This is a genomic window from Rhizobium sp. BK591 (assembly GCF_014195045.1).
GTDB classification, from domain to species: domain Bacteria; phylum Pseudomonadota; class Alphaproteobacteria; order Rhizobiales; family Rhizobiaceae; genus Rhizobium; species Rhizobium anhuiense.
Map to the genome: position 1 here is coordinate 890,356 of NZ_JACIAZ010000003.1, position 56,964 is coordinate 947,319.

Annotated in this window: 51 protein-coding genes and 1 pseudogene (2 of these 52 cut by a window edge); 32 read left to right on the top strand and 20 right to left on the bottom strand. The window is 61.4% G+C overall.

Features of this window, described 5'->3' with window-relative positions; translation table 11 throughout:
* The 13 genes from FHX10_RS17735 to FHX10_RS17795 form a co-directional block, all read left to right on the top strand.
* A protein-coding gene (locus tag FHX10_RS17735) for a quinone oxidoreductase (RefSeq protein ID WP_184389952.1) crosses the window boundary here: on the top strand, positions 1-711 show its 3' portion. It extends 270 nt beyond the left edge of the window; 711 of the gene's 981 nt are visible here — the last part of the coding sequence; its start codon lies beyond the left edge, outside the window; it ends in the stop codon at positions 709-711.
* A 39-nt stretch (positions 712-750) separates the two neighbouring features.
* Positions 751-2,319: an ABC transporter ATP-binding protein gene (locus FHX10_RS17740; protein ID WP_097594524.1), complete on the top strand. Its 1,569-nt coding sequence runs from the start codon at positions 751-753 to the stop codon at positions 2,317-2,319.
* Positions 2,309-3,394: an ABC transporter permease gene (locus FHX10_RS17745; protein ID WP_028757437.1), complete on the top strand. Its 1,086-nt coding sequence runs from the start codon at positions 2,309-2,311 to the stop codon at positions 3,392-3,394. Before FHX10_RS17740 ends, FHX10_RS17745 begins: the two co-directional genes overlap by 11 nt.
* Complete coding sequence (locus FHX10_RS17750; RefSeq protein ID WP_184389954.1) at positions 3,391-4,311, top strand: ABC transporter permease; 921 nt, start codon at positions 3,391-3,393, stop codon at positions 4,309-4,311. Before FHX10_RS17745 ends, FHX10_RS17750 begins: the two co-directional genes overlap by 4 nt.
* 53 nt (positions 4,312-4,364) lie before the next feature.
* Positions 4,365-5,441: a BMP family ABC transporter substrate-binding protein gene (locus FHX10_RS17755; protein ID WP_047615813.1), complete on the top strand. Its 1,077-nt coding sequence runs from the start codon at positions 4,365-4,367 to the stop codon at positions 5,439-5,441.
* A gap of 143 nt (positions 5,442-5,584) precedes the next feature.
* A complete protein-coding gene (gene ytfQ, locus FHX10_RS17760; protein ID WP_063475569.1) occupies positions 5,585-6,547 on the top strand; it encodes a galactofuranose ABC transporter, galactofuranose-binding protein YtfQ in 963 nt (320 codons plus the stop codon).
* Between the two features lie 118 nt (positions 6,548-6,665).
* Complete coding sequence (gene ytfR, locus FHX10_RS17765) at positions 6,666-8,189, top strand: galactofuranose ABC transporter, ATP-binding protein YtfR (protein WP_097544443.1); 1,524 nt, start codon at positions 6,666-6,668, stop codon at positions 8,187-8,189.
* Positions 8,186-9,199 (top strand): ABC transporter permease, encoded by a 1,014-nt coding sequence (locus FHX10_RS17770; RefSeq protein ID WP_097544444.1) that lies wholly within the window; start codon positions 8,186-8,188, stop codon positions 9,197-9,199. The genes ytfR and FHX10_RS17770 overlap by 4 nt, the downstream gene beginning before the upstream one ends.
* A complete protein-coding gene (yjfF, locus tag FHX10_RS17775) occupies positions 9,196-10,164 on the top strand; it encodes a galactofuranose ABC transporter, permease protein YjfF (protein ID WP_047615110.1) in 969 nt (322 codons plus the stop codon). Before FHX10_RS17770 ends, yjfF begins: the two co-directional genes overlap by 4 nt.
* A 16-nt stretch (positions 10,165-10,180) precedes the next feature.
* Positions 10,181-10,966 (top strand): FadR/GntR family transcriptional regulator, encoded by a 786-nt coding sequence (locus tag FHX10_RS17780; protein WP_047615420.1) that lies wholly within the window; start codon positions 10,181-10,183, stop codon positions 10,964-10,966.
* A 164-nt stretch (positions 10,967-11,130) separates the two neighbouring features.
* Entirely contained in the window at positions 11,131-12,492 is a 1,362-nt protein-coding gene (gene glmU, locus FHX10_RS17785) for a bifunctional UDP-N-acetylglucosamine diphosphorylase/glucosamine-1-phosphate N-acetyltransferase GlmU (RefSeq protein ID WP_184389957.1), read from the top strand.
* A 109-nt stretch (positions 12,493-12,601) separates the two neighbouring features.
* Entirely contained in the window at positions 12,602-14,428 is a 1,827-nt protein-coding gene (glmS, locus tag FHX10_RS17790) for a glutamine--fructose-6-phosphate transaminase (isomerizing) (protein ID WP_184389960.1), read from the top strand.
* A 135-nt stretch (positions 14,429-14,563) separates the two neighbouring features.
* Entirely contained in the window at positions 14,564-15,271 is a 708-nt protein-coding gene (locus tag FHX10_RS17795; protein WP_047615113.1) for a DUF502 domain-containing protein, read from the top strand.
* A 31-nt stretch (positions 15,272-15,302) separates the two neighbouring features.
* On the opposite strand, the gene recG is transcribed toward FHX10_RS17795, so the two are convergent.
* A complete protein-coding gene (gene recG, locus FHX10_RS17800; protein ID WP_184390018.1) occupies positions 15,303-17,408 on the bottom strand; it encodes an ATP-dependent DNA helicase RecG in 2,106 nt (701 codons plus the stop codon).
* Between the two features lie 92 nt (positions 17,409-17,500).
* Here recG and FHX10_RS17805 point away from each other — a divergent pair, with 92 nt between their 5' ends.
* Genes FHX10_RS17805 through FHX10_RS17815 form a run of 3 tightly spaced genes read left to right on the top strand, consistent with a single transcriptional unit; the run spans position 17,501 to position 21,790 of the window.
* Complete coding sequence (locus FHX10_RS17805) at positions 17,501-17,806, top strand: succinate dehydrogenase assembly factor 2 (RefSeq protein WP_017960426.1); 306 nt, start codon at positions 17,501-17,503, stop codon at positions 17,804-17,806.
* Complete coding sequence (gene mfd, locus FHX10_RS17810) at positions 17,803-21,306, top strand: transcription-repair coupling factor (protein ID WP_047615823.1); 3,504 nt, start codon at positions 17,803-17,805, stop codon at positions 21,304-21,306. Before FHX10_RS17805 ends, mfd begins: the two co-directional genes overlap by 4 nt.
* Before the next feature lie 16 nt (positions 21,307-21,322).
* Positions 21,323-21,790 (top strand): OsmC family protein, encoded by a 468-nt coding sequence (locus tag FHX10_RS17815; RefSeq protein ID WP_097623155.1) that lies wholly within the window; start codon positions 21,323-21,325, stop codon positions 21,788-21,790.
* A 15-nt stretch (positions 21,791-21,805) separates the two neighbouring features.
* On the opposite strand, the gene FHX10_RS17820 is transcribed toward FHX10_RS17815, so the two are convergent.
* The 3 genes from FHX10_RS17820 to FHX10_RS17830 form a co-directional block, all read right to left on the bottom strand.
* The gene (locus FHX10_RS17820) at positions 21,806-22,363 is read right to left on the bottom strand and encodes a GrpB family protein (RefSeq protein ID WP_184389961.1); all 558 of its coding nucleotides are present in this window, start codon (positions 22,361-22,363) and stop codon (positions 21,806-21,808) included.
* Positions 22,364-22,371: 8 nt separating this feature from the next.
* The gene (locus tag FHX10_RS17825) at positions 22,372-23,043 is read right to left on the bottom strand and encodes a DsbA family oxidoreductase (protein ID WP_184389964.1); all 672 of its coding nucleotides are present in this window, start codon (positions 23,041-23,043) and stop codon (positions 22,372-22,374) included.
* Positions 23,044-23,107: 64 nt separating this feature from the next.
* Positions 23,108-24,910, bottom strand: a complete 1,803-nt coding sequence (locus FHX10_RS17830) for an extracellular solute-binding protein (protein WP_184389966.1) — start codon at positions 24,908-24,910, stop codon at positions 23,108-23,110.
* A 288-nt stretch (positions 24,911-25,198) separates the two neighbouring features.
* On the opposite strand from FHX10_RS17830, the gene FHX10_RS17835 reads away from it, so the two are divergent.
* On the top strand, positions 25,199-25,858 hold the full coding sequence (locus tag FHX10_RS17835; RefSeq protein ID WP_047615121.1) for an invasion associated locus B family protein: 660 nt from the start codon (positions 25,199-25,201) through the stop codon (positions 25,856-25,858).
* 116 nt (positions 25,859-25,974) lie between these two features.
* Here FHX10_RS17835 and hspQ read toward each other — a convergent pair whose 3' ends face one another.
* The 3 genes from hspQ to FHX10_RS17850 form a co-directional block, all read right to left on the bottom strand.
* Entirely contained in the window at positions 25,975-26,304 is a 330-nt protein-coding gene (gene hspQ / locus FHX10_RS17840; protein WP_063475575.1) for a heat shock protein HspQ, read from the bottom strand.
* A gap of 259 nt (positions 26,305-26,563) precedes the next feature.
* A complete protein-coding gene (gene glnA / locus FHX10_RS17845; RefSeq protein WP_028756888.1) occupies positions 26,564-27,973 on the bottom strand; it encodes a type I glutamate--ammonia ligase in 1,410 nt (469 codons plus the stop codon).
* 78 nt (positions 27,974-28,051) lie between these two features.
* Positions 28,052-28,390, bottom strand: coding sequence for a P-II family nitrogen regulator (locus FHX10_RS17850; RefSeq protein ID WP_003539626.1), 339 nt, complete (start codon positions 28,388-28,390; stop codon positions 28,052-28,054).
* Between the two features lie 343 nt (positions 28,391-28,733).
* On the opposite strand from FHX10_RS17850, the gene FHX10_RS17855 reads away from it, so the two are divergent.
* Entirely contained in the window at positions 28,734-30,206 is a 1,473-nt protein-coding gene (locus tag FHX10_RS17855) for an NAD(P)H-hydrate dehydratase (RefSeq protein ID WP_184389969.1), read from the top strand.
* Positions 30,207-30,290: 84 nt separating this feature from the next.
* On the opposite strand, the gene FHX10_RS17860 is transcribed toward FHX10_RS17855, so the two are convergent.
* The 3 genes and pseudogenes from FHX10_RS17860 to uvrA all read right to left on the bottom strand — a co-directional run bounded on the left by FHX10_RS17860 (position 30,291) and on the right by uvrA (position 34,500).
* On the bottom strand, positions 30,291-31,097 hold the full coding sequence (locus tag FHX10_RS17860; protein WP_028756886.1) for a DUF72 domain-containing protein: 807 nt from the start codon (positions 31,095-31,097) through the stop codon (positions 30,291-30,293).
* 24 nt (positions 31,098-31,121) lie between these two features.
* Positions 31,122-31,582, bottom strand: a pseudogene (locus FHX10_RS17865) (N-acetyltransferase family protein).
* Positions 31,579-34,500: an excinuclease ABC subunit UvrA gene (uvrA, locus tag FHX10_RS17870; protein WP_063475577.1), complete on the bottom strand. Its 2,922-nt coding sequence runs from the start codon at positions 34,498-34,500 to the stop codon at positions 31,579-31,581. The pseudogene FHX10_RS17865 and the gene uvrA overlap by 4 nt, the downstream one beginning before the upstream one ends.
* Positions 34,501-34,783: 283 nt before the next feature.
* Between uvrA and FHX10_RS17875 the strand changes: the two genes are divergently transcribed.
* Together FHX10_RS17875 and FHX10_RS17880 are read left to right on the top strand one after the other, a co-directional pair.
* Entirely contained in the window at positions 34,784-35,302 is a 519-nt protein-coding gene (locus FHX10_RS17875) for a single-stranded DNA-binding protein (protein WP_025554957.1), read from the top strand.
* A gap of 231 nt (positions 35,303-35,533) precedes the next feature.
* Positions 35,534-36,100, top strand: coding sequence for a DUF2569 family protein (locus FHX10_RS17880; RefSeq protein WP_025554956.1), 567 nt, complete (start codon positions 35,534-35,536; stop codon positions 36,098-36,100).
* Between the two features lie 146 nt (positions 36,101-36,246).
* On the opposite strand, the gene FHX10_RS17885 is transcribed toward FHX10_RS17880, so the two are convergent.
* Entirely contained in the window at positions 36,247-36,894 is a 648-nt protein-coding gene (locus FHX10_RS17885) for a MarC family protein (protein ID WP_018242015.1), read from the bottom strand.
* A 237-nt stretch (positions 36,895-37,131) separates the two neighbouring features.
* On the opposite strand from FHX10_RS17885, the gene gyrA reads away from it, so the two are divergent.
* Complete coding sequence (gyrA, locus tag FHX10_RS17890; RefSeq protein WP_184389972.1) at positions 37,132-39,954, top strand: DNA gyrase subunit A; 2,823 nt, start codon at positions 37,132-37,134, stop codon at positions 39,952-39,954.
* A 184-nt stretch (positions 39,955-40,138) separates the two neighbouring features.
* Here gyrA and FHX10_RS35475 read toward each other — a convergent pair whose 3' ends face one another.
* From FHX10_RS35475 to FHX10_RS35195, 3 genes are all read right to left on the bottom strand, one after another.
* The gene (locus FHX10_RS35475; protein ID WP_018445350.1) at positions 40,139-40,273 is read right to left on the bottom strand and encodes a hypothetical protein; all 135 of its coding nucleotides are present in this window, start codon (positions 40,271-40,273) and stop codon (positions 40,139-40,141) included.
* Between the two features lie 36 nt (positions 40,274-40,309).
* Positions 40,310-40,465, bottom strand: coding sequence for a hypothetical protein (locus FHX10_RS17895; protein ID WP_164735989.1), 156 nt, complete (start codon positions 40,463-40,465; stop codon positions 40,310-40,312).
* A gap of 142 nt (positions 40,466-40,607) precedes the next feature.
* Complete coding sequence (locus FHX10_RS35195) at positions 40,608-40,778, bottom strand: hypothetical protein (RefSeq protein ID WP_244604870.1); 171 nt, start codon at positions 40,776-40,778, stop codon at positions 40,608-40,610.
* A gap of 253 nt (positions 40,779-41,031) precedes the next feature.
* On the opposite strand from FHX10_RS35195, the gene coaD reads away from it, so the two are divergent.
* From coaD to tgt, 5 genes are all read left to right on the top strand, one after another.
* Complete coding sequence (gene coaD, locus FHX10_RS17905; RefSeq protein ID WP_184389975.1) at positions 41,032-41,526, top strand: pantetheine-phosphate adenylyltransferase; 495 nt, start codon at positions 41,032-41,034, stop codon at positions 41,524-41,526.
* Positions 41,527-41,584: 58 nt separating this feature from the next.
* Positions 41,585-42,157, top strand: coding sequence for a peptidylprolyl isomerase (locus FHX10_RS17910; protein ID WP_028756878.1), 573 nt, complete (start codon positions 41,585-41,587; stop codon positions 42,155-42,157).
* 28 nt (positions 42,158-42,185) lie between these two features.
* A complete protein-coding gene (locus tag FHX10_RS17915; protein ID WP_028756879.1) occupies positions 42,186-42,695 on the top strand; it encodes a peptidylprolyl isomerase in 510 nt (169 codons plus the stop codon).
* 72 nt (positions 42,696-42,767) lie between these two features.
* Positions 42,768-43,847: a tRNA preQ1(34) S-adenosylmethionine ribosyltransferase-isomerase QueA gene (gene queA, locus FHX10_RS17920; protein WP_028756880.1), complete on the top strand. Its 1,080-nt coding sequence runs from the start codon at positions 42,768-42,770 to the stop codon at positions 43,845-43,847.
* Positions 43,848-44,978, top strand: a complete 1,131-nt coding sequence (tgt, locus tag FHX10_RS17925) for a tRNA guanosine(34) transglycosylase Tgt (RefSeq protein ID WP_028756881.1) — start codon at positions 43,848-43,850, stop codon at positions 44,976-44,978.
* Between the two features lie 70 nt (positions 44,979-45,048).
* Here tgt and FHX10_RS17930 read toward each other — a convergent pair whose 3' ends face one another.
* The 5 genes from FHX10_RS17930 to FHX10_RS17950 form a co-directional block, all read right to left on the bottom strand.
* A complete protein-coding gene (locus FHX10_RS17930) occupies positions 45,049-45,477 on the bottom strand; it encodes a DUF4864 domain-containing protein (protein WP_047615141.1) in 429 nt (142 codons plus the stop codon).
* 180 nt (positions 45,478-45,657) lie between these two features.
* On the bottom strand, positions 45,658-46,923 hold the full coding sequence (gene fabF / locus FHX10_RS17935) for a beta-ketoacyl-ACP synthase II (protein WP_184389977.1): 1,266 nt from the start codon (positions 46,921-46,923) through the stop codon (positions 45,658-45,660).
* 12 nt (positions 46,924-46,935) lie between these two features.
* Positions 46,936-47,442 (bottom strand): winged helix-turn-helix transcriptional regulator, encoded by a 507-nt coding sequence (locus tag FHX10_RS17940; RefSeq protein ID WP_063475579.1) that lies wholly within the window; start codon positions 47,440-47,442, stop codon positions 46,936-46,938.
* Between the two features lie 40 nt (positions 47,443-47,482).
* Complete coding sequence (locus FHX10_RS17945; protein WP_047615435.1) at positions 47,483-47,776, bottom strand: hypothetical protein; 294 nt, start codon at positions 47,774-47,776, stop codon at positions 47,483-47,485.
* A gap of 231 nt (positions 47,777-48,007) precedes the next feature.
* Complete coding sequence (locus FHX10_RS17950) at positions 48,008-50,131, bottom strand: calcium-binding protein (RefSeq protein WP_184389980.1); 2,124 nt, start codon at positions 50,129-50,131, stop codon at positions 48,008-48,010.
* Between the two features lie 261 nt (positions 50,132-50,392).
* Between FHX10_RS17950 and FHX10_RS17955 the strand changes: the two genes are divergently transcribed.
* Positions 50,393-52,765 carry an alpha-amylase family glycosyl hydrolase gene (locus FHX10_RS17955; protein WP_184389983.1) on the top strand — a complete coding sequence of 791 codons (2,373 nt, stop codon included), beginning with the start codon at positions 50,393-50,395 and terminating at the stop codon, positions 52,763-52,765.
* A gap of 20 nt (positions 52,766-52,785) precedes the next feature.
* Here FHX10_RS17955 and FHX10_RS17960 read toward each other — a convergent pair whose 3' ends face one another.
* Positions 52,786-52,974, bottom strand: coding sequence for a hypothetical protein (locus FHX10_RS17960; RefSeq protein ID WP_047615152.1), 189 nt, complete (start codon positions 52,972-52,974; stop codon positions 52,786-52,788).
* A 199-nt stretch (positions 52,975-53,173) separates the two neighbouring features.
* Here FHX10_RS17960 and FHX10_RS17965 point away from each other — a divergent pair, with 199 nt between their 5' ends.
* The 5 genes from FHX10_RS17965 to FHX10_RS17985 form a co-directional block, all read left to right on the top strand.
* On the top strand, positions 53,174-53,569 hold the full coding sequence (locus FHX10_RS17965) for a hypothetical protein (RefSeq protein WP_063475582.1): 396 nt from the start codon (positions 53,174-53,176) through the stop codon (positions 53,567-53,569).
* A 215-nt stretch (positions 53,570-53,784) separates the two neighbouring features.
* Positions 53,785-54,615: a metallophosphoesterase family protein gene (locus FHX10_RS17970; RefSeq protein WP_097623159.1), complete on the top strand. Its 831-nt coding sequence runs from the start codon at positions 53,785-53,787 to the stop codon at positions 54,613-54,615.
* Entirely contained in the window at positions 54,612-55,859 is a 1,248-nt protein-coding gene (locus FHX10_RS17975) for an ABC transporter ATP-binding protein (RefSeq protein WP_097544263.1), read from the top strand. Before FHX10_RS17970 ends, FHX10_RS17975 begins: the two co-directional genes overlap by 4 nt.
* A gap of 10 nt (positions 55,860-55,869) precedes the next feature.
* Positions 55,870-56,775 (top strand): carbohydrate ABC transporter permease, encoded by a 906-nt coding sequence (locus FHX10_RS17980; RefSeq protein ID WP_373289175.1) that lies wholly within the window; start codon positions 55,870-55,872, stop codon positions 56,773-56,775.
* Positions 56,772-56,964: the 5' end (the start) of a carbohydrate ABC transporter permease gene (locus FHX10_RS17985; protein ID WP_063475586.1), read on the top strand. It continues 644 nt past the right edge of the window; 193 of the gene's 837 nt are visible here — the first part of the coding sequence; its start codon is at positions 56,772-56,774; the stop codon falls past the right edge of the window. The genes FHX10_RS17980 and FHX10_RS17985 overlap by 4 nt, the downstream gene beginning before the upstream one ends.

The window sequence follows — 56,964 nt, forward strand, 5'->3', positions numbered from 1 at the left end:
AGCGCCGATGGCGCCTACAGCGCTGAGCGCAATATCGAAACGCGCCATCTGGTGCATGTGCCTGACGGCATTGCGCTCGAAACGGCGGCGGCGATGATGCTGAAGGGCATGACCGCCGAATATCTGTTGAACCGCACCTTCAAGGTCGGGCCGGAGACCGTCGTGCTGTTCCATGCCGCTGCCGGCGGCGTCGGCCTGATCGCCGGCCAATGGGCAAAGGCGCTCGGCGCCACCGTCATCGGCACGGCGGGCTCCGAAGACAAGATCGAGCTGGCGCTTGCCCATGGCTACGACCATGTGATCAACTATAAGAGCGACAATTTCGTCGACCGTGTCCGCGAAATCACCAGCGGCAAGGGCGTCGATGTCGTCTACGATTCGATCGGCCGTGATACTTTTCCACAGTCGCTTGACTGCCTGAAGCCGCGCGGTCTCTTTGCCTCCTTCGGCCAATCCTCCGGTCCGATCGAGAGTTTCACCCTGGCCATGCTGGCGCAGAGGGGTTCGCTCTTTGCGACGCGGCCGACGCTCTTCACCTATATCGCCGCGCGCCGGGAACTGATCGACAGCGCCAAAGCGCTATTTGATATTGTGCAAAGCAACAAAGTGCGTATCAATATCAATCAAACTTATCCGCTGCGTGAGGTTGGGCGGGCTCACGCGGATCTGGAAACAAGAAAAACAACAGGAACGACGCTGCTGATTCCATGAGATCCGAACGGACCGGTTGGCAGAAGAAATGAGGGGAACGTGTCGCCATTGAATGTGCCGGATTCCGGTGCGTTATTATCGGTCCAGAAGCTGACGAAGTTCTTCGGAAGCTTTGCCGCCTGCAATGAAATCGATCTCGATATCGCGCCGGGCGAAATTCACGCGCTTCTCGGCGAAAATGGTGCAGGCAAATCCACTCTGGTGAAGATGCTGTTCGGCGTTCTCGAGCCGACGGGCGGGCATATCCTGTGGCAGGGCCAGCCGGTTGCGATCACCTCGCCGGGCGAAGCCCGCAAGCTCGGCATCGGCATGGTCTTCCAGCATTTTTCGCTGTTCGAGGCGCTGACGGTTGCCGAAAACATCGCGCTGTCGCTCGATGACGCCATCCCGATCGACCGGATCGCCGAGGAGGCGAGGGCGCTGTCGGTCGCCTACGGCCTGCCGCTCGATCCGCATGCCCATGTCGCCGATCTCTCGGTCGGCGAGCGCCAGCGCATCGAGATTGTCCGCGCGCTGCTGCAGAACCCGAAGCTGATCATCCTCGACGAGCCGACCTCGGTGCTGACGCCGCAGGAGGCCGACAAGCTGTTCGAGACGCTGTTCAAGCTGCGTGCCGAAGGGCGTTCTGTTCTTTATATCAGCCATCGCCTGGAAGAGGTGCAGCGCATCTGCGATCGCGCCACTGTGCTGCGCCATGGCCGCGTGACCGGCGCCTGCGATCCCAGGCAGGAAACGCCGGCATCGCTCGCCCGCATGATGGTCGGCAGCGAAGTGGCGACGGTGACCCACCCGGAACGCAGCGACAAAGGCGAGATACAGCTTGCCGTCGCCAATCTTTCCGTCTCCGCCCGCACCCCCTTCGCCATGCCGCTGCGCGATGTGTCTATGGCGGTGCGCTCGGGTGAAATTCTCGCCATTGCCGGTGTCGCCGGCAACGGCCAGAGCGAACTCTTCGATGCGTTGTCCGGTGAATATCCGGTCGCCTCGGCAGAGGCGATCGTCATCCGCAAAAAGCACGTGGGCAATCAGGGCATTACCGCCCGCCGTCTTCTCGGCGCCGGCTTCGTACCGGAGGAGCGTCACGGCCATGCCGCCGTCTCCGCCATGAAACTCTCGGATAATCTCGTCCTTGCCCGCAGCCAGTCTGACCGCAAGGCGTTTCTGGGCCTGCTCGGCATCATCCGCCACGCTGCGGTGAAATCTGCCGCACGGCGCATTTCCGAGGCCATGGATGTCCGCAAGAGCGGCGATGATCCTGCCGCCGGCTCCTTATCAGGCGGCAATCTGCAGAAATTCATCGTCGGCCGCGAGCTAGACCGCCAGCCGGCGGTCCTCGTCGTCAACCAGCCGACCTGGGGCGTCGATGCCGGGGCGGCAAGCCGCATCCGCCAGGCCCTGGTCGATCTGGCACGGAGCGGTTCGGCCGTCGTCGTCATCAGCCAGGATCTTGACGAAATTTTCGAAGTGGCGACCGATATCGCCGTCATCTCCGAGGGCCGTCTTTCCCGCCCGTTCCCAGCGGGCGAACTGACGCGGGAAAAGATCGGCCTGCTGATGGGCGGCCTGCACGAGAGCAGCTCTGTACCCGAGGCGCCCCATGCGCATTGAACTTGAAAAACGCCCCGACGTCTCGAAGCTCTACGCTTTCGTCTCGCCGCTCCTGGCCCTTGTCCTGACGCTGGCCTTTGGCGCCATCATGTTCGCCATGCTCGGCAAGGACCCGGTCGAGGCCCTCGACGCCTTCTTCATCGAGCCGCTGCTCGAGGTCTGGTCGCTGCACGAATTGGCGATCAAGGCCGCTCCGCTGATCCTGATCGCCGTCGGCCTTGCCGTCTGCTACCGCTCGAACAATTGGAATATCGGCGCCGAAGGCCAGTTCACCATCGGCGCCATCACCGGTTCCTATCTGCCGATCGTCTTCTACGACTGGCATTCGCCGCTGGTGCTGCCGCTGATGCTGATCCTTGGCGCACTCGGCGGTGCGCTCTTCGCTGCCATTCCGGCGCTGCTGAAGGCGCATTTCAACACCAATGAGATCCTGACATCGCTGATGCTGGTCTATATCGCCCAGCTCTTCCTCGACTGGCTGATCCGCGGCGCCTGGCGCGATCCGAAGGGCTTCAATTTTCCGGTCTCGCGTGATTTCGCACCGGAAGCGGTGCTGCCGGCGATCTGGGAAGAATCTGGCCGCGCCCATTGGGCCTTCATCTTCGCCATCATTGCGGCGATCGGCGTCTGGTTCATGCTGCGCTATACGCTGAAAGGTTTCGAAATCGTCGTGCTCGGCCAATCCGAGCGGGCAGGGCGCTTTGCCGGCTTTTCGTCGAAGAAGATGATCTGGTTCAGCTTTCTCTTTTCGGGCGCGCTGGCCGGCCTTGCCGGCATCAGTGAGGTCTCAGGCTCGATCGGCCATCTGCAGCCGGCGATCTCGCCGGGCTACGGCTTCACCGCCATCATCGTCGCCTTCCTCGGCCGCCTTAATCCGCTCGGCATCATCGCATCCGGCCTGGTGCTGGCGCTGACCTATCTCGGCGGCGAGGCAGCACAGCTTTCGCTCGGCGTTTCCGACAAGGTCACCCGCGTCTTCCAGGGTCTGCTGCTGTTCTTCGTGCTCTCCTGCGATACGCTGATCTATTACAAAATCCGCATTGTCTGGTCGCGGTTAAGGGGTGGGGCGGCATGAGCATCTTCGAAGCCATTCTGCTGACCGTCATCACCGCCTCGACGCCGCTCGTCATCGCGGCACTCGGCGAACTCGTGACCGAGCGCTCCGGCGTTCTCAATCTCGGTGTCGAGGGCATGATGATCATGGGCGCGGTTGCCGCATTTGCCGGTGCGCAGAACTCGGGCTCGCCCTATATCGGCATTGTCTGCGGCATTGCGGCGGGTGCGCTGTTTTCTCTCCTGTTCGCCTTCCTGACGCTGACGCTGGTGGCAAACCAGGTGGCGACCGGGCTGGCGCTCACCCTACTCGGCCTCGGCGCATCCGGCATGTTCGGCGAAGCCTATGTCAGCGTGCCCGGCATCCGGCTTGGAGAGATCGTCATTCCCGTCCTGTCGGATATTCCGGTCGTCGGCCACGTTCTCTTCAGCCAGGATCTGATCTTCTACCTGTCGATCGCGCTTGTGGTTGGCGTCAGCTGGTTCCTGTTTCGCAGCCGGACCGGGCTGAAGCTCAGGGCGATCGGCGACAATCACGGTTCGGCCCATGCGCTCGGCATTCACGTCATCCGCACGCGCTACCTGGCGGTGATGTTCGGGGGCGCCTGCGCCGGTCTTGCCGGCGCGCAGCTTTCGCTGGTTTACACACCGCAATGGGCGGAGAACATGTCGGCCGGCCGCGGCTGGATCACTCTGGCGCTGGTGGTCTTCGCCTCTTGGCGGCCATGGCGGGTCTTTGCCGGCGGCTATCTCTTCGGCGCGGTCACCATCCTGCAGCTTCACGCGCAGGCCTTCGGTCTCGGCATTCCCTCGCAATTCCTCTCGATGCTGCCCTATGCCGCGACTATTGTGGTTCTCATCATCATTTCCCATAATCGGCGTACGACGTTGATCAACACGCCCGCGTCGCTCGGAAAAGCCTTCGTACCGGAGCGATAAAGCAACAACACAAGACGGGTTTCCGGAATAACTTCAAACCAACAGGGGTCACCATGAAGAAGTTCGCATTCGCCCTTGCCGCCTCGGCTGCCGCCGTGATTGGCATCTCTTCCGCCGCTCAGGCCGCTGACAAGACGAAGATCTGCTTCGTCTATGTCGGTTCGCATACCGACGGCGGTTATTCGCAGGCCCACGATCTCGGCCGTCAGCAGGTCCAGGCCGAGTTCGGCGACAAGATCGAAACGCCTTACCTCGAAAACGTGCCGGAAGGCCCGGATGCCGAGCGCGCCATCGAGCGCCTTGCCCGTTCCGGCTGCAAGCTGATCTTCACGACGTCCTTCGGCTTCATGGATGCGACGGTCAAGGTCGCCGCCAAGTTCCCTGACGTCAAGTTCGAGCACGGCACCGGCTACAAGTCCGGCCCGAATCTGGCGACCTACAACTCGCGTTTCTATGAGGGCCGCTACATTCTCGGCCAGATCGCCGCGAAGACCTCAAAGAATCACGGGGCGGCCTACATCGCCTCCTTCCCGATTCCTGAAGTCGTGATGGGCATCAACTCCTTCGAGCAAGGCGCCAAGTCGATCGATCCGAGCTTCAAGCTGAAGGTCATCTGGGTCAACACCTGGTTCGACCCCGGCAAGGAAGCCGATGCCGCCAAGGCGATGATCGACCAGGGCGTCGACGTTCTGACCCAGCACACTGATACGACTGCGCCGATGCAGGTTGCCGAAGAGCGCGGCATCCACGCCTTCGGTCAGGCGTCGGACATGATCGCAGCAGGCCCGAAGGCGCAGCTGACGGCGATCGTCGATACCTGGGGTACCTATTACTCCAAGCGCGTTCACGCGCTTCTGGACGGCACCTGGAAGTCCGAGCAGAGCTGGGATGGCCTGAAGGACGGCATCCTGAAGATGGCGCCGTACACGAACATGCCTGACGACGTGAAGAAGATGGCCGAGGAGACCGAAGCCAAAATCAAGTCCGGCGAACTGCATCCCTTCACTGGCCCGATCAACAAGCAGGACGGCACACCTTGGCTGAAGGCCGGCGAAAAGGCCGACGACGGTACGCTGCTCGGCATGAACTTCTACGTCGAAGGCGTCGACGACAAGCTGCCCGCGCAATAAGCCGCATTCAATTCGCAGTTGCGAAGGGCGCCCCTGTGGGCGCTCTTTTTTTGCTGCAGCGCATCCCAAGATTCCGATTTACAAAAGTAATACTATATGATTTTTTGACCCTGCGCCGCGAGATGCGGCATTGGGAGGAAATCATGAAATTGAAGACTGCACTTTTGAGTGCCACGATTCTGGCTGCCTGCATGTTCGGTTCGGCTTCGGCCGCCGGCCTCACTGTCGGCTTCTCGCAGATCGGCTCGGAATCGGGCTGGCGTGCGGCTGAAACGACCGTGACCAAGGAGCAGGCCAAGAAGCGCGGCATCGATCTGAAATTTGCCGATGCGCAGCAGAAGCAGGAAAACCAGATCAAGGCTCTGCGTTCCTTCATTGCTCAGGGCGTCGATGCCATTCTCATTGCTCCGGTCGTCGAAACCGGCTGGGACGACGTTCTCAAGGAAGCCAAGGAAGCCAAGATTCCGGTCATCCTTCTCGACCGTACCATCAAGGCTCCCGACGATCTGTACCTGACGGCGGTTACGTCGGATCTGGTTCATGAAGGCAAGGTTGCAGGCGACTTCCTGGTCAAGACCGTCGGCGACAAGAAGTGCAACGTCGTCGAGCTGCAGGGCACCACCGGTTCGTCGCCGGCCATCGCCCGCAAGAAGGGCTTCGAAGAGGCTCTTGCCGGCCACGACAACCTGAAGATCGTTCGTAGCCAGACCGGTGACTTCACCCGCACCAAGGGCAAGGAAGTCATGGAAAGCTTCCTGAAGGCCGAGAATGGCGGCAAGGATATCTGCGCTCTCTACGCCCATAACGACGATATGGCGGTCGGCGCCATCCAGGCGATCAAGGAAGCTGGCCTGAAGCCCGGCAAGGATATCCTCGTCGTCTCCATCGACGCCGTGCCTGACATTTTCAAGGCCATGTCGGAAGGTGAGGCCAATGCCACGGTCGAGCTGACGCCGAATATGGCAGGTCCGGCCTTCGATGCGCTCGATGCCTACCTGAAGGACAAGAAGGCTCCGGCGAAATGGATCCAGACCGAGTCCAAGCTCTACACGCCTGCCGACGACCCGATGAAGGTCTATGAGGAGAAGAAGGGTCAGGGCTACTGATTGAACCTGGAACCGCACCGGCCCATCATGGACCGGTGCGGAACTGCCGGTGCCGGCCGGGCATCATGCCCGGTTTTGGCACAGGCGTAAGGCGCAATATCAGGAAACAGCAGCCCTCATGGTTCACAATTTCGAGAATATTCTCGCAGCCTCCGGCATATCGAAATTCTTCCCCGGCGCCGTCGCACTGGATAAGGTGGATTTCACGCTGCGCCGTGGCGAGGTTCATGCATTGCTCGGCGAAAACGGCGCCGGCAAATCGACGCTGATCAAGTGCATCACCGGCGCCTACCATCGTGACGAAGGCAGCCTGATGCTGGACGGCCAGGAAATCAATCCGGCCAATACGCTCGCCGCCCAGAAGCTCGGCATCGGCACGGTCTACCAGGAGGTCAATCTCCTTTCCAATCTGAGCGTCGCTGAAAATCTCTTTCTCGGACGCCAGCCGAGGCGTTTCGGCATGACCGACGTCAGGGCGATGAACCGCAAGGCGCGCGATCTGCTTGCCGGCTATGGCATCGATATCGACGTCACCGCCGAACTCAGCCGTTTCTCCGTCGCCGTCCAGCAAGTGGTTGCCATCGCCCGTGCCGTTGATCTCTCAGGCAAGGTACTGATCCTCGATGAGCCGACGGCAAGCCTCGACAATCAGGAGGTGGCGCTGCTCTTCCGCATCATCGAGGACCTGAAGCAGCGTGGGCTGGGCATCGTCTTTATCACCCATTTTCTCGAGCAGGTCTATGCGATCAGCGACCGGATCACCGTGCTGCGCAACGGCAAGCTCGTCGGCACCCGTGACGCTGCCGATCTGCCGCGCCAGGGCCTGATCGCCATGATGCTCGGCCGCGAACTGGCGCATGTCGAGGAGGCGGTGAAGGAACGCAGCCACGCGGCAGGCGAAGTCCGATACCGTTTTTCAGGCTACGGCAAACGCGGCAAAGTCAAACCCTTCGACCTTGAGGTGCGGGCCGGAGAGGTGGTCGGCATTGCCGGGCTGCTCGGCTCCGGCCGGACCGAAACCGCCGAACTCCTGTTCGGCATCGAACACGCCGACAGCGGCAGCGCCACGATCGACGGCCAGCCTGTGACGCTTTCGAGCCCGCGCGCCGCAATCGAAAAGGACTTTGGCTTCTGCCCCGAGGACCGCAAGACCGATGGCATCATCGGCGACCTGTCGATCAGGGAAAACATCGCGCTTGCGCTGCAGGCCCGCCGCGGCTGGACCCGGCCGCTCTCGCGCGCCGAACAGAACGCGCTCGCCGACCGCTACATCAAGGCGCTCGATATCCGCACCACCGATCGCGAAAAGCCGATTCGCCTGCTTTCCGGCGGCAATCAGCAGAAGGCGATCCTCGCCCGCTGGTTGGCGACCAATCCGAAGTTTCTGATCCTCGACGAGCCGACCCGCGGCATCGATGTCGGCGCCCATGCCGAGATCATCAAGCTGATCGAAGAGCTCTGTGCCGGCGGCATGTCGCTGATCGTGATTTCCTCGGAACTTGAAGAGCTTGTCGCCTATAGTTCACGTGTCATCGTCCTTCGCGACCGGCAGCATATCGCCGAATTGACAGGCGAACGTATCACGGCCGCCGGCATCGTCGAAGCCATTGCCGCCGCCGAACATAAGATGGAGGAGGCATGAGGTCCTCGCTGAAGGCGCTGGCCTATCGCCTGGCGCCGCAATTGATTGCGCTTGTTGTCATTCTTTTGTTGAATTTCATCACGTCGCCGCAGTTTTTTAATGTCGTGGTTCAAAATGACCGGCTGTATGGCAGCCTGATCGATGTGCTCAACCGCGGCGCGCCGGTGGCGCTGCTGGCGATCGGCATGACGCTGGTGATTGCCACCAAGGGCATCGACCTTTCCGTCGGTGCGGTCATCGCGATCTGCGGCGCTGTCGCCGCATCGTCGATTGTGTCTGGAAATTCAGTTGCTTATACCGTTATCCTAACGCTTTTTATTGGGCTTGCCTGCGGCGTCTGGAACGGTTTTCTGGTGGCTGTCCTCAACATCCAGCCGATCATTGCGACGCTGGTGCTGATGGTGGCCGGCCGCGGCATCGCCCAGCTCATCACCGAAGGCGCCATCCTGACCTTCAACGATGACGGGCTGACCTTCTTCGGCAGCGGTTCGCTGCTGCTTCTGCCGATGCCTGTCGTCACCTGGATTCTCGTCGGCCTGCTCGTCATTTTGCTTGTCCGCCGCACGGCGCTCGGCATGCTGATCGAGGCCGTCGGAATCAATCGCCGCGCCAGCACGCTCTCCGGCATTCAGACGCCGGTACTGCTGATGGCTGTCTATATGCTGAGCGGCCTCTGTGCCTCGATTGCAGGCGTCATCGTCGCCGCCGACATCAAGGGCGCCGATGCCAATAATGCCGGCCTCTGGCTGGAACTCGACGCCATCCTCGCCGTCGTCGTCGGCGGCAATTCTCTGCTCGGCGGCCGTTTCAGCATTCTCGGATCGCTGATCGGCGCGATGATCATCCAGGCGGTGAATACAGGCATCCTGTCTTCCGGCTTCCCGCCCGAATTCAACCTGATCATCAAGGCCGTCATCATTATCGTCATCCTCGTCATCCAGTCGCCGGCGGTGCAATCGCTCGCTATCTTTGCCAGCCGCCGGCAGGGCGGAAGGGAGCAGTCGAAATGAACTCCAAATACCTGCCGCTGCTTGCGACCATCGTCATCTTCGTGCTCGCCTATGCCGGCTGCACGCTGCAATATCCGAACATGCTGTCGACGCGCGTCATCGGCAATCTCCTGACCGACAATGCCTTTCTCGGCATCGCCGCCGTCGGCATGACCTTTGTCATCATCTCCGGCGGCATCGATCTGTCGATCGGTTCGGTCATCGCCTTCACCGGCGTCTTTCTTGCGGTGATCCTGCAGAACACCTCGATCCATCCGCTGCTCGCCTTCGCCCTCGTGCTCGTCATCACCACTGCCTTTGGCGGTATCATGGGCGCGATCATCCACTATCTCGACATGCCGGCCTTCATCGTTACGCTCGCTGGTATGTTCCTGGCGCGCGGCATGGCCTTCGTGCTGTCGATCGACAGCATCCCGATCGATAACGAATATTATTCGACGCTGACGAGCCTCTATTACCGTCTACCCGGCGGCGGCCGGCTGACGCTGATCGGCGGCATCATGCTTCTGGTCTTTGCCGTCGGCATCTTCATCGCCCAGCGCACCCGCTTCGGCACCAATGTCTATGCCCTCGGCGGCGGTCCGCAGACGGCGCGGCTGATGGGCGTGCCGGTCGGCCGTACGACGATCCAGATCTATGCGCTGTCGGGTTTTCTTGCGGGTCTATCCGGAATCGTTTTTTCGCTATACACCTCTGCTGGATATTCCCTTGCAGCCGTCGGCGTCGAGCTCGATGCGATCGCGGCAGTCGTCATTGGAGGGACGCTGCTGACCGGGGGAGCGGGATTCGTGGCGGGAACCTTGATTGGTATCCTGATCCAGGGGCTCATTCAGACCTACATCACCTTCGACGGCACGCTGTCGAGCTGGTGGACCAAGATCCTGATCGGCCTCCTGCTGTTTGCATTCATTCTGATGCAGAAGGCTATCCTGTTCCTTTCCAGTCTGAACAAGAGGTATGCCTGAGGGGGAGACGGATCGCTTGCGCAACAAATTGGACGAGACACGGAAGACCGGACGCAGAACCCGGACGAGCCATGCGCAGGTGGTCGATGAGCTCGGCAAGGCGATCGTTGCCGGCACCTATCCTGTCGGCTCGATCCTGCCGGGCGATACGGAACTGGCGCAACGCTTCAAAGTGTCCCGCACCGTGTTGCGCGAGACGATGAAGACGCTCGCCGCCAAGGGCATGGTCGTCGCCAAGGCGCGGGTCGGCACACGTGTGACCGAGAAGAACCTCTGGAACATGTTCGACAGCGAGATCATCGCCTGGCACTTCGACAACGGCGTGACGGAAGAATTCCTGCTGCAGCTTTACGATATCCGCCTCGCTGTCGAACCCTTCGCCGCCAGTCTCGTCGCCGAACGGGCGAATGCCGAGGATATCGAGACGCTGCGGGGGCTGGCGCTCGATATGGCGGCAAGCGGCCATACGGCCGACAGCCTGGCGCTCGCCGACCTTCGTTTCCACCTGGCGATCGCCGAAGCCTCGCACAATCCCTTCATGCGCACCTTGGGCAGCCTCATCGAAGCGGCCCTCGTCGGCATGTTCCGGATGAGCACACCGCCAACCGAAAACGGCTTCGCCAATATCGCCGACACCCATATGCGCATCGTCGATGCGATCGTTTCCGGCGATAGCGCTGCCGCGCGCCGCGCAATGGAGGACGTCATCCTGGACGGCCGCCATCATGTGCACGAGGCCTTCGCGGCTCGCGGTTCTGAGGCTGTGACAGGGCCGATTTCGGCGGCAATTTCACCTTTGTGAAGGTTCTGCCTATCGACAGCGCCAGGCGTTTCTTCAGACGCGCAAGGCACGCTGCGGCACTCTGAACTGCTGTGCAATTTTATCCTCAAATCGATTCCGATTTCAGGAATTATGCAGTAAGAGGCAACAAAGCCGCCTCATGGCGCGGATTCGCGGAGCACATCATGGAACGCACTTGTCTTGCCGTCATCCTTGCCGCCGGTGACAGCACGCGGATGAAATCCTCGAAATCGAAGGTGCTGCATCCCGTCGCCGGACGGCCGATGATCGCCCATGTGGTCGATGCGGTCGCCTCCGCCGGCATCTCATCCGTGGCGCTTGTCGTCGGCCGCGATGCCGAGGAGGTGGCAAAGGCTGGAAGCGTTGCCGGCGTCGGCATCCAATCCTATCTGCAGAAGGAACGCCTCGGCACCGGCCACGCGGTGCTGGCGGCGCGCGAAGCGATCGCCAAGGGCTATGACGATATCCTCGTCACCTATGGCGACGTGCCGCTCCAGACCGACGGGCCGCTGAAGGCCGCCCGCCAGGGCCTGGCCGACGGCAGCGACGTCGTCGTCATCGGCTTCCACACCGACCGCCCGACCGGCTATGGCCGCCTGCTCGTCAAGGATGGCGAACTCATCGCCATCCGCGAGGAAAAGGATGCGACCGATGCCGAGCGCACCGTCACCTGGTGCAACAGCGGGCTGATGGCGATCAACGGCCGCAAGGCGCTCGACCTTCTCTCGCGCATCGGCAATGCCAATGCCAAGGGCGAATTCTACCTGACCGATCTCGTCGAGATCGCCAGATCACTCGGCGGACGCGTCACCGCGGTCGATGCCCCCGAGATCGAGATGACCGGCTGCAACACCCGTGCCGAACTCGCCGTTATCGAGCGCTTCTGGCAGGAGCGCCGCCGCCACGAGATGATGCTTTCAGGCGTCACCATGATCGCCCCGGAAACCGTCTTTCTCGCCTACGATACCGTCATCGGCCAGGATGCGCTGATCGAGCCGAATGTTGTCTTCGGTCCCGGCGCGGTGATCGACAGCGGCGCCGTCATTCATGCCTTCTCGCATATCGAAGGCGCCCATGTCAGCCAGGGCGCGACGGTCGGCCCCTTCGCCCGGCTGCGGCCGGGTGCCGACCTCGCCAGCGGCGCCAAGGTCGGCAATTTCTGCGAGGTCAAGAACGGCCGGCTCGGTGAGGGCGCCAAGGTCAATCATCTCACCTATATCGGCGATGCCGTCATCGGCGCCGGCAGCAATATCGGCGCCGGCACGATCACCTGCAACTATGACGGCGTCAACAAGAGCGAGACGGTGATCGGCGAAAACGCTTTCATCGGGTCCAACTCGTCGCTGGTCGCGCCGGTGACGATCGGCGACGGCGCCTATGTCGGCTCCGGCAGCGTCATCACCGTCGACGTGCCGGCCGATGCGCTGGCGCTAGGCCGTGCCCGGCAGGAGATCAAACCCGGCCGCGCGACGCTGTTGCGCGAACGGGCGCTCGCCATCAAGGCGGCGAAGAAGGCGAAGGGCTGACCGGCCTTGCGTAACCGGCGGAAATTCAAAGTGACCGCCGAGGTGATTGAGAAATAAGCAGGAATCGTTAGGACTGGCCTCGTCATCGAAGCCTTTATGGGGATACTATATGTGCGGCATTGTGGGGATCGTCGGAAATCAGCCTGTTGCCGGGCGCCTGGTCGATGCGCTGAAGCGTCTCGAATATCGCGGCTATGATTCCGCCGGCGTCGCCACCATTCATGACGGCGTGATGGATCGCCGCCGCGCCGAGGGCAAGCTGTTCAATCTGGAAAAGCGCCTCGACACCGAACCACTGCCCGGCACGGTCGGAATCGCCCATACACGCTGGGCGACCCACGGCGTTCCCAATGAGACCAATGCCCATCCGCATTTCGTCGAGGGAGTGGCCGTTGTCCATAACGGCATCATCGAGAATTTTTCCGAGCTTCGCGACGAGTTGACGGAAGAGGGTTCGGTCTTCGAAACCCAGACCGACACGGAGGTTGTCGCTCATCTGATGGCGAAATATCTGCGCGAAGGCCTGGAGCCGCGCGCCGCCATGCTGAAGATGCTGAACCGGGTGACCGGCGCCTATGCGCTGGCCGTCATGCTGAAGGCCGATCCCGGCACGATCATGGCCGCCCGTTCCGGCCCGCCGCTTGCCGTCGGCTACGGCCGTGGCGAGATGTTCCTCGGCTCGGATGCGATCGCGCTGTCGCCCTTCACCAACGAGATCAGCTATCTCGTCGACGGCGATTGCGCCGTCCTCACCCACGACGGCGTGTCGGTGCTGGATTTCGCCGGCAAGCCGGTCAAGCGCGCCCGCCAGATCTCGCAGGCGACCGCCTATGTCGTCGACAAGGGCAACCATCGCCATTTCATGGAAAAGGAAATTTACGAGCAGCCGGAGGTGATTTCCCACGCGCTCAGCCACTATGTCGATTTCGCCGCAAACACCATCGGCGCCAATGCCGCGGCGATCGACTTCAAGGCGGCGACCGGCCTGGCGATCTCGGCTTGCGGCACTGCCTATCTCGCCGGTCTCGTCGGCAAATACTGGTTCGAGCGTTATGCCCGCCTGCCTGTTGAAATCGACGTCGCCTCCGAATTCCGCTACCGCGAAATGCCGCTGTCGCCGTCGCAGGCGGCACTCTTCATCTCGCAATCAGGCGAGACCGCCGACACACTGGCATCGCTGCGCTATTGCCGGGACAACGGGCTGAAGATCGGCGCCGTCGTCAATGTCCGCGAATCGACGATCGCGCGCGAATCCGACGCCGTCTTCCCGATCATGGCCGGCCCCGAAATCGGCGTCGCCTCCACCAAGGCCTTCACTTGCCAGCTTGCCGTGCTGGCGTCGCTGGCGATTGGCGCCGGCAAGGCGCGCGGCACGGTGACTGCGGAGGAGGAGAGGGCGCTGGTGCGCCATCTCGCCGAAATGCCGCGCATCATGAGCCGGGTGCTGAACCTGATCCAGCCGCAGATGGAAAGCCTGTCGCGCGAACTGTCGAAGTGCAAGGACGTACTTTATCTCGGCCGCGGGACCAGCTTCCCGCTCGCCATGGAAGGCGCGCTGAAGCTCAAGGAAATCTCCTATATCCATGCCGAAGGTTATGCCGCCGGTGAGTTGAAGCATGGACCGATCGCGTTGATCGATGAGAACATGCCTGTCATCGTCATCGCCCCCTATGACCGTTTCTTCGAAAAGACCGTCTCGAACATGCAGGAGGTCGCAGCCCGCGGCGGCCGCATTATCTTCATCACGGACGAGGCCGGTGCTAGCGCCTCGAAACTGCCGACCATGGCAACGATCACCCTGCCTGTGGTCGATGAAATCATCGCGCCGATGATCTTCTCGTTGCCGATCCAGCTGCTCGCCTATCACACCGCCGTCTTCATGGGCACCGATGTCGACCAGCCGCGCAACCTGGCGAAATCCGTGACCGTGGAATAAGCCTGCAACGCCGGAATCGTCGCGCCGAAACATATTGTGCGACGTCCCGAATTCTGGCAATTTTGGTGTGCGGACAAGGGGGAAGGGCCGGCGTTCCGGCCTGTCCACGACTGAGATGGAGTTCATCAGGAAACGATGACCGACAACACCCCCAGAATGCCGGTCGCGACCCGGCTGAGGAATAATTTTCTCGCAGGGCTGATCATCTGCGCCCCGATCGCGATCACTATCTGGCTGACCTGGACATTCATCCACTGGTCGGACAGCTGGGTCAGGCCCTATATTCCGGCGCGCTGGAATCCGGAAAGTTATCTCAATTTCGCCATTCCCGGTTTCGGCCTGCTGATCGCTGTCGTGCTGATCACCGTCGTCGGCTTTCTCGGCAAGAACCTGATTGGCCAGAGTATCGTCCGCTTCGGCGAATCGATCGTCCAGCGCATGCCGCTGGTGCGCACAATCTACAGAAGCGTGAAGCAGATTTTCGAAACCGTGCTGAAGGAGCAGGCGAACTCTTTCAAGAAGGTCGGCCTCATCGAATATCCGGGTCCAGGCCTCTGGGCGCTGATCTTCATCGCCACCGACGCCAAGGGCGAAATCGCTTCGAAGTTCGATGCCATGGGCCAGGATATGGTCGCCGTCTTCCTGCCGCCGACGCCGGTGCCGACGGCCGGCTTCCTCATCTTCGTGCCGCGCGAGAAGATCGTCATGCTCGATATGTCGCCGGAAGACGCCGCCAAGTTCCTGATTTCAGGCGGGCTTGTGGCGCCCGAACACAAGCCGGCCGATCCGAAGCAGAAGCATTTGCCGCGGCCAAAGCCGGTGGCGGTTTCCAAGGCGGATTGATGCCTGTCGCCCAACGCTGCGGCGTCGCGTTTCAACCCGCTCTCAAAAACCGGATCGCCTCGTCACGGCGGAAAAGATAGAGCAGGGTGCGGATCGCCTGTCCTCTTTCACCGGTCAGCTCCGGATCGCGCTCGATCAGATAGGCGGCATCCTTGCGGGCGATTTCCAGCAGGTCGGCATGCGCCTCGAGGCTGGCGATGCGGAAACCCGGCGTGCCGGATTGTCTTGTGCCGAGCAATTCGCCTTCGCCGCGCAGCTTCAGGTCCTCCTCGGCGATGCGGAAACCGTCTTCCGTCTCGCGCATGATCGAGAGCCTGGCATGACCGGTCTCGCCGAGCGGCCCCTTATAGAGCAGAATGCAGGTCGAGGCCTCGTCGCCGCGCCCGACCCGGCCGCGCAGCTGGTGCAATTGCGCCAGGCCGAAGCGTTCGGCATGTTCGATCACCATGATCGTCGCATCCGGCACGTCGACGCCGACCTCGACGACGGTCGTGGCGACGAGCAGCCGGGTCTCGCCGTTCTTGAACGCCATCATCGCCGCATCCTTCTCCGGTCCGCTCATCCGGCCATGGATGAGGCCGATATCGGGGCCGAGCGCGGCGGTGAGCGTCGCATGCCGCTCCTCGGCCGACATCAGGTCGAGCTCTTCGGACTCCTCGACCAGCGGGCAGATCCAATAGGCCTTCTTGCCCTCGGCGATCGCGCTTTGCAGCCGCCCGACGATTTCGCCGGTTCGTTCCATCGGCACGGTGATCGTCTGGATCGGCTTGCGGCCGGCCGGTTTTTCGGTGAGCTTGGAGACGTCCATATCGCCGAAGGCGGCAAGCACCAGGGTGCGCGGGATCGGCGTTGCCGTCATGACAAGCATATGCGGCGAGATGCCCTTGGCCGTCAGCCGCAGCCGCTGATGCACGCCGAAACGGTGTTGCTCGTCGACGACGGCAAGCATCAGATTGGCGTAGGTGACGCTGTCCTGGAACAGCGCATGCGTGCCGATGACGATCTGTGCAGCACCCGAGGCGATGCGCTCCTGGATCTCCTCCCGTTCGCGTCCCTTGGTGCGCCCGGTCAGCACCTCGATGCCAAGCCCGGCGGAGGCGGCGAATTTCGAGATCGTCGCATGATGCTGCCGCGCCAGGATTTCGGTCGGCGCCATCAGCACGGCCTGGCCGCCGCTCTCGATTACCGCCGCCATCGCCATCAGCGCCACCAGCGTCTTGCCGGAGCCGACATCACCCTGCAGCAGCCGCAACATGCGCTCGTTGCCGGCCATATCTTTCAAAACCTCGGCGATCGCCTCGTTCTGGCTTGTCGTGAGTGAGAAGGGCAAGGATTTCAGGATCTCGCTGCTGACGGCACCCGTCGCATGCACCGGCTGGCCCGCCACCTTGCGCAGCCTCTGCCGCACCAGGCTCAGCGACAGCTGGCCGGCGAGGAACTCGTCATAGGCAAGTCGCCGCCGGGCAGGGGCCTGCGGGTCGATATCGGTGGGGTCGCGCGGCTCGTGCAGCATGTGGAAGCTGTCGCGGATCGACGGCAGGCCCTGCTTCTGTGTCAGCGAGAGATCGATCCATTCCGGCAGCTCGGGAAAGCGCGGCAGGCCGGCGTCGATGATCTTGCGCAGCGTCTTCGGCGAGAGCCCCGCCGTCAGCGGATAGATCGGCTCGACCAGCGGCAGGCTCTCCGCTTCCTCGGCCCTGACGATATAATCGGGATGCACCATCGAGGCGCGGCCGTTGAACCAGTCGATCTTGCCGCTGACCGTCACCTCGGCATCGATCGGCAGCTGCTTTTCCAGCCATGCCGCCTGTCCGCGGAAGAAGACCAGCGTCAGCTCGCCGGTTTCGTCATGCAGGAAGACGCGGTAAGGGATATTGCTTTTGCCGCGCGGCGGTACCTGGTGCCGGTCGACGCGCGCCGTGATCGTCACGATCGCCCCCTGCGGCGCGCGCGCGATTCCCGGCTGGTTGCGCCGGTCGATCAGCGAAAAGGGTGCGTGGAAGAGGAGGTCGATGACCCGGCAATCCTCCAGCGTCTCGCGCCCGAGCAGCTTCACCAGCAGCTCGGCGATCTTCGGACCGACGCCCGGAAGGCCCGAAATGGGGGAAAACAGAGGATCGAGAATGGCGGGGCGCATGCGGCCAAAATGCGATGAACAATGCGGCCTTGGCAAGGCTGACAAGCCGCTTTCCAGGGTCTATAGAGGCGCATCAACAGGAAGGTAATGCCATGACAGGTGTCACGCTCACGAGTGCCGGTCTCGACCCGCGCCGCCGCAGGATCCTTTTCCGCTGCTGGCATCGCGGCATCCGCGAGATGGATCTGGTTTTTGGCCAGTTCGCCGAAGCCGAGGTCGCCACGCTGTCGGAAGCCGAACTCGACGAGTTCGAGACGATCATGGCCGAAGAGGACAATGATCTCGTTCGCTGGATCATGGGAACATGGCCGGTGCCCGAGCGTTTCCAGACACCGATGTTTGCCCGCATCGCCGCCTACAAGCCCGATTTCGACAAGCCCCTCAGGACGCCGGAATGATCCCTGGTTTCGATGCGAAGAAGCTTGCGGCCATTGCCGAGCCGCTGACGATCGGCAATGTGCCGGCAGGTCTGGAGACGCTGCTGCTCGCCGAGCTCGCTCGAACGGGAGAGCCGGTCGCCTATGTCATGTCGGATGGCCACCGCATGGCCGATCTCGAACAGATGCTCGGTTTCGTCGCCCCCGACATTCCGGTTCTCACCCTGCCGGCCTGGGACTGTCTGCCCTATGACCGCGTCTCGCCGAGCGCCGACACGTCGGCCCGCCGGCTAGCCGCACTTGGCGGCCTGATTGCCCATCGCAAGAAGCCGCATGCCGCAATCGTGCTCGTCACCGCCAATGCCATGCTGCAGAAGGTGGCGCCGCAGGATGTCATCGAGAGCCTCAGCTTTTCGGCCCGTCCCGGCAACCAGCTGCGCATGGACGATCTCGCCGGCCGCCTGGAGCGCAACGGCTTTGAACGCGTCGCGACCGTTCGCGAGGTCGGCGAATATGCCGTGCGGGGCGGCATTCTCGATGTCTTCGTGCCGGGTTCGGAAGAGCCGGTCCGCCTGGATTTCTTCGGCGACACGCTGGAATCGATCCGCAGCTTCGATCCGGCCAGCCAGCGCACGATCGGGCAGGTGCGCTCCCTCGATCTCAATCCGATGAGCGAGGTGACGCTGACGCCGGATACGATCAGTCGCTTCCGCAAGAATTACCTTTCGGCTTTCGGCGCCACCACCCGCGACGACGCGCTCTATCTCGCCGTGTCCGAAGGCCGCCGTTACCCCGGCATGGAGCATTGGCTGCCGCTCTTCTACGAGAAGCTCGATACCGTCTTCGATTATCTCAGCGGCTTCCGTATCGTCATCGACCACACGGTGCGCGAGGCGGCGGAGGAGCGCTCCAAGCTCGTTTTCGACTATTACGATGCCCGCCTGAATTCCGGCCAGCCGGCCAAGGGCCAGGTGAACCAGGGCACGCCGTACAAGCCGGTGACGCCGGGCCAGCTCTATCTCGACAGCAAGCTTTTCGTCAAAACCCTCGACGCGCTCGGCGCAATCCGCATCAGCCCCTTCAACGAGCATGAGGGCGAGGCGAGGCGGGTCGTCAATGTCGATGCCCGCCAGGGCCAGCGTTGGGCCCGTTCGAACGCCGAGGGCGGCGGCGATGCCGAACGCATCAACATCTTCGACGTCGTCGTCAAGCATATTGCCGATCGGCGTGCCGCCGGCGCGAAAGTGCTGGTCACCGCCTGGACCGAAGGTTCGCTGGAACGCCTGCTGCAGGTGCTGAACGAACATGGCCTGGAAAAGGTCAAGCCGGTCGAGGCGCTGAAGGATGTCGGTTCGCTGGCGAGAGGCGAGGCGGCCGCGGCCGTGCTCAGCCTCGAATCCGGCTTCGAGGCCGGCGACCTCGTCGTCATCGGCGAGCAGGATATATTGGGCGACCGCATGGTGCGCCGCTCCAAACGCCGCAAACGCGCCGCCGATTTCATCTCCGAGGTCGCGGGCCTCGATGAGGGCTCGATCGTCGTCCATGCCGAACACGGCATCGGCCGCTTCGTCGGGCTGCGGACCATCGAGGCGGCCGGTGCGCCGCATGCCTGCCTCGAGTTGCAATATGCCGACGAGGCCAAGCTCTTCCTGCCGGTCGAAAACATCGACCTGCTCTCGCGCTACGGCGGCGAGGGCACCGACGCCCAGCTCGACAAGCTCGGCGGCGGCGCTTGGCAGATGCGCAAGGCCAAGCTGAAGAAGCGCCTGCTCGACATGGCCGATGCACTGATCCGCATCGCCGCCGAGCGCCTGACGCGCCACGCGCCGATGCTGACGACGCCGGACGGCCTCTACGACGAATTCGCCGCGCGCTTCCCCTATGACGAGACCGAGGACCAGGATAACGCCATCGAGGCGGTGCGCTCCGATCTCGGTGCCGGCCGGCCGATGGACCGCCTCGTCTGCGGCGACGTCGGCTTCGGCAAGACCGAAGTGGCGCTGCGCGCCGCCTTCGTCGCAGCGATGAATGGCGTCCAGGTCGCCGTCGTCGTGCCGACGACATTGCTCGCCCGCCAGCACTTCAAGACCTTTTCCGAACGTTTCCGTGGCCTGCCGGTGCGTGTCCAGCAGGCCTCGCGCCTCGTCGGGGCCAAGGAGCTGGCGCTGACCAAGAAGGAAGTCGCGGACGGCAAGACCGATATCGTCGTCGGCACCCATGCGCTGCTTGGCGCCGGCATCAAATTCGCCAATCTCGGCCTGCTCGTCATCGACGAAGAGCAGCATTTCGGCGTCAAGCACAAGGAGCGGCTGAAGGAGCTGAAGAGCGACGTGCACGTGCTGACGCTGTCTGCAACCCCGATCCCGCGCACGCTGCAGCTTGCCATGACCGGCGTGCGCGAATTGTCGCTGATCACCACGCCCCCGGTCGACCGCATGGCGGTGCGCACCTTCATCTCGCCGTTCGACAGCCTTGTCATCCGCGAGACGCTGATGCGCGAGCATTATCGCGGCGGCCAGAGCTTCTATGTCTGCCCCAGGCTTGCCGACCTCGAGGATATCAGTGCCTTCCTGCAGTCGGATGTGCCGGAGCTGAAGGTGGCGATCGCCCATGGCCAGATGCCGGCCGGCGAACTCGAAGATATCATGAACGCCTTCTATGAAGGCCGCTACGACGTGCTGTTGTCGACCACCATCGTCGAATCCGGCCTCGACGTGCCCACAGCCAACACGCTGATCGTTCACCGCGCCGATATGTTCGGCTTAGCCCAGCTCTATCAGCTGCGGGGCCGCGTCGGCCGCTCGAAGGTGCGCGCCTTTGCGCTCTTCACCCTGCCGGTCAATAAGGTGCTGACGGCAACCGCCGAGCGCCGCCTCAAGGTGCTGCAATCGCTGGATACGCTCGGCGCCGGCTTCCAGCTGGCGAGCCACGACCTAGACATCCGCGGCGCCGGCAACCTGCTTGGCGAGGAGCAGTCCGGTCATATCAAGGAGGTCGGTTTCGAGCTCTATCAGCAGATGCTGGAAGAGGCGGTCGCCGAGGTCAAGGGCGTCGACGAGATCCACGACACCGGTTGGTCGCCGCAGATCTCCGTCGGCACGACGGTGATGATCCCGGAAAATTACGTGCCGGACCTGCATCTGCGCATGGCGCTCTACCGGCGTCTCGGCGAAGTCACCGAACTCAAGGAGATCGATGGCTTCGGCGCCGAGATGATCGACCGCTTCGGCCCGATGCCGATCGAAGTCCAGCATCTCTTGAAGATCGTCTACATCAAATCGCTCTGCCGTACCGCCAATGTCGAAAAGCTCGATGCCGGCCCGAAAGGCGTCGTCGTGCAGTTCCGCAACAAGGAATTCCCCAATCCGGCAAACCTCGTCGGTTATATCGGCAAGCAGGGCACGATGGCGAAGATCCGCCCCGATCACAGCCTGTTCCTGACCCGCGACCTGCCGACCCCGGAAAAACGCCTGCAAGGCGCCGCGGTGATCATGACGCAACTGGCCGAGATGGCGAAGTAGGCAGAGGGAGACGAAGATGGCGACATATGGCGCGACGATCGTGTGGCAGCGGAACGGCGAGACTTTCACCGACAACCGCTACAGCCGCGCCCACTGCTGGACTTTCGACGGCGGCATTGAGGTGAGGGCGTCTTCTTCCTCGCATGTTGTCCCACTGCCCTATTCGGCCGAGGACGCGGTGGATCCGGAGGAGGCTTTCGTCGCTTCGCTCTCCAGCTGCCACATGCTCTGGTTCCTGTCGATCGCCGCCAAGCAGCGCTTTTGCGTCGACAGCTACACCGATGCCGCCGAGGGCATCATGGAGAAGAATGCCGAAGGTCGTCTTGCCATGACCGTGGTGACGTTGAAACCGCATGTCGTCTTTAGCGGCGAAAAGCAGCCTTCCCTAAGTGAACTCGAAGCCCTCCATCATCGCGCCCACGACGAATGTTTCATCGCCAATTCGGTGAAAACAGAGGTGCGCTGCGTTCCTGTTCTGGGTTGAGTTAAAGCCGAGGCTTCAGTCGCCCGGTGGTTCCGACCAGCCGATCAGCTTTGCCCATTCATTGGCGCCGTCCATGATGATGTCGAACACCGGGTCCTTGATGTCGTAGTAGAAATCGACATCCTCGGGAAAACGGTGGGCGAGCCGCTGCTTGATCAGCGCGTAAGCGTTCGCTGCTACCGGATGGGCGCGCAGGAGGTCTCGGCAGAGCAGGGAGTAGCGCTGATTGAAACGGCCTCTTTGCCGGACATGCAGATTGGCGGCGCGTCCTCTGCTGCGATAGAAGGCCTTGCGCAATTCGCCTTCCGCCAGTTCAAGTCCCGGAGGGCAGTGATCGATGGTGATTGGCCGACGCTCGAAACCGGCCTGTTCGAATGCGTCGGCATCGACATCGGCCAGATCGTTCACGGTCAGTTGGAGATCGATGATATCCTTGGCGGGAAGGCCGGCAACGGCTGTCGAGCCGATGTGATGCAGATAGGCTCCGGCCGGTGCTGCGCCCATGATGGCGTGCTTCAGCGCTGCGAAATCCTCGACCCAGCTTTGTCGCGGCTCTTCGATCTCGATTCGCATCGATAGCCTCAGTTCAGCCCCGATCGCGCCTCGGCCTTCGCCTTGGCGATGTCGCGCAGCGCGTTCGCCAGCACGTCGGGCGTCTGCGCGCCGCTGACGGCATATTGCTGGTCGAAAATGAAGAACGGCACGCCGTTGACGCCCATTTCCTGCGCCGCTTTGATCTCGGCGACGATCAGGTCGCGATCGGCGTCGGAGGCGAGCAACGAGGCGATGACCGAGCGGTCGAGGCCGGCCTTTTCGGCGATATCGAGCAACACGGCGTGGTCGCCGACATTGCGGCCTTCCTCGAAATTCGCCTTGAACAGCGCGCCAACGACCTTGTCCTGCTTCTCGCGGCCTTCGATCATCGCCCAATGGATCAGCCGATGCGCATCGAGCGTGTTCGGGCCGATCTTGATCGCCTCGAAATCGAAGGCGATGCCGACCTCGCGGCCGTAATCGGTGAGCATCTTGTGCGCCTGTGCCACGCGCTCCTCGCCGCCGAGCTTCTCCGCCAGCGCCTTCTTCTGGTCGACGCCTTCCTTGGGATAGTCGGGGTTGAGCCGGTACGGCCGCCAGTTGATGTCGACGCCGATCTCGTCCTGCACCTCGGCGATGGCGAGCTCCAGCCGCGCCTTGCCGAGATAGCACCAGGGGCAGACGACATCCGAGACGACGTCGATGGTGATACGCTCCATGATGATTTTCCTTATTCTCATGCGTCTCCCAAGGGCGACATTTGGCTGGCGGTTCGGCTGATTCTTACTGCACGCTCGTATCCCACCATACCGGCAGCTGGTAGCCGTAGAGCGGCACGCTGTCGGGATGGCCGATGCGCTTGCTGCGGGCCACCCATTGCTGGTCGATGTGGTAGAGCGGCAGCACATAGTGGCCGGAAAGCAGCAGCCGGTCGTAGGAGCGCACCGCCGCGGTGAAATCCTCAGCCGAGCGCGCCCGAAGCAGATGGTCGATCAGCGTATCGATATCGGGGTCTGCGACACCGGCGAAACTGTCGGTGCCTTCGCGGGTTTTGGCGGCTGAAGACCAGCGGCCGAGCTGCTCATTTCCGGGTGACAACGAAGACGTATAGGACTTGATGATCATGTCATAGTCGAAGCTGTTCGTCCGGCTCTGATACTGCGAATCGTCGACGGTGCGGATCGAAGCGGCGATGCCGATCGTCTGCAGCGAACGCTGATAGGCGACGGCAAGCTTCTCCTGGTCGGCATTCTGCGTCATGATCTCGAAAGCGAGCTGGCGGCCGGAGGCATCGAGCATCTTGCCGCCCTGGATCGTATATCCGCCCTGTTTCAGCAGTTCGACGGCCTGCTTCAGCACATTGCGGTCGCGGCCGGAGCCGTCGGTCACCGGCAGCTTGTAGGTGCCGTCGAGAATCTCCGGCGCGATCTTGTCCTTGATCGGCCCGAGCAGGGCAAGCTCGGCCGCATTGGCGGGAACCCCGAAACTCGACAGTTCGGAATTCTGCCAGAAGCTCTGCGTGCGCTTGTAGGCGCCGGAATAGAGGTTTTTGTTCGCCCATTCGAAATCGAACACCAGCGACAGGCCTTCGCGCACCTTGAGATCGGCAAAGATCGGCCGGCGCGTGTTGAACACGAAGCCGAGCATGCCGCTCGGCAGTTTCGGCGTGAATGTGTCCTTGACCACGGCCCCCGAGGTGACGGCGGGGAAATTATAGGCATTGGCCCAATGGCCGGGATTGCCGTCGGGATAGATGTCGACATCGCCCTTCTTGAAGGCCTCGAACAGCGTCGTGTCCTGCAGGAAATACTGGACGGTGATCTGGTCGTAATTGTCGGTGCCGACTTTGGCGGGAATGTCCTTGCCCCAGTAATTCGGATCGCGCTCGTAGGTGATGCTCTCGCCGGGCTTCACCGTCTTTACCTTGTAGGGACCGGAGCCGACCGGCGGCGTCAAGGACGAACGGTCGAAGGTTTCAGGATCGATCGCATGTTTCGGCAGCACCGGGAAAAGACCGAAGATCAGCGGCGTTTCGCGATCGGCCTTGTCGTTGAAGGTGAAGCGCACGCTGTGTTCGCCGACCTTCTCCATCTTGGCGACGACGTTGAGGCGGTTGGCGAAGGGCACGCGGCCCTTGTCGCGCATCAGTTCGAAGGTGAACATCACGTCTTCGGGCGTTACCGGCTGGCCATCGGCCCATTTCGCCTTCGGATTGAGGTTGAACTGAACGAAGCTTCTGTCGTCGTCCCATTCGACTGTCTCGGCAAGCAGCCCATAGAGCGTGAACGGCTCGTCCCTGGAGCGCTGCATCAGCGATTCGTAGACGAGATTGCCATATTCCGGATCCCACATGCCGCGCGCCGTCGTGCGCATGCTCTTCAGGATGAAGGGGTTGAGGCTGTCGAAGGTGCCGACGACGCCATAGGTGATCTTGCCGCCTTTTTTTACGTCGGGATTGACGTAAGGGAAGTGTTTGTAGTCCGCCGGCAAAGCCGGCTCACCGTGCATCGCGATGCCGTGCAGCGGCTCGGCGGCGACAGCGCCGCACAGCAGCGAGAGGACGAGGGGGACGATAATCCGGAGCATTCGGCAATCCTTGATCCGTGAAAAACGGGGCATGATTCACGCGGGAGATTATCATGGGGTCGAGTGATTCCAACACGCAGCGGCGTTTTCTTTGACGTGGCTGCGAAATTGCCTCTCAAATTGCCAAAGAAATGCTGGATATCTTGAACGCTGCGATGTAACAGGTGAACCCGAAGTTTCGGGGTCATGCATTTGCCTTATTTTTTTAAGAGGTGGAGTGCCGAACGACCCGATGGTTGGGGCGGCAAAGACGCTGCCCCGAACGGATATCAGGAGACGGAATTCGTTATGATGTTCAAGTCTGAAAAGAAAATGCGGGCAGCACTGTCCGTTCTGGCAGTGATGTTCGGTGCCGCTTCGGCTCCGGTCTCCTCCTTTGCCCAGGATGCGGCCGCACCGGCGCCTGCCGATGCGCAGGCCTCCGGTGCGCCGAAGCTCGGCTGGTACAAGACCTGCAGCAAGCAGGAAGACAACGACATCTGCGTTGTCCAGAACCTGATCCTCGCCAATGGCGGCCAGCTCGTCACGGCCGTCGGCCTGATCTCGGTTTCCGGCAAGATCAACCGCAAGCTCCTGCAGGTCTCGGTTCCCACCGCACGCCTGATTCCTCCGGGCATCATCATGCAGATCGACGGCGGCAAGGGCCAGAAGCTCGACTACGCTGTCTGCCTGCCGGATAAGTGCACCGCCGAAATCCCGCTGACCGACGCGATGATCGCCAGCCTCAAGAAGGGCAGCGACGTGATCTTCACCTCGATCAACTTCCGCCGCGCCCCGAACCCGATCAAGATTTCGCTTGAAGGCTTCACCGGCGCTTATGACGGCGAACCCGTTTCGGAATCCAAGCTCGCTGAAAGCCAGCGCAGCCTGCAGGACAGCATGCAGAAGAAGGCCGAGGAAGCTCGCAAGAAGCTGGAAGACGCCCAGAAGGCAGCCAAGGCGCAGTAATCCTGCCATCATCTTTGAACAGAAACCCGGCTTCGCGCCGGGTTTTTTGTTGCGCCACGAAAAAGGCCTCGCCGGGAGTGTGCGAGGCCTTGTTTCCTGCGGTCGGTCAGCCTGATTTAGTGGGCGAAGCTCATCTTGGGTTTGAACTGCCCTGACGGGGCCTGATCGAAAATCTGGTAGATCTGTGGGTTGCGAAGCGGCGCGCCGCTTTCGTCATTCATCAGGTTCTGCTCGGAGACATAAGCGACATATTCGCTTTCATCATTTTCGGCGAGCAGGTGATAGAAGGGTTGGTCCCTGCTCGGGCGCACCTCGGCCGGAATGGAATTCCACCATTCCTCCGTATTCGCGAACTCCGGATCAACGTCGAAGATGACGCCGCGAAACGGAAAAACCTTGTGCCGAACCACTTCGCCAATGCTGAACTTTGCTACTCTTTCTTTCATGGTACGACTTCCTTTCATCACCGAATTTGGTGATTGGTGTCGCGCAAATCAAGATTTGTGCGCGAGTTCGTCACATGAACGTCATATCCTCCTACTGCATAATTCCTTAGATCGGAATCGATTTAAGGACAAAATTATGCAGCACTCCAAGTGCTACAGCGTCTTTTGCGCGTCTCAAAGCCGCGCGGCGCTGTGGTGGCGTCCATGACCTGGGAGGTGAAAGCCCCGGCGAACCGGGACTTTCGGTCTTCGCAGCCGATCAGGCTGAATAGTACATGTCGTATTCGACCGGATGCGGCGTCATTTCGAAACGCATCACCTCGGCCATCTTCAGTTCGATGAAGGCATCGATCTGGTCGTCGTCGAAAACGCCGCCGGCTGTCAGGAACTTGCGGTCCTTGTCCAGGCTTTCGAGCGCTTCGCGCAGTGAACCGCAGACGGTCGGGATCTTCTTCAATTCCTTCGGCGGCAGGTCGTAGAGATCCTTGTCCATGGCCTTGCCGGGATGGATCTTGTTCTTGATGCCGTCGAGGCCGGCCATCAGCATAGCGGCGAAGGCGAGATAGGGGTTGGCGGTCGGATCCGGGAAACGGACTTCGACGCGCTTGGCCTTCGGGTTGGAGCCGAACGGAATGCGGCAGGAGGCCGAGCGGTTGCGGGCCGAATAGGCGAGCAGCACCGGTGCTTCGTAACCCGGGACGAGACGCTTGTAGGAGTTCGTCGACGGGTTGGTGAAAGCGTTGATCGCCTTGGCATGCTTGATGATGCCACCGATGTAGAACAGGCAACTCTCGGAGAGGCCTGCATATTCGTCGCCGGCAAAGGTCGGCTTGCCACCCTTCCAGATCGACTGGTGCACGTGCATGCCCGAGCCGTTGTCGCCGAAGATCGGCTTCGGCATGAAGGTCGCCGTCTTGCCGTAGGCATTGGCCACCTGATGCACGACATATTTGTAGATCTGCATCTTGTCGGCGTTGCGCACCAGCGTATCGAACTTGATGCCGAGTTCGTGCTGGGCGGCAGCGACTTCATGGTGATGCTTTTCGACGACGACGCCCATCTCGGAGAGCACCGTCAGCATTTCCGAACGCATGTCCTGGGCGCTGTCGACCGGAGGAACCGGGAAATAGCCGCCCTTGACGCGCGGGCGATGGCCGAGGTTGCCGGTTTCGTAATCGGTGTCGTCGTTCGACGGCAGTTCGGTCGAATCGAGCTTGAAGCCGGTATTGTAGGGATCGGCCTTGTACTTGACGTCGTCGAAGACGAAGAACTCGGCTTCCGGGCCGACGAAGATCGTGTCGCCGATGCCGGATGCCTTGAGGTAGGCTTCGGCCTTCTTGGCGGTGCCGCGCGGATCGCGGTTATAGGCCTCGCCGGAAACCGGATCGAGGATATCGCACATGATGACCATGGTCGACTGAGCGAAGAACGGGTCCATATGCACCGTCTCGGTATCGGGCATCAGCACCATGTCGGACTCGTTGATGGCCTTCCAGCCGCCGATCGAGGAGCCGTCGAACATCACGCCGTCGGCGAACATGTCCTCGTCGACGCAGACGACGTCCATCGTCACATGCTGCAGCTTGCCCTTCGGGTCGGTGAAACGCAGATCGACGAACTTGACGTCGTTTTCCTTGATCTGCTTCAGAATTTCGCTTGCGGTCGCCATTAATTAGTTTCCTCCGATTTGCGATGACGGTGTAGGTCGGCGGTGACGGTAACGGACTTTGCGCAATTGGCAAAGTGGTCAGATGGCATCGATGCCGGTCTCGCCGGTACGGATGCGGATAACCTCTTCGACGTTGGAGACGAAGATCTTTCCGTCGCCGATGCGGCCGGTCTGCGCCGCCTTGCGGATCGCGTCGATGACGGCCTCCGCGTTCTCGTCGGCCAGCACGACCTCGACTTTTACCTTCGGCAGGAAATCGACGACGTATTCGGCTCCGCGGTAGAGTTCCGTGTGGCCCTTCTGACGGCCGAAACCCTTGGCTTCCGTGACTGTGATACCCTGCAGGCCGACTTCCTGAAGGGCTTCCTTCACTTCGTCCAGCTTGAAAGGCTTAATGATCGCTTCGATCTTTTTCATGAGAAAATGTCTCTCCGCTTCTCCCGTTATGGCAGGAATTTTCCCGCTCGCCGGATATGATGCAGATATCGTGCCAGTTTGAAATCCATCTTATCGAAAAAAGGCGTCGATTTTGTCGAAACAGCCGCGTTTGCGGGGAATTTCATGTCGTTTTGGTGACGGAACAGGTGAAAAAACATTGTCTCTGATCAAAAACACATCCGAAACCGAAAAAGCCAGGTATTTTCGCAACTGCGAATACACGAATCTGGAAGATTAAAATATAAGCAAATGCCTAAAATGCGTCCTTCGCTTTGATGTTTCAGGCGGTTGTTTTTTAGGCGTTTTTCGATTGAATAGGGTGATGAGTAAAGATCTGTCCCAGCTCCTCCTGACGCCTGCCGAAATGGCTGCCGTCGATGCCGCCGCTGCCGCCTCCGGCATCGATTCCTTCGGCCTGATGGAGAAGGCGGGTGCCGCGGTTGCAGCTGCCGCGCTGCGACGTCATCCCGACGCTTTTCGTTTCGTCGTGCTTTGCGGTCCCGGCAACAATGGCGGCGACGCCTATGTCGCGGCACGACATCTGCAGCAAAGCGGAGCGGCGGTGGCGCTGTTCCATCTGGGTGATCCCGCGAAGCTGAAGGGCGATGCCGCCCGTGCCCGAGCCGGCTGCGCGCTTAAGGGACTGGAACTCGGCATCTACCAACCCGAAACCGGCGATGTCGTTATCGACGGTCTGTTTGGGGCGGGGCTCGGCCGCGAGGTCCCGGTCGAAGTGCGCGCGCTGATCGGACGCGTCACCGCGGCCGGTCGTCCGGTGCTCGCCATCGATCTGCCCTCCGGCCTCGATGGCCGCACCGGCAAGGTGCTGGGGGCTGCCTTCCAGGCCTGCAGCACCGTCACCTTCATGACGCGTAAGCCCGGCCATCTGCTGATGCCGGGCCGGGAGCTTTGTAATGAATTGGAGGTTTTCGATATCGGCATTCCGACCCGCATCATCCGCGCTGAGGCTGCCGGTCTTATCGCCGAGAACACGCCCGATGCCTGGAAGGGTCTGCTGCCGGCCGAGCAGCTCGAAACCCACAAATACAAGCGCGGTCATCTGGTCGTGTTCTCGGGCGAGGCGGACAAGACGGGTGCTGCGCGCATGTCGGCGACCGCGGGCCTGAAGGCCGGCGCCGGCCTGGTGACGATCGCCGCTCCCCGCGCGGCGATCTCCGCCAATGCGGCGCATCTCACCGCCGTCATGCTGCATGCCATCGACGACGAGGTCGACCTCGGCGGCTGGCTCACCGACAAGCGGCTGCAGACTTTCGTTCTCGGCCCCGGGTTTGGCATCGGCGCCAGGGCGCGCGGCTTCGTCTCCGCTCTTGCCGATCGCCATCTGGTACTCGATGCCGACGGCATTTCCTCGTTCAAGGACGATCCGCAACAATTGTTTGATCTTTTCCGCGGTGAGCCGCGTCTGGTGCTGACGCCGCACGAGGGTGAATTCGCGCGGCTCTTTCCCGATATCGGCAGCGATGATGCGCTCGGCAAGGTGGACAAGGCTGTCGCTGCTGCCCGCCGCGCCAATGCAGCGATCGTTTACAAGGGGGCCGATACTGTCATCGCCGCGCCGGATGGACGTGCGCTCATCAATACCAATGCCCCGGTCTGGCTTGCCACCGCCGGTTCCGGCGATGTGCTCGCCGGCATCATCGGCGGATTGCTCGCCCAGGGCTTGCCGACCTTCGAGGCCGCGGCGGCCGGCGTCTGGCTGCATGGCGAGGCCGGCCAACGCGCCGGCAAGGGGTTGACGGCGGAGGAGCTTGCCGCCCACGTCTTGCCGCTTTAGCCCGCACGATGCTTCAGCTTCGGGCCGCGATGCGTTAGCTTCGGGCCGCCGGTGCTTTGAGCCCCGGGCCAAGTCTCACCAAGCTTATTTCGCCAGCGCTTGCTGCAGGGCGATCGCTCCGTGTGGCGCATTGACTTTGCCCTCATGGATCATGAAGGCGAAGACGTCGCGCGGCTCGGTCTTCACTTTGCGATCGGCATCGATCAGCGGCAGGTCATCGGGGATCTTGCCTTCGGCCCAGGTCTCCAGTCGCTTTGCCCAGGCCTTCAGCTCCTTGTCCGGATAGCAGGTGGCAATGTCGTCCGATCCCTTCTGCAGCCTGGCATAGACGAAATCCGCCGTGACGTCGGCGATCATCGGATATTCGAAATGTTCGGCACAAACAGGCGCCACCCCATATTTCGCCAGCAGGCCCACGAATTCCGGCACCTTGAAGGAATCGTGCCGCACCTCGACCACGTGGCGCAGCGCCAGCCCGTCCTGTTTTGCCGGCAGCAGCTTCAGGAAGGCCTCGAAATCTTCCGGATCGAACTTCTTCGTCGGTGCAAATTGCCAGAGCAGCGGCCCAAGATGATCGCCGAGTTCGCTGATACCCGATGTCAGGAACCGCTCCATCGATTCACCGGCTTCGGCAAGCACCCGCCGATTGGTGACGAAACGCGTCGCCTTCAGCGAAAAGATGAAGCCATCGGGCACGTCTGCCGCCCATTTGGCGAAGACTGCAGGCTTCTGGGTGCTGTAATAGGTGCCGTTGACCTCGATGACCTTCAGCTGGCGGCTGGCATAATTCAGCTCGTCTTTCTGTTTCAGGTCATCAGGAAAGAAATGCCCGCGCCAGGGCTCGAAGGTCCAGCCGCCGATGCCGGTGCGGATAGTGCCGGATTTCGTCATGTCGTCCTCCCCGTTGGCAGCCGCTCAGGCCGCATCGATTTCTTTCGTCATGTCGACGAGCGTCCATCCTGGCCGATAAGGGCTCGGCCGACGACCCGTTTCCTGAAAACCGAAGGCGCGATAGAGCGCGATGTTCCGCTCCATCCGCGCATTCGTGTAGAGCCGGATTTCCGGCACTGCCCATTCCCGCGCCTTGCCCTCCAGCCAGCGCAGCATCGCCAACCGTGCCCGCCGCCCTGAAAGGCCGGCGAGACCGCGATGCTGAACAGCATGAGGTGATCGGAATGCTGCTCGACCACCACCAGGCCGGCCGTTTCGTCGCCGACCTCGCGCAGCCAGACCTCGCCGCGTTCGATGCGCGGCGCGTAATCCTCCGTCACCGGGATCGGCGCAGCGCCGAAGAGTTCGGTATAGGGCCGATAGGCGGCAGCTGTCAGCGTCGCGATCATTTCCAGATCATCGGGCGACGCTGGCCTCATCGTCATTCCGCCGCAACCGCCTTCTTCGCCGGCCGCCGTTCCAGCAATTCCTTCAGGAAGTGTCCGGTATAGGAGCGCTTTTCCTTGACGATCGCTTCCGGCGTGCCGGTCGCGACGATCTCGCCGCCGCCATCGCCGCCTTCGGGGCCGAAATCGAGCACCCAGTCGGCGGTCTTGATGACTTCGAGATTGTGCTCGATCACCACCACCGAATTGCCCTGGTTGACCAGTTCGTGCAGCATTTCGAGCAGCTTGGCCACGTCGTGGAAATGCAGGCCGGTCGTCGGCTCGTCGAGAATGTAGAGCGTGCGTCCCGTCGAGCGTTTCGACAGCTCCTTGGCAAGCTTGACACGCTGCGCCTCGCCGCCCGAGAGCGTATTGGCCTGCTGGCCGACCTTGATGTAACCGAGGCCGACATCCTTCAGCGATTGCAGCTTGTCGCGCACGGCGGGCACCGCCGCGAAGAAATCGACGCCTTCCTCCACCGTCATGTCGAGCACGTCGGCGATCGACTTGTGCTTGAAGGTGACGTCGAGCGTCTCTCTGTTGTAACGCTTGCCATGGCAGACGTCGCAGGTGACGTAGACATCGGGCAGGAAGTGCATCTCGATCTTGATGACGCCGTCGCCCTGGCAGGCCTCGCAGCGTCCGCCCTTGACGTTGAAGGAGAAGCGGCCCGGCTGGTAGCCGCGGGCCTTTGCCTCCGGCAGGCCGGCGAACCAGTCGCGGATCGGCGTGAAGGCGCCGGTATAGGTCGCCGGGTTCGAGCGCGGCGTGCGGCCGATCGGCGACTGGTCGATGTCGATCACCTTGTCGATATGCTCGAAACCGTCGATGCGATCGTGATCGGCCGGGTTTTCACGTGCGCCCATGACGCGGCGCGCTGCCGACTTATAGAGCGTTTCGATCAGGAAGGTGGACTTGCCGCCGCCGGAAACACCGGTCACCGCCGTGAACACCCCGAGCGGGATCGATGCCGTGACGTTCTTCAGATTGTTGCCGCGCGCGCCGACCACCTTGATCTCGCGGCCCTTTTTCGGCTTGCGGCGTTCATCGGGAACGGGAACGCCGAGTTCGCCCGAGAGATATTTGCCGGTCAGCGAGTTCGGACTGTCCATGATGTCCTGCGGTGTGCCATGGGCGATGACCTGGCCGCCGTGAATGCCGGCAGCCGGGCCGATGTCGACCACGTCGTCGGCCGTCAGGATCGCATCCTCGTCATGTTCGACGACGATGACGGTGTTGCCGATGTCGCGCAGGTGCTTCAGCGTGTCGAGCAGCCGGGCATTGTCTCGCTGATGCAGGCCGATCGACGGCTCGTCGAGCACGTAGAGCACGCCTGTCAGCCCTGAGCCGATCTGCGAGGCAAGCCGGATGCGTTGGCTCTCGCCGCCCGACAGCGTGCCGGAATTGCGCGACAGGCTGAGATATTCCAGGCCGACATCGTTGAGGAAGCGCAGGCGGTCGCGGATTTCCTTGAGGATGCGCACGGCGATCTCGTTCTGCTTGGCATTGAAGCTTGCCGGCAGCGCCTCGAACCAGTCGCGGGCGACGCGGATCGACATCCCGGTCACTTCGCCGATATGCAGCGTGTCGATCTTCACCGCCAAGGCCTCAGGCTTCAGGCGGAATCCGTTGCAGGAAGGGCATGGGGCGGCCGACATGAAGCGCTCGATATCCTCGCGCGCCCAGGCGGAATCGGTCTCCTTCCAGCGGCGCTCGAGATTGGTGATGATGCCCTCGAAATTCTTCTGCGTCGTGTAGGAACGGGCGCCATCGGCATAATGGAATTCGATCTTGTCGTTGGTGCCGTTGAGGATAACGTCCTTGGCCTCGTCGGAAAGCTCGTTCCAGCGGGTGCCGAGCTTGAAGCCGTAATGTTTGCCGAGCGCTTCCAGCGTCTGATTGTAATAGGGCGAGGTCGACTTCGCCCAGGGCGCGATCGCCCCGTCGCGCAGCGTCCGTTCGGGTTCGGGCACGATCAGGTCCGGATCGATTTTCTGCTGGGCGCCGAGGCCGTCGCAGGTCGGGCAGGCGCCGAAGGGATTGTTGAAGGAAAACAGCCGCGGCTCGATCTCGGGAATGGTGAAGCCCGAGACAGGGCAGGCGAACTTCTCCGAAAACAGCACGCGTTCATGCGTCTCGTTCAGCGACTTGTTGGCCGAGCCGCCGGCCGACGTCTCTTCCGGCGGCAGCGGCTTGTCGGCGAATTCGGCGACCGCCAGCCCGTCGGCAAGCTTCAGGCAGGTCTCCAGGCTGTCCGCCAGACGCGCCGAGACATCCGAGCGCACGACGATGCGGTCGACCACCACGTCGATGTCATGCTTGTATTTCTTGTCGAGCACCGGCGCCTCGGCGATCTCGTAGAACTGGCCGTCGACCTTGACGCGCTGGAAGCCCTTCTTCATCAGCTCCGCCAGTTCCTTCTTGTATTCGCCCTTGCGTCCGCGCACGAGCGGCGCAAGAATATAAAGACGGGTGCCCTCGCCGAAATCGAGGATGCGGTCGACCATCTGGCTGACGGTCTGGCTCTCGATCGGCAGGCCGGTCGCCGGCGAATAGGGAACGCCGACGCGGGCAAAGAGCAGGCGCATATAGTCGTAGATCTCGGTGACGGTGCCGACCGTCGAGCGCGGATTGCGCGAGGTGGTCTTCTGCTCGATCGAGATCGCCGGCGACAGCCCGTCGATCTGGTCGACGTCGGGCTTCTGCATCATTTCGAGGAACTGCCGGGCATAGGCCGACAGGCTCTCGACATAACGCCGCTGGCCTTCGGCGTAGATCGTGTCGAAGGCGAGCGAGGATTTGCCGGACCCCGAAAGCCCGGTCATGACGATCAGCTTGTTACGCGGCAGATCGAGATCGATGCTCTTGAGATTATGCTCGCGCGCGCCGCGGATGGAGATCGTCTTCAGTTCGCTCATCGTCTCTGCTTTGGTTTTCTGGATAACAGCCCTTATTTAGTGATGCCGACGGGCGAGTCGAGGCTGAATATCCGGGAAGGCTCAAGGTTTTCGATTCTGTTGACAGGATCATACGGATAAACTAGAACAAATAAAGAACAAAATTCCTGATGAATGCATGCGGCTTTCTGATGGATAAACATGTGGATTAAATGCCGCCCATGCGCATCGGCGGTCCGTGATGGTTTAAGGTGCGCCGATCGATTAAACGCCGCCGGGCAGGGCGGCAGGCAGGGTGAGAAGTATGGCTGGTAGCGTGAATAAGGTAATTCTGGTTGGAAACGTGGGTGCAGACCCCGAAATCCGCCGCACTCAGGATGGCCGGCCGATCGCCAATCTTCGTATCGCGACCTCGGAGACCTGGCGCGACCGCAATTCCGGCGAGCGCCGTGAAAAGACCGAATGGCATACTGTCGTCGTCTTCAACGAAGGCCTCTGCAAGGTTGTCGAACAATATGTGAAGAAGGGCGCCAAGCTTTATATCGAAGGCCAGCTGCAGACCCGCAAGTGGCAGGACCAGCAGGGCCAGGACCGCTACAGCACCGAAGTGGTGCTGCAGGGCTTCAATTCGACGCTGACGATGCTCGATGGCCGCGGTGAAGGCGGCGGTGCCAGCTCCGGTTTCGGCGGCGGCCGCGGCAGCAGCGGCGGCAATGATTATGGCGACGACTACGGCGCGCCGGCTCCCTCTTCATCCCCGAGCCGCGGCGGCGCTGGCGGCGGCAATTTCTCGCGGGATCTCGACGACGATATCCCGTTCTAAAGTGAGGTACGCCGACCTCGGAGAATCACGGGAAGAGCATGCTGGAATTGTCCGGCCTCTTTGCCCTCGGGCTCGGTTCGGCGGGTCGCCAAATGGTCTTATGCGTGATTTTCTTGGTTCCAGATGGTCGCCGACTTAAAAGCGCTGTGATCAGTCAGAACTGGTGTCGGGAATAGACGGAATCACTGTATCCGGGGTAGTGATCTTTTCAGGCTTTCGGGGGATTCGCTGATGGGGTCGTTTTCTATTTGGCATTGGTTAATCGTTTTTCTATTTTTTGGATTGCCAATTTGGTTTGCTGTTCGATCAGCTAAGAGAACAACTGACCCAGTCAACGGTCCATCGGGTTTCGGCGGGTGGCTTCTGCTTTTAGCAATAGCAGAGGTCATGGGGCTACTTAAGACACTAGCTTCTGTTGCGAGCTCGATGGAAACTTACGCTAAATATAGTGCTGTCGAAGGAGGTGAATTGGTGGCTGTTGGCGAGGCGGCCTTAAGTTTTGCCCTTGTGATACTTCAGGTGGTGGTAATCTGGTTTATGTTTAAGAAGGACAGAATGTTTCCAAGGCTGTTTTTCTATCAATGGATAGCCATCCCAGTCGCCTTCGTGCTCGATCTTGCACTTGTTTCCTCTGTGCTGGGGGTCAGTGTTAATCAACTTCTGAAAGCCGAGGTTGTTGGACCGAGCGTAGCTGCGTTCATCGTCACCGGTTTGTGGGTGTGGTACGTGTCCAAATCCGTAAGGGTTCGGAACACGTTTAGCCACCAAGCCCGCGTTCAGCACGAGATATTCTCGTAGAAGGCGACGATTTGATCCGTTGTCTCTCCTTCAGTTTACACTCCATGTTCTGTTTTTCCGTTCCGACCGGTGGTCCCACGGGTGGCGGTGCTTCGGAGCATGATGTCCCAAAGACGGCGTCAGTGCTCTCTGTGATTTTTTACCGCTCAATGCGGCGTCGCGCTGATCAGATTGAGCGCCGATTTCGCGCCATCGACGACGAACTGGGCGGCGAGGGCGGCGAGGATGACGCCGAGAAGCCGTGTCAGGATCGCCCGGCCGGTGACGCCGAGGAAACGGTCCAGCCGTTCGGCGACGAGCAGCATGAGGAAGGTCAGCAGCAGATTGGCAGCAAGAACGCCGATCAGTTGCGCTTTTCCGACGGAGGTGGCGAGCGTTCCAGCAAGCAGGATCGTCGCCGAGATCGCGCCCGGGCCGGCAATCAGCGGCAAGGCGAGGGGAAAGACGGCGATATTTTCGATATGATCCTTGGTGATCGCCACCTCGGTGGCCTTCTCCTTGCGGTCCTGGCGCTTCTCGAACACCATCTCGAAGGCGATCCAGAACAAGAGCAGCCCGCCGGCGATGCGGAAGGCGCCGATCGAAATCCCCAGCACGCTGAGCACGCCGGCGCCGAACAGCGCGAAGACGGCGAGAATGATGAAGGCGATGGTCGAGCCACGCAGCGCTACCTGTGTGCGCTCACTGCGGCTCATGCCTGTCGTCAGGCCTAGAAAGATCGGTGCGAGACCGGGCGGATCGATGGTGACGAGCAGCGTCGTGAAGGCGTTGATCAATTGGTCGGCGCTTGCCATCGTCTCTCCGGAACCCCATATAGTCACTTGGTTTTTATGATTGTGAAGCGGGGATTCCGATTTGGCAAATTTCCCGCGGCGGCCGGGGGCGGATTTGTCCGGTCCGGCCGCGCAACTTATGTGTTTTACCCTCTTTAAGCCGCAAAAGCCTGTTCAAAACGCGCTGTGAAAATTGGCGTGGGAACAGGCTTTCCGCTATAAATCTTCAAGTGATTCTAGAAGAGATCGTGATCTGTTTTGACTGAGCAAACACCCCCCGGCGGCGGGAAGCTCCCGCCAGGCATCGAGCCCATCTCCATCATGGAGGAAATGCAGCGGTCGTATCTCGATTACGCCATGAGCGTCATCGTCAGCCGCGCGCTGCCCGACGTGCGCGACGGCCTGAAGCCCGTGCACCGGCGCATCCTCTACGGCATGTCCGAGCTCGGCATCGACTGGAACAAGAAATACGTCAAATGCGCCCGCGTCACCGGTGACGTGATGGGTAAATACCATCCGCACGGCAATACTGCGATCTATGATGCGCTCGCCCGCATGGCGCAGCCCTGGTCGCTGCGTCTGCCGCTGATCGACGGCCAGGGCAATTTCGGCTCGGTCGATGGCGATCCGCCGGCGGCTGAACGTTACACCGAATGCCGCCTCGAAAAGGCTGCCCATTCGCTGCTCGACGATCTCGACAAGGAAACCGTCGACTTCCGCGACAACTACGACGGCACGCTCTCCGAGCCGGTCGTGGTGCCCGCCAAGTTTCCCAACCTGCTCGTTAACGGCGCCGGTGGCATCGCTGTCGGCATGGCGACGAACATCCCGCCGCACAATCTCTCTGAAGTCATCGACGGCTGCATCGCGCTGATCGACGACCCGGCAATCGAGCTGCCGGAACTGATGCAGATCATCCCTGGCCCCGACTTCCCGACGGGTGCGAAGATCCTCGGCCGTGCCGGCATCCGCTCGGCTTACGAGACCGGCCGCGGCTCCGTCATCATGCGCGGCGTCGCCGCCATCGAGCCGATGCGCGGCGACCGCGAGCAGATCATCATCACCGAGATTCCCTATCAGGTGAACAAGGCGACGATGATCGAGAAGATGGCCGAACTGGTGCGCGACAAGCGCATCGAAGGCATCTCCGATCTGCGCGACGAATCCGACCGCCAGGGTTATCGCGTCGTCGTCGAGCTGAAGCGCGACGCCAATGCCGAGGTCATCCTCAACCAGCTCTATCGTTACACGCCGCTGCAGACGTCCTTCGGCTGCAACATGGTGGCGCTGAACGGCGGCAAGCCCGAGCAGCTGACGCTGCTCGATATGCTGCGCGCTTTCGTCTCCTTCCGCGAAGAAGTCGTTAGCCGGAGAACGAAATTTCTGCTGCGCAAGGCGCGCGACCGCGCCCATGTGTTGGTCGGTCTCGCCATTGCCGTCGCCAATATCGACGAGGTCATCCGCGTCATCCGCCAGGCGCCCGATCCGCAGTCGGCCCGCGAAGAGCTGATGACCCGCCGCTGGCCGGCGGCAGATGTCGAAAGCCTGATCCGTCTGATCGACGATCCACGCCATCGCATCAACGACGACCTGACCTACAATCTCTCCGAGGAACAGGCCCGCGCCATCCTCGAACTGCGCCTTGCCCGCCTGACGGCCCTCGGCCGCGACGAAATCGGCGACGAACTCAACAAGATCGGCGACGAAATCAAGGATTACCTCGATATTCTTTCTTCGCGCGTCCGCATCCAGACCATCGTCAAGGATGAACTCACCGCCGTCCGCGACGAGTTCGGCACGCCGCGCCGCACCGAGATCGTCGATGGCGGCCTCGAAATGGACGACGAGGATCTGATCGCCCGCGAAGACATGGTCGTCACCGTCTCCCATCTCGGTTACATCAAGCGCGTGCCGCTGACCACCTACCGCGCCCAGCGCCGCGGCGGCAAGGGCCGCTCCGGCATGACCACCCGCGACGAGGATTTCGTTAGCCGGCTGTTCGTAGTCAATACCCATACGCCGGTCCTGTTCTTCTCTTCGCGTGGCATCGTCTACAAGGAAAAGGTCTGGCGCCTGCCGATCGGCACGCCGACCTCGCGCGGCAAGGCGCTGATCAACATGCTGCCGCTCGCCCCCGGCGAGCGTATCACCACCATCCTGCCCTTGCCCGAGGACGAGACGAGCTGGGACAATCTCGACGTCATGTTCTCGACGACGCGCGGCACGGTTCGCCGCAACAAGCTGTCGGACTTCGTCCAGGTCAACCGCAACGGCAAGATCGCCATGAAGCTCGAGGAGGAGGGCGACGAAATCCTCTCCGTCGAGACCTGCACGGATCAGGATGACGTGCTGCTGACGACGGCGCTCGGTCAGTGCATCCGCTTCTCCGTCGACGACGTCCGCGTCTTTGCCGGCCGCAACTCGATAGGTGTGCGCGGCATCAATCTCGGCGATGGCGACCGCATCATCTCGATGACGATCGTCGGTCATGTCGATGCCGAGCCGTGGGAGCGTGCTGCCTATCTCAAGCGTTCCGCGACCGAACGTCGGGCGACGGGCGTGGATGAAGAGGATATTGCGCTGGTTGGCGAAGAAGTCACCGAAGAGGGGCAGCTTTCCGACGAGCGTTATGAAGAGCTGAAGGCACGCGAGCAGTTCGTGTTGACGGTCTCGGAAAAAGGCTTCGGCAAGCGTTCGTCCTCCTATGATTTCCGCATCTCCGGCCGCGGCGGCAAGGGCATCCGCGCCACCGATACGTCGAAAACCGGCGAGATCGGCGAACAGGTCGCGGCCTTCCCTGTTGATGACGGCGACCAGATCATGCTGGTCTCCGATCGTGGCCAACTGATCCGCGTGCCGGTCGGCGGCATCCGCATCGCCAGCCGCGCCACCAAGGGCGTCACCATCTTCTCCACCGCCAAGGACGAGAAGGTTGTTTCGGTCGAGCGCATCAGCGAGCCGGAGGAAGACGAGACGGAGGAGGCTGTCGAGGTCGCCGAAGGCGCCCCTGCGACCGATGAAGGCGCCACCGATCAAGGCCCGGTTGCCGATGGCGATCCGGCCGGGCCTGCCGCGGAATGATCACATGAAGGGGGCGGCTTCGAGCCGCCCATTTCTTTTCAAGCGCCCATTTCTTTTCAAGTCCGGGGATGGTTCAGATCATACCCAAAGAAAAAGCCGGATGCTGGGTGCATCCGGCTTTGAATGGCCCTGGCGACGGAAGGGTGCCGCTCGAGGGTGGGAAGTGGGTGGTCAGAGAGGAAGGTCAGAATGCTCTATGTTTTTCGTTCAGAGCTTTCACCTCTTCGCCTTCACGCCGAAGCGCTGAGATCGTCGAGGCCACGGACACGATGAACATCACGCTGATGAGGGCGGTGAGCACTGTCAAGATCGTGAACATAGGCATTCCTTTCCTGGGGAGTTGCGTTCTCGCCCCTCAGTACTGGCCCAGCACGGCCGTCCGGGCCGAAGCATAGGGACCATAAACCTTGGACGTATCGACCTTCTGATCATAGAGAGCGACGGTTGCGGTCAGCATGCCCGTGACCATTACCATCCAGAGCAGGTTAATCATCGTAATCTTACCGGGCATCTTTAGTCCTTCCTGCCGCGCTGATCGCATCTATGGGGTCGGTTGAATGAACGCATCCGTTTGAAAATGGTTCCGCGGATGTTGAGGGGGTGTTTACCAATGGCGATCTGAAGCCTCCTTGAATGTCTCGTTCATCTGGCGTTCAGATTCGAAGCCCGTTTTCGCGCAGCCGGCCCTGGGCGCGCACGATCGCCGCATGTTCGGCAAGCTCCGGCCGCACCCAGCTCACCTCATATCGATCGGCGAAATAGCCATAGGCCATCTCGGCGGCGAGGGAGGAAACGACGGCAAGTGCAACAAGCACGATCAGCATGGACTTGGTCTTTCAGGGAGCGCCGGATGCCGGAATGGCATCGGCTGAATTTGATGATCCGAGTAAAGCAGATCCTGTCTGAAACGGCCTTGAACGGACCATTCATCCGCCGTTCAACCGCCTGCCAATTCAAAATGATAGAACGTCCTTGGCGTGTCCGGATGGACGTGCGGCACTCTCGCCGGACCTGCCCAAATCACTTGCGGCAGAGCGGCATCCGTGACAAAAGGCGTCAAATCAACGGTCTGGTCACATGACGACAGCTTTCTATCCTGGGTCTTTCGACCCGATCACCAATGGGCATGTGGATGTTCTGGTCCAGGCGCTGAACGTCGCCGAAAAGGTGATCGTCGCGATCGGCATCCATCCCGGCAAGGCGCCGCTCTTCTCCTTCGAAGAGAGAGCTGAGCTGATCCGCCGTTCGCTGGCTGAAGCGCTGCCCGGCAAGACCGGTGACATCACCGTCGTCGCCTTCGACAATCTGGTCGTCGATGCCGCCCGCACCCATGAAGCAACACTGTTGATCCGCGGTCTTCGCGACGGCACCGACCTTGATTACGAAATGCAGATGGCCGGAATGAATCGGACGATGGCGCCCGATATCCAGACCATCTTTTTGCCGGCGGGCACGGCCTCGCGGCCCATAACCGCCACATTGGTCCGCCAGATCGCCGCCATGGGCGGCGATGTCAGCGCTTTCGTGCCGGCCGCCGTCTTGCAAGCCCTCACATCCAAGCGCCCAAACTAGTAAGAACAAAGACTAGCAAGCGCAAAGACCAGGCGGAACCCGCCGCAATGGAGCTCATATGAAACTCTTTTATCTCGCATTTGCCGGCGTGCTGTATCTCGCCTCCTTCGCCGGAGATGCCTTCGCCCAGTCGGCCGATCACTATCTCACCATCCAGCTGAAGAACGGCCCCGTCGTCATTCAGTTGATGCCTGAGGTGGCGCCGAAGCATGTCGCCCAGATCGAAGCACTGGCAAAGAAGGGCGAATACGACAACGTCGCATTCCACCGCGTGATCGACGGTTTCATGGCTCAGACCGGCGACGTCAAATACGGCAATATGGAAAAGGGCTTCGATGCGAGCCTCGCCGGCACCGGCTCTTCCGATCTGCCTGACATTCCGGCTGAATTCTCCAAGACCCCGTTCGTGCGCGGCACGGTCGGCATGGCCCGTTCGCAGGATCCGAATTCCGCCAATTCGCAGTTCTTCATCATGTTCGCCGACGGTTCCTTCCTGAACGGCCAGTACACCGTCGTCGGCAAGGTCGTTTCCGGTATGGAGAATGTCGACAAGATCAAGCGCGGCGAAGGCCAGAACGGCGAAGTCAAAAGTCCCGACCGGATGATCAAGGTCACCCTGGGCAAGAAGTAAGTTACGAGAGAAACAAGAGGAGAAGGCAATGGCCGAGATCAAGGATCCCGAAAACACCATCATTCTGGAAACCACCAAGGGCAAGGTTGTCATTCAGCTTTTGCCGCAGGTCGCCCCGGAACATGTCGCCCGCATCAAGGAACTCGCCCGCGAGAAGGCCTATGACGGCGTCGTCTTTCACCGCGTCATCCAGGATTTCATGGCCCAGACGGGCGATGTCGAATTCGGCAAGAAGGGCTCGGAAACCTTCAACCCCAGCCGCGCCGGCATGGGCGGCTCCTCCAAGCCGGATCTGAAGGCAGAATTCTCGGCAACCACCCATACGCGCGGTACCTGCTCGATGGCCCGTTCGCAGAACCCGAACTCGGCCAACTCTCAGTTCTTCATCTGCTTTACCGACGCGCCGTGGCTGAACAAGCAGTATTCCGTCTGGGGCCAGGTCATCGAAGGCATGGACAACGTCGACAAGATCAAGCGCGGCGAGCCGGTTTCCGATCCGGACTCGATCGTCTCCATGCGGGTTGCCGCCGACGTCTGATTGTGATTTCTGCTGAAACCCGCCCTTGCGCGAAAGCGTGGGGCGGGTTTCGCTTTGCCTGAAAGTGCCCTGATGCGCGTAGACCTTTTCGATTTCGACCTGCCTGATGAACGCATCGCGTTGCGGCCCGCCGAGCCGCGCGACAGCGCGCGGCTGCTCGTCGTCGATCCGAATGTGGAAACCATCCGGGATTATCGCGTCGGCGATCTGCCGTCTTTTCTGCGGCCCGGTGACGCGCTCGTCTTCAACGACACCAAGGTTATTCCGGCCCAGCTCGAGGGCATTCGCCATCGAGAGGGTGCTGGCGGCCAGCAGGTGTCGGCGACGCTGCACATGCGTATCGGCGCCAACAAATGGAAGGCTTTCGCCAAGCCCGGCAAGCGCATCAAGGAAGGCGACCGCATCGCCTTCGGCCATAGCGGCGAAAGCTGCATGATCGGCTCGCTTGACGCGACGGTGGAAGAAAAGGGCGAGGCCGGCGAAGTGACACTGGCCTTCGATCTCTCAGGCCCCGCACTGGACGAAGCGATTGCCAGCGTCGGTCACATACCGCTGCCGCCCTATATCGCCGCCAAGCGGCCGGAGGATGAACGCGATCGCGCCGACTATCAGACCATCTATGCGCGGGAGGAGGGCGCTGTCGCAGCCCCCACGGCCGGCCTGCATTTTACACCCGCTTTGTTCGAGGCGCTCGACAAGGCCGGTGTCGAACGCCATTTCGTGACGCTGCATGTCGGGGCCGGCACCTTCCTGCCCGTCAAGGCCGATGATACCGCCGATCACAAAATGCATCTCGAAAGCGGTTATGTCGGCGCCGAAACCGCCGCCCGGCTGAACGCCGTAAAGCAAAGAGGGGGACGCATCATTTGCGTCGGCACCACCTCACTGCGGCTGATCGAGAGCGCGACGCAAGACAGTGGCGAAATTCGCGCCTGGAGCGGCGCCACCGGCATTTTCATCACGCCGGGTTACCGCTTCAAGGCCGTCGACATGCTGATGACCAATTTCCACCTGCCGCGTTCGACGCTCTTCATGCTGGTCTCGGCCTTTTCAGGCCTCGACACTATGCGCGCCGCCTATGACCACGCCATCCAGACGGGCTACCGCTTCTATTCCTATGGCGATGCCAGCCTTCTCTTCCGGAAAGATTAGATGACCGACCGCTTCCAATTCACGCTTGACAAGACCGATGCCGGCGCCCGCCTCGGCAAGATCTCCATGCCGCGCGGCGAGATCCGCACGCCGGCCTTCATGCCGGTCGGCACCGTCGGTACGGTCAAAGCCATGTATCTCGACCAGGTGCGGGAGACCGGCGCTGACATCATCCTCGGCAATACCTATCACCTGATGCTGCGCCCGACGGCCGAGCGCGTCGCCCGCCTTGGCGGCCTGCATAAGCTCATCCGTTGGGAACATCCGATCCTGACGGACTCCGGCGGGTTCCAGGTCATGTCGCTGTCCGGCCTGCGCAAGCTCGACGAGCAGGGCGTCACCTTCAAATCGCATGTCGACGGCAGCCTGCACCACATGTCGCCGGAGCGCTCCATAGAAATCCAGGGGCTGCTCGGCTCCGACATCCAGATGCAGCTCGATGAATGCGTGGCGCTGCCGGCCGAGGCGAAAGAGATTGAGCGCGCCATGGAAATGTCGCTGCGCTGGGCCGAACGCTGCCGGGTGGCCTTCGGCGAGCAGCCCGGCAAGGCGATGTTCGGCATCGTCCAGGGCGGCGACATCCCGGCGCTGCGTATCCGTTCGGCCGAGGCGTTGAGCCAGCTCGACCTCAAGGGCTATGCGATCGGCGGCCTCGCCGTCGGCGAGCCGCAGGATGTCATGCTGCAGATGCTGGAAACGACACTGCCGGTCCTTCCTCTGGAAAAGCCGCGTTACCTCATGGGTGTCGGCACGCCGGATGATATTCTGAAATCGGTTGCGCGCGGCATCGACATGTTCGACTGCGTCATGCCCACTCGCTCCGGCCGCCATGGCCTGGCCTTTACCCGCCGCGGCAAGGTCAACATCCGCAATGCCCGCCATGCCGAGGATATGCGCCCGCTCGACGAACAGTCGAATTGTCCGGCCTCACGCGATTATTCGCGTGCCTATCTGCACCATCTCGTCCGCTCCAACGAGGCGCTCGGCGGCATGCTGCTCTCCTGGAACAACCTCGCCTATTACCAGGAACTGATGCAGGGCATCCGCAAGGCGATCGCCGAAGGCCGCTTCGCCGATTTCATGGCGGAAACGCAGGAGGAATGGGCAAGAGGCGATCTCCAGCCCGTGTGATCCCGATCAAACCTGTTTGATCTCGATCGAACCTGTTTGATCCAATCCAAGGAGGTTGGATCGATCGGGATCAAATACCCTTGCTGTCCGCATCTGGGATGATCTGCACGCCGTTGATCCGGTAGCTGCCATCCGGCTGGCGGGTGATCTGGTAGATCGCCGTCCAGTCTTTGCCATCGCGGCCTGAAATCAGTACTTCGTGATAGATCAGCGCGCCGTTGTCGATCGAGCGGCTGCGGCCGAAGGCGTAGTTGCCGGGATGATAGACCGGCTCGTAGCTCTTCTTTACCATGGCGAAGAACAGGTTCTTGTCGGGATACATCGCCCTGATGCCGGGAGCGGCGAAGGAATAGGCGGTCTCGGCATCGTCCTTGAGGAAGGCCTTGATCTGTTCCTCGATCATCGTCCGCGTCGTGTCGATCGGGTCTTCGGCGCGGGCCGAGACGATGGAGAGGAGGGACGCGGCACACAGAATAAGAACTGCGAAGAAGGCGCGCATGGGTTGATCTCCAGCTCTATCGGAGAATAATCCCCGATAGAGCTGAAGTGTAGGCGATTTCCAAAGCAATGCCAGCAAAAGTGCGCAGCGGTTTGCGTCCGGAATTGCGTAAAACAAAAAATGAGAGCGGTTCTGTGCTTCCATGAAAACTGAACCGGCCTACCGCAAGCAAAACAGACTTTACGACCAGCGCCGGAAGAGGGCGCTGGCGTTCACTCCACCGAAGCCGAAACCATTGGTGATGGCATAGTCCATGGTGAGCGGCCGCGCCGTCTTGCCGACGATATCGATGCCGTCGGCGGCCGGATCAGCCTCATCCAGGTTGCGGGTCGGCGGCGCGATCTGGTCGCGCAGCGCCAGGATGGTGAAGATCGCCTCCAGCCCGCCGGCAGCCCCGAGCAGGTGGCCGGTCGCCGATTTCGTCGCGCTGACGGCAATGCCGCCATTGCGGCCGAAGACCGTGCCGATCGCTGCGATCTCGCCCCTGTCACCGACGGGTGTCGAGGTCGCATGCGCGTTCAGGTGTTTGACGTCGGAAGCGGAAATCTTCGCTTGGCAGAGCGCCGCCTCCATCGCCCGTCGCGCACCGTCGCCGTCTTCAGGGCCTGAGGTCATATGGTAGGCGTCCGCCGCCGTGCCGTAGCCGACGAGTTCGGCGAGCGGTGTGGCGCCGCGGGCAAGTGCGTGCTCCAACGTTTCGATGACCAGAATGCCGGCGCCTTCGCCCATGATGAAACCGTCTCGCGCCGTGTCGAAGGGCCGCGACGCCAGCTCCGGCGTTTCGTTGAAGCCGGTGGAAAGGGCGCGTGCGGCGGCAAAGCCGCCGAGGCTCACCTTGTCGATACAGGCCTCGGCGCCACCGCAAATCGCCACATCCGCCTCGCCGGAGCGGATCAGCCGCGCCGCATCGCCGATTGCCTGGACGCTGGCGGCGCACGCCGTCACCGGAGCGCCGAGCGGCCCCTTGAAGCCGTAGCGGATGCTGACCTGGCCGGCGGCGAGGTTGACGAGAAAGGAGGGCACGGTGAAGGGCGACAGGCGTCGGACGCCGCGCGTCTCGCCGATCCGTACTGCTTCGGCGATCGCCGGAAAGCCGCCGACGCCCGACGCGATGATGGTCGCGGTGCGTTCACGCTCGCCTTCGTCGGTCGGCATCCAGCCGGCCTGCTTGACCGCTTCCTCCGTCGCCGCCATGGCGAAATGGATGAAGCGGTCCATCTTCTTCTGGTCCTTGGGCGTGATGTATCGGTCGGGATCGAAGCCGGCTTGCGCATCCTCGGTTATGCCGGGAACGATACCGCCGACCTTGGCCGCTAGCTCGCCGACGATGTCTTCCGCCAATACCCGCAGCCCCGAACCTCCGTCGAGAAGGCGCTTCCAGGCGGGCTCGATGCCGGTGCCGAGTGGCGAGACAAGTCCCATGCCGGTGACAACGATGCGGTCCATTCTGTTCTCCTTCTATGCGTCGATGCCGAGATACCAGGCGCGCATGCGGGCGATCCGCGCGTGCACCTCGTCATCGGCGGCGGGGCCTGCAAGCAGGCTGGTGTTTTCGGGTGTCACCTGTTCGCCGGTGCGCGCGTCGACCAGCACGGTCTCGCGCTCTTTGCCGGACGCGGCATCGCCCAAGAGAAAGGCGAGGTCCCCTTCCGGAATATGCCGGCTTCCCCAGGAAAACAGCGTCATCAGGACGGGAAAGAAATCGCGGCCCTTTTCCGTCAGCCGATATTCGTAGCGGGCAGGGCGCTGCTGGTAGAGCCGCCGTTCAAACAGGTCCTGATCCGTCAGGTGTTTCAGCCGCCGCGCCAGGATGTTCGGCGCCACGCCGAGGCTCTTCTGGAATTCGTCGAAGCGCGACAGTCCTTGGAAGGCGTCGCGCAGGATCAAGATGCTCCACCAGTCACCGACGCTGTCGAGCGCGCGTGCCGCCGGGCATTTGAAATCGCTGAAGCTTGTTCGCTGCATGGCGATGTCACTACATTAGTGACTATCATAATGCAAGTTACTATCGGGACTCGCGCTCGAAAATCCGGGCGAGCACGATGCCGGTGACGAGCATACCGACTGCCACGAAGATCGTATCGCCTGGCGAGCCGATATAAAGCGGCCCGATATTGGCAAAGAGCAGGAAGGCGATGAGGAAATTGACCCAGCCCCAGACGACATTGGCTGTCGGCGAACCGAGCTTTGCGAATGGAGTGCGGAAGGGCCGGCCGCTGACGCCGTTGACGAAATGCGGGATGCCATTGGTCAGAAAGGCCGCGGCGATGAAATGGGCGATATAGGCGATCCAGGGCAAAGGCTTCTCCGGTGCTGCGAGTGGCATTGACGGAGGAATGTGGCCGGGAATGTTATGCCGGCAAGAGGAGGCTAAGCATGTCGCACAAAAGCGTGCAGCGGTTTTTGCGGCAACGACATGCGTAAAAACCAAGAGCTAAAGCGCGAGGCGCGACGTTGAAAGATCGCGACGCGCTTTAGAAACATAAGTGGTGCTGCAGCCCGCCGCCGAATAGCGACGGACCTGGCCGGGTCAGATCAGCATGAAATCCTTGAATTGAAGCGCCGGGGAATTGTCGAGATCGGCCACATGGATTGCCGCACCCGCGGCACTTCCATCCGCATCAAAGGATAGAATGCCGCTGGTCTGGTCGTAGATCAGTCTATCGTCAGCTTCGAGTGCTTTGGTGCCGACGACGAAATTCTCATCCGAAAATCTCGATAGGCTGAGTGCGGCGAAAATCGAATGGTCGAGTAGCAGCTTGTCGCCGGCCGCCGAGGAGAAATCCCGGATCTTGTCGATGCTCACATTGTCGGGCTTAACGTCGAAAACGAAGGAATCGGCCCCTCCGCCGCCGGTCAGAATGTCTGCGCCGGCTTTGCCGATCAGCTTGTCGTTGCCGAGTCCGCCGCTCATCTGGTCGGCCCCCTTGCCGCCGTTGAGACTGTTGCTGCCGTCGTTGCCGGTCAGCACGTTGGACGTGTTGTTGCCCGTCGCGCTGAGATTGGCCGTTCCGGTCAAGGCAAGGTTTTCGATCGTTCCCGATGTATGCGCCTGATCGACCAGGCTGAAGGAGATTGCCGACCGGACGCTGTCCTTGCCGGATCCACTGGCTTCATCGGCAAAGTCGCCTTTATTGTCGATCACATAGGTGTCGTTGCCGCCGTGCCCCGACATGCGGTCGGCACCAGTGCTTCCGTCAAGAATATTGTTGCCGGAATTGCCGGTGAGAACATTCGCCAGGCCATTCCCGGTGCCGTTCAGATTGGCGGTGCCGGTCAGTGTCAGATTCTCGATGTTTCCGATGGTATGCGCCGTATCCTTGAGGCTGAAGCTGATCGACGACATGACGGTATCCGTCCCGCCGCCCCGGCTTTCGTCGACGATTTGAGCAGAGTTGCTGACGGTGAATATGTCGTTGCCGGTGCCGCCATAGATATGGTTGGGTGCCGGCGGCGTGCTGGTGGTGCCGCCTTCGATGTCGATGATTACGGGATGATCGACGACATTAACCGTCAGGGACGAGACGTTGCTGAGGCTTTTGATCGCCGTCGTCCCGGTCAGCGGGTCGAAGACCTTCACGGAGCCGAAGGCGGCGCCGAGATTGACTTTGACGGCTGTATTTGCAGCCTGAATGGCCGTATCGGTGGACTGGTTCCAGATATCGGGCTCGTTCCAGAGGATGATCTGATAGCTTCCGTCCGATTTTTCCGTGAGCAGGCTGCGGGCCGAGGACGGCAGGCCGTCGATCGAATAGTTGAGCGCTCCGGCGCTGAAGTTCGCCTTCTGAGCGCCGTCATCCGCAAGGATTTCGGTCAGATTGTGGATCGCCGTCGCAGCCGGCTTGGCCGAATAGTCGAGATGAAAGAGGCCGAAATGCTTTTCCTGATTGGTGCCCTGCGGATCGGTATAGGCGTCCAGCAATTCGTAGATGAACGTGTTTTTCGATCCGAGTGCCGCGCCGTCCATCAGCGTATTGAGCAGGAGCTTTGCCTGCGTCGCTTCGTTGACGCCTTCCCAGCCGCCATTGGTGTCGGCGGTCAGCGACGTATGGTAACCGGTCTCGGTGATCGCAAGCGGCTTGCCCGGATCGGCAGCGCGCTGAACGCCGGATTCTCGGGAAAGCCATGAATATGGCTGGTCGCCATCCTTCGCATAGGTGTGGATCGTCGTGTAGTCGGACGCGGAAGCGACCGTATATCCGGTAAAGCTGAGGACCGGGATGTCCTTCAGCAACGGATCGGCGTTGACGGCGGCAGACAGGTCCCTCTGATAGGCGACCGCTGCGGCCTGGCCGCTCAGGCCGTGATAGCTGACCGGCCAGTTATTGACTTCGTTCGGGCCTTCGATGCCGACGACCGATCCGGGATGGGCCTGCACGAAATCATGCAGCCGCTGGACCACGGTGGCGGGGTCGACTTCCCGCTGCGCGCTGAAGACGAATTGCACGCCGGCCTTGGCCGCGTCGCCGAGATGCGTTTGGCCGTTGGGATCGGAAGCGGAGTTGGGGGCGTGATCGCGGACTGTATCAAGGCCAAGATAGTCGAGTGCTTTAACAACTTCTCCGACATTGGAATATTTTCCGTCGGTGTAGTCGATATGCGTATCAATTCCAAAGGAGCGAATAATATCGTTTATTCTAACGGCTTGAGCCATAAGTTATTCTCCCGGTTTACGAGGGAATTGGCGATGGGAATGAATCCCCATTTGTTGAAACCAATTCGATTTAATACACGAGGAGGGTCGTGCGGCGATGACTCGTTATCCATGATATATTGTCCCGAATGTGGCTCGCTTCGGATTGTATTTATTATGAAATCTGCGCTTGCATTTTTTCGTCCGGCCGGTTGATCATGCCCGAGTGGGACGGCCCATAGGCAGAGTCCGGTGAAATCCGACATGGTTTTGGAGGATCCGATGACCGTCGATGTTCAATTCCGGTTTCGCAGCGGCTTGCCATCGATGGCGTTCGGCGATGTCCGTCTCTGCGGCAGTTGGGACGAGCAAGGCCGCGTCTCGCATGAGTGGACATCTGTTTCGATGCGGCCTTCCCGTGATGAGGATGGTTATGATGTCTTCGTCGCCGATGTATCGTTTCGTGACGCCGGGATCGGCACGCATTTCCGCTGGGGGGTCGAGCTGGATCGGCCTGATGCTTCCGGCCTATGGGCGATCGCCGCCGAATTGGACGACGAGGTCTCGACGCGTCGCGAACGCTCCTTCGACCTCCACCCGGACCTGGCGCCGCAGACCTATTATCTGACGTGGATCGGCCGTCTGGGGGCGAATCGAATTGAGCGGCGCAACAGTGCCGACGGCATTCGCTTCGCGGTCTGGGCGCCGAACGCCAGGGCGGTTTCGCTTGTCCTGGCCGATCCGGCCATCGGCTACATCGCCGACGACGGCACCGGTGCAGTCGCAACCATCGCGATGCGCAAGACCGTCGACGGCTTCTGGACCGTCGAAACCGGCGATGATGACGGCCTTGCCGATTTCGACGGCATGGTCGGCACCCCCTATATGTACCGCATCACGAAGGATGACGGATCGCTCGTCTACCGCACGGATATCTGGTCGCTCATGCAGATCGGCGCGGGGGACTTCGATCCGGATGGGGCGGTCTATCACGGATCGCCGGCGTCATTGGACGGACCGCAGAGCTGTTCGGTCGTCTGCGACCCGAAGCGGGTGGTACTGCCATCGGGAGAGGAGCTTACCGCCGAGGCCTTCTGGGCCGACGAATTCGCCGGCGGCCAAAAGATTCCCGATCGGCTCGAGGATCTGGTGATCTATGAACTGCATGTCGGCGCCCTCGGTTTCGGCAAGCCCGCGCCCGGTACGCTCGATGATGCCGTCGCCTTCGTCGAACATCTCGCAGCGCTCGGCGTCAACGCGGTGGAACTGCTGCCGATTGCGGAATTCGAGACCCGGGCCAACTGGGGCTACGGCACCTCGCATTTCTTTGCCGCCGATCAAGGGGCCGGCGGCACCGACCGGCTGAAGATGTTCATCAAGACCTGCCACCAGCGCGGCATCGCCGTCATCCTCGATGTCTGTTACAACCACTTCGATCCGGATGGCGAGCGGGCGCAATGGGCCTATGATTCCAACGATCACACCCGCAATATCTACTATTGGTACGAGGGACGGCCCGGCGATTACGCCGATCCCACGGGCGGCTACATCGACAACATCTCGACGGGATGGGCGCCGCGCTTCCATGAGGAAGCCGTGCGCCAGCTTTTCATCTCCAGCGCCGCCTTTTTCGTCTCCGTCTGCCATATCGATGGTTTCCGGCTCGATCAGACGAGTTCGATCCATCAATATCCGGTTCTGCATGCCGATGGCCGGCGCGCCGATCGGGCCGCCGCCTTCGGCGCCAAATTCCTGAAGCAATGGACCCGCACGATGCGGCTCATCAAGCCGCAGCTTTTCCTGACGGCCGAGGATTATTCGGACTGGTCGGCGATGACCGAGCCAAGCCTGACCGGCGACGGGCTCGGCTTCGATGCGACCTGGTATGGTGACTTTCATCACAATCTCGTCGAATATCACGGCGGTGCGCAGGCGCAGCTGTTGAAGAATGCCGGCTTCGGGGACCAGCGGGCGCTGACCATGTCGTCTCTTGCCGGCGCTTTGCAGACAAGCGCGCACTCCAAGGTAGTCTATAACCAGTCGCACGACGATTGCGGCAATCGTGAAGGATCGGCGCGAACCGCTGTGATCGCGGTCAATTTCGCGCCTGTTGTCGGTGAGACCAGGACGTGGGCGGAGGCGAGATCGAGGTTCGCGGCGGCGATGACGCTGCTATCGCCGGGGACGCCGATGTTTTTCATGGGCGAGGAAATCGGTGCCCTGAAGCCCTATCGCTACAATGATTTCCTCGCCAACCGGGAGAATATTCTCGGCGCAGCCGATGGCCACGGGGCAGGGATGATCAGCTGCTATCGCGATCTGATAGCGCTCAGTGTCGGAGAGGCAGCCATTCGCTCGCGCAACATCGCCATTCCCCTGGTTCACGACGAAAATCGGGTGATCGCCTTTCATCGCTGGAACGACGGCGAGGATTTCCTCGTCGTGGGCTCGCTGAACGATGCTCCCTTCGAACACGGCTACCGGTTGCACAGCGACCGCTTGGGAGATGACCTCTGGGAGGAGGTCTTCAACAGCGATTCTCGCAGATATGGCGGCTGGAACGTCGGCAACGGCGGCGGAAGGCTCCGAGCCACGGCGGGAGTGCTCGATCCCGTGCTGCCGGCGTCAGGCGTTCTGGTCTTTCGCAGGCTGTGACAAGTGCACGCCGGCAACGGTCAAGCAAAGCCGAGCGGCAGATTTTCCAGTTTCCTGTCATTGCCGTAGTCGCGCTCATGCGGCGAGCGACGACGGCCGTCGCGGCGAACGGAAAGATCGATCCGGTTTTCGGCGAAGATCCCATCGGGCCAGGTGCCGGTGTCATGGCAATCGGCGTCGATTTTGGGGGCAAGGATTTTCAGGATCATTGGGGTTCCTCCACGGCGCAGCATCAACACTCGGAAAGGCCGCTTCGTTCCATTTATAAAACCCGAATTATTAATAAATTAACCATAATCGCCAGGCGAGAACCAGTCATCGCCTGACGTTGACCTGACGTTGAAATGATTGGCCCATGGAACTCCGGATGTTGATCGCCGTTGATGTCAATGAACACAGGAGGTTCCGATGCAGTTGATCGATACGCGAGTGACACAGGCCGGCGACATCTTCACCGTCGAATTCTTGGGCGAAGGCGGAGAATCGATTTCCGTCAAAATCGACAACTCCCATGGCGAGCTTGATGATGCGACGGCGGTCGACCACGCCAAGGTCATGATGGTTCAGCTGACCAGCTTTGCCGGCGGCGAGCCGGACGGCAGCATCAACCGTTACGATGCCTTGAGCAACGGCAATTTTGACGAAGGCAGCAAGGGTCTGATCGGCCAGCCGAGCGCGCGTTCGGCTGGGGACAGCGAGACGCTGGAGGAGGAGTTGAACGAGGGCCTTGAAGACAGCTTCCCTGCAAGCGACCCTGTCTCGGCAACGGTATCGTCCATCCCAGCCAACGCACCACGGCATTGATTTCACCGCAATCTCAATCCCAAATGCTGGCCAAGGCTGCCCCGGTTCCTGCGGGCAGCTTTTTCTTGCATGACAAATTGATGTCAAAACTGAAAAACAGCTGAAAACAGCAGATGTCTGATTGACATGGGAGCCTTCTAGAGAGGGCCCGAGAAGGAAGCGCGGGTGACGCGCTTCCGACGTCTCGGAGATGCGCCCATGAAGATGATTCAGACATGAAAATCATTCAGATCACCGACACCCATTTCAGTCCCGACAAGCCGCATTTCAACGGCAACTGGGCGCCGCTTCTGAGCTGGATCGAAGAGACCGGCGCCGACCTGATCGTCCATACCGGCGATCTCACCGTCGACGGCGCCGACAAGGACGCCGACATCACCTTCTCGATGGACCTGATGCGCCAGGTGTCGATCCCGATGCTGATCGTCCCCGGTAATCACGATGTCGGCCATCTCCAAGGATCGGACCAGCCGGTCAATGCCGAGCGGCTCGCCCGCTGGCGCAGCCTTGCTGGCCCCGACCGTTGGCTGGAGGATACGGCCGGCTGGCGCCTCATCGGCTTGAACGCGCTGCTTCTCGGCCATGAGGATGACGAGGAGGAGGCCCAGTTCGAATGGCTCGATCAGGCGCTTTCCGACAGGGCAGGGCGGCGCGTGGCGCTGTTTGCACACAAGCCGCTGTTCGTCGATGCGCCCGACGAGGGCGATACCGGCTATTGGAGCGTTCGCCCGGTCCAGCGCCGGCGGCTCTATGATCTCATCGCTTCCCATGACGTGGCACTGTTTGCGAGCGGCCATCTCCACTGGGCTTGGCAGGGGCGCTTTAACAACACCCAGCTGACATGGGGTCCATCGGCCGCCTTCATCATCGACAAGATGGAGCGGGAGATGCCGGGTGAACGTCTGATCGGCGCCGTCATCCATGAGTTCGATACTTCAGTCGAAAGCACGATTGTCGCCGTTCCCGGCATGACCGCCCATGTGCTCGACGACGTCGTTCATGAGGTCTATCCCCAGGCGGTCAAGCAGCGGGAACCGGTCGAATGAGCGCGCTCTCGCTTCGCGGCATCACCAAGGCTTTCGCCGGCAACCAGATCCTCGATGGCGTCAGCCTGGATATTGCGGCCGGCGAATTCATCGCGCTAGTCGGCCCCTCCGGCTGCGGCAAGAGCACGCTGCTGCGCGTTCTGGCTGGCCTCGACCATGCCGACCGCGGCGAGATCCTGATCGGCGGGCGCGACATGTCCGGCGTCGCAGCCGCCGACCGCAACATCGCCATGGTCTTTCAGTCCTACGCGCTCTATCCGCATCTGACGGCGTCTGAGAATATCGCCGTGCCTCTGGCGATGCGCCGGCTGTCGAGGATGCAGCGGCTGCCCTTCATCGGCTCGCTGATGCCCGGCCAGCGCGCCACCCGCGTGAAGATCGCCCGCGACGTCAGGGAGATGGCGACGTCGCTGAAGATCGACCACCTTCTCGACCGCAAGCCCGGCCAGATGTCCGGCGGCCAGCGTCAGCGCGTGGCGCTTGCCCGCGCCATGGTGCGCCAGCCGAACATCTTCCTGATGGACGAGCCGCTGTCCAACCTCGACGCCAATCTGCGCGTCCACGCCCGCGGCGAGATCGTCGACCTGCATCGCCGAGCCGGCGTGCCGACGCTCTATGTCACCCACGATCAGGCGGAAGCGCTGTCGATGGCCGACCGTGTCGCTGTGATGATGGGCGGAAAATTGCTGCAGATAGCAAGCCCCGAAGTCATCTACGACGATCCCGCCCATATCGAAGTCGCCCGCTTCATCGGCCAGCCGCGCATCAATCTGCTGCCGGCCTTTGCCGAAGGCGGCGTCATTCTCTGCGGCGGCCTGCGGCTTATGCTCGACAATGCGCCGGACAGGAAGATGCCGGTCACGATCGCCATTCGCCCCGAATTCGTCTTTCTGTCCAGGAGCCGGCATGATGGACTTGCCGCCCGGATCGAACGCGTCGAATTCCTGGGCTCCGAAGTCATCCTCCATTGCCGGCTCGAAGCGATCAGCGAGACCATCATCGCCAAGGTTCAACCGTCCGAAGCCGCAGGCCTTGCCGCCGGTGATGCCGTCGGGCTGCGGCTCTCGCCCGGCCGGACGCTGATCTTTGCCGAGGATGGCAGCCGGCTGGCCGGCAGCGTTGCCACGGGTGATGCCGGGCTCACCGCAGGTGATGCCGGGCTCGGCTCTGCCGATGCCGGGCTCGGCTCCGCCGATGCCGGGCTGATGGCGGGCCACTCTCAATGGGAGAGGGCGCATGGCTAGCGTCGTCTCGATGGCTGCGCCACATGATTCCGCCGCTGCGCATCGGCGCAGCGAGGCCCAGATCGCCTGGATGCTGGTGCTGCCGGCGATGATCCTGCTGTTCCTCTTCGTGCTCTTGCCGGTTGCATCTGTGATCGTGCTCGGCTTCACCGATTTCGAACTCGGCTTCGGCAAGTTCCGTTTCGTCGGCTTCGAGAATTATGCGCACCTGATCACCGACCGCACCTTTCGCAAGTCGCTGTGGAATACGACGGTCTATACGGCGATCGTCGCCCCCGTCTCGATCCTTCTCGGCCTCGGCATTGCCATGCTGATCGAGAGCGAAACCGCGGCGCGCAGCTTCTTCCGCACCGCCTATTTCCTGCCGGTCGCCTCGCTGATCGTCGCCATGGCGACCGTCTGGCAATATATGTTCCACCCCACAATCGGCCCGATCAATGCGCTGCTGGCCCTTGTCGGGCTTCCCGGTCCGAACTGGTTGGGCAGCTCCGGCACCGTGCTTTACAGCCTCTCGATCATCGGCGTCTGGCAATCGGCCGGCTTCAACATGGTGCTGTTCCTGGCCGGACTGACGGCGATCCCGCGTGAGCTTTACGCCGCCGCCGAAGTGGATGGCGCCAGATCCTCCTTCGACCGCTTCCTGCTGGTGACCTGGCCGATGCTCGGGCCGACGACGCTCTTCGTCATCACCATCAGCATCACCAATGCGGTCAAGGTCTTTGAGACGGTCAAGACCCTGACCGACGGCGGCCCCAACAAGGCGTCGGAAGTGCTGCTCTTTACCATCTACCAGGAAGGCTTCGTCTATCTGCGCGTTGGGTATGCCTCGGCGATGACGGTGGTCTTCCTGCTGATCCTGGTGGTGCTGATGTTCCTGCAGTATCGCGTCCTCGATCGCCGGGTGCATTACACATGATGACCAGCGCTTTTTCCCTCGGCAGGATCATCCGCCTGACCCTGCTCTCACTGGGCGCGATCGTCTTTCTGTCGCCCTACGCCTTCATGATCTCGACGGCTGGCAAGGCACAGAGCGATATCTTCACCTCGTCGCTATCGCTCATCCCGGCGCATCTCACCTATGTCGAGAATTTTGCCAAGGCCTTGA

Excerpts from the sequence above, each read along its gene's own strand:
- FHX10_RS17745 (WP_028757437.1), top strand. The coding sequence starts at position 2,309 with ATGCGCATTGAACTTGAAAAACGCCCCGACGTCTCGAAGCTCTACGCT.
- FHX10_RS17750 (WP_184389954.1), top strand. The coding sequence starts at position 3,391 with ATGAGCATCTTCGAAGCCATTCTGCTGACCGTCATCACCGCCTCGACG.
- FHX10_RS17755 (WP_047615813.1), top strand. The coding sequence starts at position 4,365 with ATGAAGAAGTTCGCATTCGCCCTTGCCGCCTCGGCTGCCGCCGTGATT.
- ytfQ (WP_063475569.1), top strand. The coding sequence starts at position 5,585 with ATGAAATTGAAGACTGCACTTTTGAGTGCCACGATTCTGGCTGCCTGC.
- ytfR (WP_097544443.1), top strand. The coding sequence starts at position 6,666 with ATGGTTCACAATTTCGAGAATATTCTCGCAGCCTCCGGCATATCGAAA.
- FHX10_RS17770 (WP_097544444.1), top strand. The coding sequence starts at position 8,186 with ATGAGGTCCTCGCTGAAGGCGCTGGCCTATCGCCTGGCGCCGCAATTG.
- yjfF (WP_047615110.1), top strand. The coding sequence starts at position 9,196 with ATGAACTCCAAATACCTGCCGCTGCTTGCGACCATCGTCATCTTCGTG.
- glmU (WP_184389957.1), top strand. The coding sequence starts at position 11,131 with ATGGAACGCACTTGTCTTGCCGTCATCCTTGCCGCCGGTGACAGCACG.
- glmS (WP_184389960.1), top strand. The coding sequence starts at position 12,602 with ATGTGCGGCATTGTGGGGATCGTCGGAAATCAGCCTGTTGCCGGGCGC.
- FHX10_RS17795 (WP_047615113.1), top strand. The coding sequence starts at position 14,564 with ATGACCGACAACACCCCCAGAATGCCGGTCGCGACCCGGCTGAGGAAT.
- recG (WP_184390018.1), bottom strand. The coding sequence starts at position 17,408 with ATGCGCCCCGCCATTCTCGATCCTCTGTTTTCCCCCATTTCGGGCCTT.
- FHX10_RS17805 (WP_017960426.1), top strand. The coding sequence starts at position 17,501 with ATGACAGGTGTCACGCTCACGAGTGCCGGTCTCGACCCGCGCCGCCGC.
- mfd (WP_047615823.1), top strand. The coding sequence starts at position 17,803 with ATGATCCCTGGTTTCGATGCGAAGAAGCTTGCGGCCATTGCCGAGCCG.
- FHX10_RS17815 (WP_097623155.1), top strand. The coding sequence starts at position 21,323 with ATGGCGACATATGGCGCGACGATCGTGTGGCAGCGGAACGGCGAGACT.
- FHX10_RS17820 (WP_184389961.1), bottom strand. The coding sequence starts at position 22,363 with ATGCGAATCGAGATCGAAGAGCCGCGACAAAGCTGGGTCGAGGATTTC.
- FHX10_RS17825 (WP_184389964.1), bottom strand. The coding sequence starts at position 23,043 with ATGGAGCGTATCACCATCGACGTCGTCTCGGATGTCGTCTGCCCCTGG.
- FHX10_RS17830 (WP_184389966.1), bottom strand. The coding sequence starts at position 24,910 with ATGCTCCGGATTATCGTCCCCCTCGTCCTCTCGCTGCTGTGCGGCGCT.
- FHX10_RS17835 (WP_047615121.1), top strand. The coding sequence starts at position 25,199 with ATGATGTTCAAGTCTGAAAAGAAAATGCGGGCAGCACTGTCCGTTCTG.
- hspQ (WP_063475575.1), bottom strand. The coding sequence starts at position 26,304 with ATGAAAGAAAGAGTAGCAAAGTTCAGCATTGGCGAAGTGGTTCGGCAC.
- glnA (WP_028756888.1), bottom strand. The coding sequence starts at position 27,973 with ATGGCGACCGCAAGCGAAATTCTGAAGCAGATCAAGGAAAACGACGTC.
- FHX10_RS17850 (WP_003539626.1), bottom strand. The coding sequence starts at position 28,390 with ATGAAAAAGATCGAAGCGATCATTAAGCCTTTCAAGCTGGACGAAGTG.
- FHX10_RS17855 (WP_184389969.1), top strand. The coding sequence starts at position 28,734 with ATGAGTAAAGATCTGTCCCAGCTCCTCCTGACGCCTGCCGAAATGGCT.
- FHX10_RS17860 (WP_028756886.1), bottom strand. The coding sequence starts at position 31,097 with ATGACGAAATCCGGCACTATCCGCACCGGCATCGGCGGCTGGACCTTC.
- uvrA (WP_063475577.1), bottom strand. The coding sequence starts at position 34,500 with ATGAGCGAACTGAAGACGATCTCCATCCGCGGCGCGCGCGAGCATAAT.
- FHX10_RS17875 (WP_025554957.1), top strand. The coding sequence starts at position 34,784 with ATGGCTGGTAGCGTGAATAAGGTAATTCTGGTTGGAAACGTGGGTGCA.
- FHX10_RS17880 (WP_025554956.1), top strand. The coding sequence starts at position 35,534 with ATGGGGTCGTTTTCTATTTGGCATTGGTTAATCGTTTTTCTATTTTTT.
- FHX10_RS17885 (WP_018242015.1), bottom strand. The coding sequence starts at position 36,894 with ATGGCAAGCGCCGACCAATTGATCAACGCCTTCACGACGCTGCTCGTC.
- FHX10_RS35475 (WP_018445350.1), bottom strand. The coding sequence starts at position 40,273 with ATGTTCACGATCTTGACAGTGCTCACCGCCCTCATCAGCGTGATGTTC.
- FHX10_RS17895 (WP_164735989.1), bottom strand. The coding sequence starts at position 40,465 with ATGCCCGGTAAGATTACGATGATTAACCTGCTCTGGATGGTAATGGTC.
- FHX10_RS35195 (WP_244604870.1), bottom strand. The coding sequence starts at position 40,778 with ATGCTGATCGTGCTTGTTGCACTTGCCGTCGTTTCCTCCCTCGCCGCC.
- coaD (WP_184389975.1), top strand. The coding sequence starts at position 41,032 with ATGACGACAGCTTTCTATCCTGGGTCTTTCGACCCGATCACCAATGGG.
- FHX10_RS17910 (WP_028756878.1), top strand. The coding sequence starts at position 41,585 with ATGAAACTCTTTTATCTCGCATTTGCCGGCGTGCTGTATCTCGCCTCC.
- FHX10_RS17915 (WP_028756879.1), top strand. The coding sequence starts at position 42,186 with ATGGCCGAGATCAAGGATCCCGAAAACACCATCATTCTGGAAACCACC.
- queA (WP_028756880.1), top strand. The coding sequence starts at position 42,768 with ATGCGCGTAGACCTTTTCGATTTCGACCTGCCTGATGAACGCATCGCG.
- tgt (WP_028756881.1), top strand. The coding sequence starts at position 43,848 with ATGACCGACCGCTTCCAATTCACGCTTGACAAGACCGATGCCGGCGCC.
- FHX10_RS17930 (WP_047615141.1), bottom strand. The coding sequence starts at position 45,477 with ATGCGCGCCTTCTTCGCAGTTCTTATTCTGTGTGCCGCGTCCCTCCTC.
- fabF (WP_184389977.1), bottom strand. The coding sequence starts at position 46,923 with ATGGACCGCATCGTTGTCACCGGCATGGGACTTGTCTCGCCACTCGGC.
- FHX10_RS17940 (WP_063475579.1), bottom strand. The coding sequence starts at position 47,442 with ATGCAGCGAACAAGCTTCAGCGATTTCAAATGCCCGGCGGCACGCGCG.
- FHX10_RS17950 (WP_184389980.1), bottom strand. The coding sequence starts at position 50,131 with ATGGCTCAAGCCGTTAGAATAAACGATATTATTCGCTCCTTTGGAATT.
- FHX10_RS17955 (WP_184389983.1), top strand. The coding sequence starts at position 50,393 with ATGACCGTCGATGTTCAATTCCGGTTTCGCAGCGGCTTGCCATCGATG.
- FHX10_RS17960 (WP_047615152.1), bottom strand. The coding sequence starts at position 52,974 with ATGATCCTGAAAATCCTTGCCCCCAAAATCGACGCCGATTGCCATGAC.
- FHX10_RS17965 (WP_063475582.1), top strand. The coding sequence starts at position 53,174 with ATGCAGTTGATCGATACGCGAGTGACACAGGCCGGCGACATCTTCACC.
- FHX10_RS17970 (WP_097623159.1), top strand. The coding sequence starts at position 53,785 with ATGAAAATCATTCAGATCACCGACACCCATTTCAGTCCCGACAAGCCG.
- FHX10_RS17975 (WP_097544263.1), top strand. The coding sequence starts at position 54,612 with ATGAGCGCGCTCTCGCTTCGCGGCATCACCAAGGCTTTCGCCGGCAAC.
- FHX10_RS17980 (WP_373289175.1), top strand. The coding sequence starts at position 55,870 with ATGGCTGCGCCACATGATTCCGCCGCTGCGCATCGGCGCAGCGAGGCC.